Origin of the sequence: Massilia sp. DD77, assembly GCF_036961685.1 — a bacterium.
In the GTDB taxonomy this organism is placed as follows: Bacteria; Pseudomonadota; Gammaproteobacteria; order Burkholderiales; family Burkholderiaceae_D; genus Telluria.
In genome coordinates this window covers 1-56,783 of record NZ_JBAMDH010000016.1, presented here as the reverse complement: position 1 = coordinate 56,783, position 56,783 = coordinate 1, and the positions used below count along the sequence as shown (strand labels likewise).

51 protein-coding genes (1 of these 51 running past the window's edge) are annotated in these 56,783 nt (G+C 67.0%); 20 read left to right on the top strand and 31 right to left on the bottom strand.

Translation table 11 applies throughout. From position 1 onward, the window contains the following. Together V7778_RS11365 and V7778_RS11360 are read right to left on the bottom strand one after the other, a co-directional pair. Positions 1-154 carry the start of an HD domain-containing phosphohydrolase gene (locus tag V7778_RS11365; RefSeq protein WP_335555237.1) on the bottom strand. It extends 1,358 nt beyond the left edge of the window, so only the first 154 of its 1,512 coding nucleotides appear in the window; it begins with the start codon at positions 152-154; the stop codon falls past the left edge of the window. 164 nt (positions 155-318) lie between these two features. Beyond that, positions 319-1,065, bottom strand: coding sequence for a DNA-formamidopyrimidine glycosylase family protein (locus V7778_RS11360; protein WP_335555235.1), 747 nt, complete (start codon positions 1,063-1,065; stop codon positions 319-321). A gap of 184 nt (positions 1,066-1,249) precedes the next feature. Between V7778_RS11360 and V7778_RS11355 the strand changes: the two genes are divergently transcribed. Then, a complete protein-coding gene (locus tag V7778_RS11355; RefSeq protein ID WP_335555233.1) occupies positions 1,250-1,741 on the top strand; it encodes a DUF3016 domain-containing protein in 492 nt (163 codons plus the stop codon). A gap of 68 nt (positions 1,742-1,809) precedes the next feature. Here the strand turns inward: V7778_RS11355 and V7778_RS11350 are convergent, their stop codons facing one another. From V7778_RS11350 to V7778_RS11300, 11 genes are all read right to left on the bottom strand, one after another. After that, positions 1,810-2,901 carry a hypothetical protein gene (locus V7778_RS11350; protein ID WP_335555231.1) on the bottom strand — a complete coding sequence of 364 codons (1,092 nt, stop codon included), beginning with the start codon at positions 2,899-2,901 and terminating at the stop codon, positions 1,810-1,812. A gap of 43 nt (positions 2,902-2,944) precedes the next feature. Next, entirely contained in the window at positions 2,945-3,445 is a 501-nt protein-coding gene (locus V7778_RS11345) for a hypothetical protein (RefSeq protein WP_335555230.1), read from the bottom strand. Between the two features lie 17 nt (positions 3,446-3,462). Next, positions 3,463-4,056, bottom strand: a complete 594-nt coding sequence (locus V7778_RS11340; protein WP_335555228.1) for an RNA polymerase sigma factor — start codon at positions 4,054-4,056, stop codon at positions 3,463-3,465. A gap of 146 nt (positions 4,057-4,202) precedes the next feature. Next, on the bottom strand, positions 4,203-4,937 hold the full coding sequence (locus V7778_RS11335) for a PEP-CTERM sorting domain-containing protein (RefSeq protein WP_335555225.1): 735 nt from the start codon (positions 4,935-4,937) through the stop codon (positions 4,203-4,205). 91 nt (positions 4,938-5,028) lie between these two features. Further along, complete coding sequence (locus tag V7778_RS11330) at positions 5,029-5,472, bottom strand: thioesterase family protein (RefSeq protein WP_335555224.1); 444 nt, start codon at positions 5,470-5,472, stop codon at positions 5,029-5,031. A 15-nt stretch (positions 5,473-5,487) separates the two neighbouring features. After that, positions 5,488-6,954, bottom strand: a complete 1,467-nt coding sequence (locus V7778_RS11325) for a PQQ-dependent sugar dehydrogenase (RefSeq protein ID WP_335555222.1) — start codon at positions 6,952-6,954, stop codon at positions 5,488-5,490. Positions 6,955-7,117: 163 nt separating this feature from the next. Beyond that, positions 7,118-8,425: a M20/M25/M40 family metallo-hydrolase gene (locus V7778_RS11320; RefSeq protein WP_335555220.1), complete on the bottom strand. Its 1,308-nt coding sequence runs from the start codon at positions 8,423-8,425 to the stop codon at positions 7,118-7,120. 92 nt (positions 8,426-8,517) lie between these two features. Beyond that, the gene (locus V7778_RS11315) at positions 8,518-9,000 is read right to left on the bottom strand and encodes a GlcG/HbpS family heme-binding protein (protein ID WP_335555218.1); all 483 of its coding nucleotides are present in this window, start codon (positions 8,998-9,000) and stop codon (positions 8,518-8,520) included. Between the two features lie 67 nt (positions 9,001-9,067). Beyond that, positions 9,068-9,382: a hypothetical protein gene (locus V7778_RS11310; RefSeq protein WP_335555216.1), complete on the bottom strand. Its 315-nt coding sequence runs from the start codon at positions 9,380-9,382 to the stop codon at positions 9,068-9,070. After that, positions 9,379-10,035 carry a hypothetical protein gene (locus V7778_RS11305; RefSeq protein ID WP_335555215.1) on the bottom strand — a complete coding sequence of 219 codons (657 nt, stop codon included), beginning with the start codon at positions 10,033-10,035 and terminating at the stop codon, positions 9,379-9,381. Before V7778_RS11305 ends, V7778_RS11310 begins: the two co-directional genes overlap by 4 nt. A gap of 176 nt (positions 10,036-10,211) precedes the next feature. Then, positions 10,212-10,751 (bottom strand): DUF882 domain-containing protein, encoded by a 540-nt coding sequence (locus tag V7778_RS11300; RefSeq protein ID WP_335555213.1) that lies wholly within the window; start codon positions 10,749-10,751, stop codon positions 10,212-10,214. A 136-nt stretch (positions 10,752-10,887) separates the two neighbouring features. Here V7778_RS11300 and V7778_RS11295 point away from each other — a divergent pair, with 136 nt between their 5' ends. Together V7778_RS11295 and V7778_RS11290 are read left to right on the top strand one after the other, a co-directional pair. Next, positions 10,888-12,060, top strand: a complete 1,173-nt coding sequence (locus V7778_RS11295; RefSeq protein ID WP_335555212.1) for a PQQ-dependent sugar dehydrogenase — start codon at positions 10,888-10,890, stop codon at positions 12,058-12,060. 178 nt (positions 12,061-12,238) lie between these two features. Next, on the top strand, positions 12,239-15,007 hold the full coding sequence (locus V7778_RS11290) for a M16 family metallopeptidase (protein WP_335555210.1): 2,769 nt from the start codon (positions 12,239-12,241) through the stop codon (positions 15,005-15,007). Between the two features lie 6 nt (positions 15,008-15,013). Here the strand turns inward: V7778_RS11290 and V7778_RS11285 are convergent, their stop codons facing one another. Further along, positions 15,014-16,087: a serine hydrolase domain-containing protein gene (locus V7778_RS11285; RefSeq protein WP_335555208.1), complete on the bottom strand. Its 1,074-nt coding sequence runs from the start codon at positions 16,085-16,087 to the stop codon at positions 15,014-15,016. Positions 16,088-16,206: 119 nt separating this feature from the next. Between V7778_RS11285 and V7778_RS11280 the strand changes: the two genes are divergently transcribed. After that, complete coding sequence (locus V7778_RS11280; protein WP_335555206.1) at positions 16,207-16,797, top strand: isochorismatase family protein; 591 nt, start codon at positions 16,207-16,209, stop codon at positions 16,795-16,797. 5 nt (positions 16,798-16,802) lie between these two features. Here V7778_RS11280 and V7778_RS11275 read toward each other — a convergent pair whose 3' ends face one another. Beyond that, positions 16,803-17,789 (bottom strand): LLM class flavin-dependent oxidoreductase, encoded by a 987-nt coding sequence (locus tag V7778_RS11275; RefSeq protein WP_335555204.1) that lies wholly within the window; start codon positions 17,787-17,789, stop codon positions 16,803-16,805. A 166-nt stretch (positions 17,790-17,955) separates the two neighbouring features. Here V7778_RS11275 and V7778_RS11270 point away from each other — a divergent pair, with 166 nt between their 5' ends. Together V7778_RS11270 and V7778_RS11265 are read left to right on the top strand one after the other, a co-directional pair. Then, entirely contained in the window at positions 17,956-19,176 is a 1,221-nt protein-coding gene (locus tag V7778_RS11270) for a serine hydrolase domain-containing protein (RefSeq protein WP_335555201.1), read from the top strand. Positions 19,177-19,308: 132 nt separating this feature from the next. Further along, positions 19,309-19,941, top strand: a complete 633-nt coding sequence (locus V7778_RS11265) for a hypothetical protein (protein ID WP_335555200.1) — start codon at positions 19,309-19,311, stop codon at positions 19,939-19,941. 86 nt (positions 19,942-20,027) lie between these two features. Here V7778_RS11265 and V7778_RS11260 read toward each other — a convergent pair whose 3' ends face one another. After that, on the bottom strand, positions 20,028-21,641 hold the full coding sequence (locus tag V7778_RS11260) for an FAD-dependent oxidoreductase (protein ID WP_335555197.1): 1,614 nt from the start codon (positions 21,639-21,641) through the stop codon (positions 20,028-20,030). A 182-nt stretch (positions 21,642-21,823) separates the two neighbouring features. Here V7778_RS11260 and V7778_RS11255 point away from each other — a divergent pair, with 182 nt between their 5' ends. After that, a complete protein-coding gene (locus tag V7778_RS11255; protein WP_335555196.1) occupies positions 21,824-23,203 on the top strand; it encodes an HD-GYP domain-containing protein in 1,380 nt (459 codons plus the stop codon). Positions 23,204-23,215: 12 nt separating this feature from the next. Here V7778_RS11255 and V7778_RS11250 read toward each other — a convergent pair whose 3' ends face one another. The 3 genes from V7778_RS11250 to V7778_RS11240 form a co-directional block, all read right to left on the bottom strand. Next, the gene (locus tag V7778_RS11250) at positions 23,216-24,691 is read right to left on the bottom strand and encodes a PA domain-containing protein (RefSeq protein WP_335555194.1); all 1,476 of its coding nucleotides are present in this window, start codon (positions 24,689-24,691) and stop codon (positions 23,216-23,218) included. Positions 24,692-24,693: 2 nt separating this feature from the next. Then, the gene (locus V7778_RS11245; RefSeq protein ID WP_335555192.1) at positions 24,694-25,101 is read right to left on the bottom strand and encodes a post-PEP-CTERM-1 domain-containing protein; all 408 of its coding nucleotides are present in this window, start codon (positions 25,099-25,101) and stop codon (positions 24,694-24,696) included. 63 nt (positions 25,102-25,164) lie between these two features. Further along, positions 25,165-25,803 (bottom strand): choice-of-anchor J family PEP-CTERM protein, encoded by a 639-nt coding sequence (locus V7778_RS11240; RefSeq protein WP_335555190.1) that lies wholly within the window; start codon positions 25,801-25,803, stop codon positions 25,165-25,167. Positions 25,804-26,211: 408 nt separating this feature from the next. Between V7778_RS11240 and V7778_RS11235 the strand changes: the two genes are divergently transcribed. The 4 genes from V7778_RS11235 (at position 26,212) to V7778_RS11220 (ending at position 34,075) form a co-directional block, all read left to right on the top strand. Continuing rightward, a complete protein-coding gene (locus V7778_RS11235; RefSeq protein ID WP_335555188.1) occupies positions 26,212-28,860 on the top strand; it encodes a TonB-dependent receptor in 2,649 nt (882 codons plus the stop codon). A 69-nt stretch (positions 28,861-28,929) separates the two neighbouring features. Continuing rightward, on the top strand, positions 28,930-31,416 hold the full coding sequence (locus V7778_RS11230; protein ID WP_335555186.1) for a family 20 glycosylhydrolase: 2,487 nt from the start codon (positions 28,930-28,932) through the stop codon (positions 31,414-31,416). Further along, entirely contained in the window at positions 31,413-32,750 is a 1,338-nt protein-coding gene (locus V7778_RS11225) for an MFS transporter (protein ID WP_335555184.1), read from the top strand. Before V7778_RS11230 ends, V7778_RS11225 begins: the two co-directional genes overlap by 4 nt. A 155-nt stretch (positions 32,751-32,905) precedes the next feature. Further along, positions 32,906-34,075 (top strand): GGDEF domain-containing protein, encoded by a 1,170-nt coding sequence (locus tag V7778_RS11220; protein ID WP_335555182.1) that lies wholly within the window; start codon positions 32,906-32,908, stop codon positions 34,073-34,075. A 75-nt stretch (positions 34,076-34,150) separates the two neighbouring features. Here V7778_RS11220 and V7778_RS11215 read toward each other — a convergent pair whose 3' ends face one another. Further along, complete coding sequence (locus tag V7778_RS11215) at positions 34,151-35,065, bottom strand: helix-turn-helix domain-containing protein (RefSeq protein ID WP_335555181.1); 915 nt, start codon at positions 35,063-35,065, stop codon at positions 34,151-34,153. 164 nt (positions 35,066-35,229) lie between these two features. Continuing rightward, positions 35,230-35,694: a winged helix-turn-helix transcriptional regulator gene (locus tag V7778_RS11210; protein ID WP_335555179.1), complete on the bottom strand. Its 465-nt coding sequence runs from the start codon at positions 35,692-35,694 to the stop codon at positions 35,230-35,232. 181 nt (positions 35,695-35,875) lie between these two features. Between V7778_RS11210 and V7778_RS11205 the strand changes: the two genes are divergently transcribed. From V7778_RS11205 to V7778_RS11195, 3 genes are read left to right on the top strand one after another with little or no spacing between them, the layout of a single operon-like run. After that, positions 35,876-36,496 (top strand): TetR/AcrR family transcriptional regulator, encoded by a 621-nt coding sequence (locus V7778_RS11205; protein ID WP_335555178.1) that lies wholly within the window; start codon positions 35,876-35,878, stop codon positions 36,494-36,496. 45 nt (positions 36,497-36,541) lie between these two features. Beyond that, positions 36,542-36,664 (top strand): hypothetical protein, encoded by a 123-nt coding sequence (locus V7778_RS11200; RefSeq protein WP_335555176.1) that lies wholly within the window; start codon positions 36,542-36,544, stop codon positions 36,662-36,664. Between the two features lie 53 nt (positions 36,665-36,717). After that, positions 36,718-37,437 (top strand): helix-turn-helix transcriptional regulator, encoded by a 720-nt coding sequence (locus V7778_RS11195; protein WP_335555174.1) that lies wholly within the window; start codon positions 36,718-36,720, stop codon positions 37,435-37,437. A 9-nt stretch (positions 37,438-37,446) separates the two neighbouring features. Here V7778_RS11195 and V7778_RS11190 read toward each other — a convergent pair whose 3' ends face one another. The 10 genes from V7778_RS11190 to V7778_RS11145 are packed head-to-tail and all read right to left on the bottom strand — an operon-like array spanning position 37,447 to position 47,315. Continuing rightward, the gene (locus V7778_RS11190; RefSeq protein WP_335555348.1) at positions 37,447-38,286 is read right to left on the bottom strand and encodes a metal-dependent hydrolase; all 840 of its coding nucleotides are present in this window, start codon (positions 38,284-38,286) and stop codon (positions 37,447-37,449) included. Beyond that, entirely contained in the window at positions 38,286-39,350 is a 1,065-nt protein-coding gene (locus V7778_RS11185; RefSeq protein ID WP_335555172.1) for a fatty acid desaturase, read from the bottom strand. The genes V7778_RS11190 and V7778_RS11185 overlap by 1 nt, the downstream gene beginning before the upstream one ends. A 17-nt stretch (positions 39,351-39,367) precedes the next feature. Next, entirely contained in the window at positions 39,368-40,306 is a 939-nt protein-coding gene (locus tag V7778_RS11180; protein ID WP_335555170.1) for a Phenylacetic acid catabolic protein, read from the bottom strand. Further along, positions 40,303-41,604, bottom strand: a complete 1,302-nt coding sequence (locus tag V7778_RS11175; protein ID WP_335555168.1) for an APC family permease — start codon at positions 41,602-41,604, stop codon at positions 40,303-40,305. The genes V7778_RS11180 and V7778_RS11175 overlap by 4 nt, the downstream gene beginning before the upstream one ends. A 1-nt stretch (position 41,605) precedes the next feature. Further along, entirely contained in the window at positions 41,606-41,953 is a 348-nt protein-coding gene (locus V7778_RS11170) for a hypothetical protein (RefSeq protein ID WP_335555167.1), read from the bottom strand. A 23-nt stretch (positions 41,954-41,976) separates the two neighbouring features. Further along, the gene (locus tag V7778_RS11165) at positions 41,977-42,717 is read right to left on the bottom strand and encodes a hypothetical protein (RefSeq protein WP_335555165.1); all 741 of its coding nucleotides are present in this window, start codon (positions 42,715-42,717) and stop codon (positions 41,977-41,979) included. 17 nt (positions 42,718-42,734) lie between these two features. Next, positions 42,735-45,410: an aminotransferase class III-fold pyridoxal phosphate-dependent enzyme gene (locus V7778_RS11160; protein WP_335555163.1), complete on the bottom strand. Its 2,676-nt coding sequence runs from the start codon at positions 45,408-45,410 to the stop codon at positions 42,735-42,737. Continuing rightward, a complete protein-coding gene (locus V7778_RS11155) occupies positions 45,407-45,868 on the bottom strand; it encodes a hypothetical protein (protein ID WP_335555162.1) in 462 nt (153 codons plus the stop codon). The genes V7778_RS11160 and V7778_RS11155 overlap by 4 nt, the downstream gene beginning before the upstream one ends. An 11-nt stretch (positions 45,869-45,879) precedes the next feature. Continuing rightward, positions 45,880-47,031, bottom strand: a complete 1,152-nt coding sequence (gene moeB / locus V7778_RS11150) for a molybdopterin-synthase adenylyltransferase MoeB (RefSeq protein WP_335555160.1) — start codon at positions 47,029-47,031, stop codon at positions 45,880-45,882. Between the two features lie 2 nt (positions 47,032-47,033). After that, positions 47,034-47,315: a MoaD/ThiS family protein gene (locus V7778_RS11145; RefSeq protein WP_335555158.1), complete on the bottom strand. Its 282-nt coding sequence runs from the start codon at positions 47,313-47,315 to the stop codon at positions 47,034-47,036. A 245-nt stretch (positions 47,316-47,560) separates the two neighbouring features. Here V7778_RS11145 and V7778_RS11140 point away from each other — a divergent pair, with 245 nt between their 5' ends. The 6 genes from V7778_RS11140 (at position 47,561) to V7778_RS11115 (ending at position 56,669) form a co-directional block, all read left to right on the top strand. Further along, positions 47,561-48,694, top strand: a complete 1,134-nt coding sequence (locus V7778_RS11140; RefSeq protein WP_335555156.1) for a 2Fe-2S iron-sulfur cluster binding domain-containing protein — start codon at positions 47,561-47,563, stop codon at positions 48,692-48,694. A 35-nt stretch (positions 48,695-48,729) separates the two neighbouring features. Continuing rightward, positions 48,730-49,920 carry an alkane 1-monooxygenase gene (locus V7778_RS11135; protein WP_335555154.1) on the top strand — a complete coding sequence of 397 codons (1,191 nt, stop codon included), beginning with the start codon at positions 48,730-48,732 and terminating at the stop codon, positions 49,918-49,920. Further along, positions 49,902-53,066, top strand: a complete 3,165-nt coding sequence (locus tag V7778_RS11130) for an outer membrane lipoprotein-sorting protein (protein WP_335555152.1) — start codon at positions 49,902-49,904, stop codon at positions 53,064-53,066. Before V7778_RS11135 ends, V7778_RS11130 begins: the two co-directional genes overlap by 19 nt. A 70-nt stretch (positions 53,067-53,136) precedes the next feature. After that, positions 53,137-54,300 carry a hypothetical protein gene (locus V7778_RS11125; protein ID WP_335555150.1) on the top strand — a complete coding sequence of 388 codons (1,164 nt, stop codon included), beginning with the start codon at positions 53,137-53,139 and terminating at the stop codon, positions 54,298-54,300. Positions 54,301-54,309: 9 nt separating this feature from the next. Beyond that, positions 54,310-55,179 (top strand): hypothetical protein, encoded by an 870-nt coding sequence (locus V7778_RS11120; RefSeq protein ID WP_335555148.1) that lies wholly within the window; start codon positions 54,310-54,312, stop codon positions 55,177-55,179. Positions 55,180-55,307: 128 nt separating this feature from the next. Beyond that, entirely contained in the window at positions 55,308-56,669 is a 1,362-nt protein-coding gene (locus tag V7778_RS11115; RefSeq protein WP_335555146.1) for a GGDEF domain-containing protein, read from the top strand. Positions 56,670-56,783 lie beyond the last annotated feature (114 nt).

The window sequence follows — 56,783 nt, the reverse complement described above, 5'->3', positions numbered from 1 at the left end:
CGCCGCTGTAGGCGTGCACGAAGGACAGGGCACGGCCATCCAGGCGGAAGCGCGACAGGGTCAGCTTGGTGATGTCATGGATATCGGGCTCGTCGTCGACCAGCAACACTTTCCAGGGTGCCAGCTTGGGCGCGGCGGAAGAGAGGAAGGACATAAACGTGTTCCGATATCGGGTTGTCGAGTTAAAAGCGTTTGCTAAAAAGGAAAATAACGATAGTCAACTTGATTGTAGTATGGCTCATGATCCTTAACAACAGGCAATATTGAAACTGTTGGGGAAAGATGTCACATACCGATGCGGGACGAATAAACGGGCGTTTATTCCGCGTCGCCGTAGCGTTTTTGGCAACGCTCGCACCAGAAGCTGCGCCGATCCGATTGGCCCAGCTTGGCTTTATGGAAGGGGATGTGGCAGCGCGGGCAGGTGCGCTGGGCGTGGGCTTGCCAATGCTGCTTGAGCACGAACTGGCGCTTCCATTCCAGGAAGTCGAAGCTGTATTGGCGGGCCTCGTCGACGAGCTGGCGCAGCTTGGCCGGGGGCAGGGCGCCCATCGTGGAAAGCGGATGGAGGCGGATGCGGAACAGGACCTCGTTCTTGATGATGTTGCCCACGCCCGAGAAGATGTCCTGGTCGAGCAGGGCGTCGCAGGCCAGCAGGTCGGGGCGGGCGCGCAGCTTCTTGCGCGCCTTCTTGGGATCCCACTGGGCCGACATCACGTCCGCGCTGAAATCGTAGGCGGCGAAGGTGTCGCGGTCGATCTCCTTGACCGAGCAGGCGTAGAAATTCATCACGCCGCCATCCGCCATCTCCAGCGACAGCCGGGGCGGCTTGTCGCGTCCTTCGTCGATGCGGTAGGTGCCGAACAGGAGGAAGTGGATGCGCAGGACCATGACCGGGGTGTCGATCAGCAGGTGCTTGCCCCAGGTGTGGATGGCCAGGATGGGCTGGCCCGCCAGGCGCGCGGTGTCGATGGCCCAGGTGTTGCCGTCGGCGCGCAGGATGTCCTGCCCGACGAAGCGCGCGGTTTGCTCTTTCAGCAAGTAGAGTGATGGACCTTCGGGCACGCTCGACCTCCTTGGCTCCATTGTCGCCAAGCGCATCGAAAGGCCGTGTGCGGGGCCTAACATTTCGATACAAAACTTCGACGCCGGCAAGCAGCTGCGGACGTGCAAAGGGGGTATATTTGATCGTGACAGCAGTGTGGTATAGGCGCTGGCAACAGCGAGGACAACCGAGAGAGGTAAGACCATGAAAGCCCTGATTCGCAACCTGGCCCTGGGCGGGCTGCTCGCGCTGGGCGCGGGCGCCGCATCGGCGGGTGTCACCGTGAAGTACATCGAGCCGGACAAATTCTCCGACCTGCCGTTCGCGCCATGGGAACGCGAGGACGTGCTGCGCGAGCTGACGGACTATTTCACCAAGCTGGGCAAATCCCTGCCGCAGGGGCAGGACCTGGCCCTCGAGGTGACCGACATCGACCTGGCGGGCCGCGAGTATCCGAATTCGCGCGCGGCGCGCGACCTGCGCGTGCTCAAAGGCATGGCGGACTGGCCGATCATCACCCTGCGCTACACCTTGAGCGAGAACGGCCAGGTGCTCAAGACCGGCGACGCCAGGCTCGCCGACATGAGCTACCTGCAGCGCATCAACCGGCATTGGGACAGCGAGCCGCTGCGCTACGAGAAGCGCATGATCGACGAGTGGTTCGCCAAGACCATCGTGCAGAAACGGCCTGGCTGAAGGCTGCGCATGAACGAGAACGGCGCCCCGCGGGGCGCCGTTTTGTTTTCGTAGGGTGGCCTTGTAGGTCACTCGCCTTTCTTGACCGCCGTGCGCCGGGGCGCCATCGCGTCGCGCACCGTGTAGTCGGACGGCACCGTGAACAGCGCCGCGCCCGGCTCCTCGCGCTTCAGGTCTTCCAGGCGGTAGACCATCTCGCCGCTGCGCGGGTCGCTGCGCTTGTGGTAGACCAGCATCTGCAGGTCGGGCGAAGTCCAGGTCTCGCTCGAGACCGTGATCGGGTTGCGGTTGCCGATCTCGCCGGCCGGGATCTCGTAGCTGCGCTGGTGGCCCTGGGCCTTCACGCCCGAGAACTCGCGGGTGCCCAGGTCGCGGCTGCTGGCCATGGCCGACCAGCGGGCGTCGCCGATGGCGCCCGCGATCATCGGTCCGAGCTGCACCGACATCGCGCGCGTGGCGGCCGCGGCTTCCACCGCCGGCTGGGCGATGCGGATGCGCACATCCTTGTGCTCGCCGCTGCGCTCGACTTCCTTGACGATGAAGCGTCCGCCTTCCGGCAGCTTGCCTTCCTTGCGCAGCTGCTCGATGCGCTCGCGTGCCCGGTCGGCCGCCATCCTGGCGTGTTCGCCGGAGGCGCGCGCCCGGTCGGCGGCCACGCGCGCCTGTGCCGCTGCGGCGCGTGCCTGCTCCGCCGCCGCGCGGGCGATGTCGGCCGGCGCGCCGACCTTGGTGGCGGTCTTGTTCTTGGGGCGCAGCACGTAGCGCGCGCCCTCGACCGGATCGACGATGGTCACGACCCGTACCTCGCCCTTGTCATCGCGGACTTCGGTGCGGGTGCGGCCGGCGCTGTCGCGGTAGTTCATCGCGCTGCTCTTGTGGACGATCTGGTTGCCGTCGGCCAGCTGCTGGATGCGCTCGGAGACCGACAGCGCGCTGTAGGGTGCGTTCTTGACCACGCGCCCGCCGTGCAGCGGCAGCATGGCGCCGGACATCATCGGCAGGCTGTCGAGCATGTGCATTTCTTCGATGCCGCCCAGGCGGGTGACGATGCGGCGTTCCACGCGTTCAGCGCGCTCCTCGTCTTGCTCCAGCTCCTCCGCCAGGGCGGGGGCGAAGGCACAGGCCAGCAGTGCTGCGATCAGGATCTTCTTGGTCATCATGGCTTCCTCGGTGGGTAGATTGGATTGTCCGAGCGTGAGCGCTCTATTCGGTATCGCTGAGACGCACGGCCAGCGGCTGGCCGTCGGCGGCCAGCAGCATCTCGGCGCGCACCGTGGCGGACGCGTTGGCCGGGTCGACCGGGACGCCGATCGAGGCCAGCGCGGTGCGCGGCAGCTCGGCTTCGATGACCCGCGTATCGGGTTCCTGCTCGATCCGCTCGAGCGAATCGAGGGCGATGAAGGCGGCGCCCTTGTCGACGCCCAGCACGGGCGTACCGACCGTGACGGCGCGATGCGGCGACAGCGCCAGCAGGGCCGCCACCGCGGTGAGCGAGCACAAGGCGCCGGCCGTGCCCCACTGGGGCAGCGACAACCGCTGGTACCAGCGGCGCTTCTTCGGGAACTGGCGGGCGAAGGCCTGCATCAGTTCCTTTTCGACGCAGCGCGGGGCGTGCATGCCGGCCAGTTCGGCGCGCAGGGCGCCGAGATGCTGTTCCAGCAGCGGATCCGGCGTGGCGTGCGTGGTGTCCTTGTCGTCGATCATGTTCGTATTCCTTCCTTTCAGGCCGCCGCGTGGGCGGCCGGGTGCAGCGCCCGCAGGCGCTTGGCGAGCGCTGCCCGGCCGCGCGCCAGGCGCGAGCGCACCGTGCCGAGATCCACCTGGCAGATCGCGGCGATCTCCTGGTAGGACAGCTCGTGCAGTTCGTACAGGATGACCGGATCGCGGTAGTGCGGCGGCAGCAGGGCCAGGGCGCGGCGCACCTGTTCGGCCGCCTCGTTCTCGAGCAGGCGGCCCAGGGGCTCCTGCGCGTCGCAGGCTTCGTCGAGTTCCAGCTCGCCATCCTCGTCCGGCTCGGCCAAGGGCACCTGGCGCCGCCGCGGCTCCTCCAGTTTCAAAATCAGCTTACGCGCCACCCCGAACAGGAAGTGCTGCAGCTGCCCGCGCAGCGGGTCGAAGGCCAGGCGGCCCGTCATCAGCGCCATGAAGGCTTCCTGGACCACGTCCGCAGCGGTGTCGCCGGAGCCGCAGCGCAGCAGGGCGAAGCGGTACAGCGGGCCCTGGTGCCGCCGGTACAGCGCCGCGAAGGCGGCGGCCGTTCCCGCTTGCATCTGGCGCAGCAGCTCGGTGTCGGATAAGTCGGAGGTCGTGGTCATGGCGGTCATCTTTACCCTTATTCCGCCGGAGAGGCGGAAAAGTTCCAACTTTTTTCAACAAGAAGGAAAAAGTGGGGGTAAGACGAGGGAAGAGGCTGGGAGGGCAGGCCGCGGAGGCGGCCTGCGCAGGGGGGGCTTGGCGGAGATCAGGCCCGGGTGGCGGGCCGCAGGCGGCGCGCGGCGAGCAGGCCGCCCGCACCGGCGGCGAGCAGCAGCAGGATGCCCGGCTCCGGCACCTGGGCATCGACTTGTTCAAACGAGGAAATCGTACTGTCGAAGTACATGAACCCATCGTCGGCCGCGTGGCTGAAGGAGGCGAACAGGGTCTTGATCTCGAACAGGACCGGATCGAGCCGCGCCGGCATGGCGCCGTCCTCGAGCGCGGTGCCGTCCACGTCGCCCAGCGACACATGGCCGGTGGCACGGCCGCCGCCATCCTGGCGCACCATGATGCGTTCGAAGACGTCGAATGCGGGATTATCGGGTAGTCCGTCCGCATTCCTCACGTAGCTCGTGCCGGACCAGGGCGCGTCGGGGCCGGCGTCGAAGCTGAAGGTGGTGCCGCCGACGGTGAAGGACATGAAGTCGAATTCCGCGCCCTCGTAGATCGCGGTGCGCAAGCGGGCTTCCGGGGCGGGCTGGTAAGCGGCCAGCGGCGCCGCCGTGTTGTAGCGCAGGATGCCGGTCACCACATCGCCGACCCGGATCAGGGGGCCGGCGTAGGCGCTTTCCGTCGGCGCCAGGTAGTTCCCGGTCTGCGCATCCTTTTCGACGATGGCATCGATGGTCGCGGTGTAGCGGTAGGTGAGGACCGCGGCCTGGGCGCCGGTGGCCAGCAGGCAGGCCAGGCCCGCGCTGCACAAGGTCGAGAGGAATTTCATGGTCGGTAAGCTTGCCGCTGCAAAGATGTGAAGACACTATTGCAACATTGCAAGATCACCCTGTCAATCCAGGGTAGATACCAACGGCGCTTCAGTCGACCCAGTTGACCCGTTCGAACTTGCCGCGGAATTCCTCGGGCATGACCATGACCTGGCTGCTCTTGTAGTTGAAGAAAACGAAGCCGGACTTGGCCATGGCGATCAGGGTACGGTCGCGCGGCCGGCTGACGCGGAAGATGATGTCGCCGCCGTATTTATTGAAGTCCATGACGCCGACTTCGAACAGCAGCTCGTCGCGGGCATGCGCTTCGGCGCGGTAGGTGGTGGCCAGGTCGGTGACGATGATGCCGGTGCCGTCGCGCTCGGTTTCGGGGACGCCGAATTCGAACAGAAAGCGGGCCCGCGCCTCGGAGATCATCGAGATCATCGAGTCGTTGCCCAGGTGGTTGGCGGCGTTGATGTCGGTGACCCTCACGGTCAGCGGCGTCGAATAGTAGAACTGGTCTTCGGGGAAGTTGAGTTGTAAGCGTGCCATTTCTCAATTCTAACTCTACGGAGCGCCATTCCGTCCAATTTTGTAGATGGTCCCGCTCGACGCCACCAGATAGAGCTCGCCTTCCGCATCCTGGCCGAAGGACACGACCTGGCCGATGTCCGGGATGCTCCACTCACGCTGTTCGACGATGCCGCCGGAGCCGGCGAAGAAGCTCTTCAGGAAGCCCTTGCAGTAGTCGGAATAGAAATAGCGCCCGGCCAGCTCGGGCAGGGCGCGGCCGCGGTACACGAAGCCACCGGTGATCGAGCAGCCGTTGGCGTCGTTGCCGCCGTGGTCGTATTCGAAAGCAGGCAAGGTGAGGCCGGCTTGGGCGCAACTGGCGGCGTTGTAGCACAGCGTGCCTTCCATGACGTTCCAGCCGTAGTTGAGCCCACCCTGGCGGGCGTCGCTGAAGTTGACTTCCTCGCGCCGGTCCTGGCCCACGTCGGCCACATACAGCTGGTTGCCGTCGAAGGCGAAGCGCCAGGGATTGCGCAGGCCATAGGCCCAGATTTCGGGGCGCCGTCCGCTCGTGCCGGCGAACGGGTTACCCGCCGGGATGGCGTAGCTTTCGGCGGGAACGGCGCTTGAAACGTCGATGCGCAGCAGCTTGCCCAGCAGCGAGTTCAGGTTCTGGGCATTGCCTCCCGGATCGCCAGCGCCGCCGCCGTCACCCGGCCCCAGGTAGAGGTAGCCGTCCGGCCCGAAGGCCACCTGGCCGCCGAAATGGTTGGTGAAGTTCGGGTGCGGAATGCTGATGATGGGCAGGCCGGAGGTAGGGTCGGCCAGGTTCGGGTTGGACGAGGCCGTGAAGCGCTCGACCACGATATTGCGCTGGGGATCGGTGTAGTACAGGTAGACATAGCCGTTGCGTGCGAACTGGGGATCGAAGGCGAGCGACAGCAGGCCGCCTTCGCCGGCCGTCAGGACGCGCGCGCTGATGTCGAGGAAGGGCGTGGCGAGGACCGCGCCGTTCTGGATGATGCGCACCCGTCCCGCGCGCTCGAGCACGAACAGGCGCGCGTCGCCCGGCGGCGCGGCCAGCCAGGTCGGGTTGGCGAGGTTGGCGGCGACGGTGCTCAAGGCCAGCGTGAGCGTGGCGCTGCCGTAGGCGACGGTTGCGCTGGCGGTGGCGCCGGCGCTCACCACGGCGCTTTGCGAGGCGGGCGCGGGCGTATAGGTGGTGCTGCCGCTGGTGACCGCCGTGGCCGCCACGTTGTAGCTGCCCGGCGCCAGGCCGGTCAGGGTTTGCGTTTGGGTTAGGTCTTGCAAGAAATTATTGGGTCCGGTGACACGCATCGAGGCGTTCACCCCGGCCGGCAGGCCGGTCGCCGTCACCGTCAGCGAACCGGTGGTGGCCGCCGGCGGCGTCACGGGACCGGTCGTGCCGGGGCTGCCGCCTCCGCCGCCGCAGGCGGCCAGCAGGGCAGCCAGCATCGCCATCAAGAGCAGTCCCCACATCCGCGTGCGTTCGAGCAGCATGTCCGCCTCCGTGACCGAAGAATTCGCTGGCACCATTGTGCAGCGAATACCGCCGCTTCGCCATCGGCGCAGCGAACCGTGCGTGTCAGTGTAGCGGCCTGCCAGCCTGTCGCCGTTTGATGCGCGTCGAGCCGGAGCCGGGCACCAAAACCCGGCTGGACGATCAGCGGGTCAGGCGATAGATCAGCAGCGCGGTGCGGATCGCGGCGCGCTCGATCGAGGCCAGTTCGACCCGCTCGGCCGGCGAGTGGGCGCCGCTGCCGCTCGCGCCCAGGCCGTCCAGGCTGTCGATGTAGGGTGCGACGAACTGGATGTCGCCGGCGCCGCGCGCGGTCGCGGGCAGGGCCGCGATCGTCCCCAGCCCGGCATCGCTGCTGGCCTGGGAGTAGACTTCCAGCAGCTTCAGGTTGCCCGGCGTGACCGCCATCGGCGGATAGGAATCGCGGAAAGTAATGGTGGCGCCGGCGCCGGGCAGGCCCTGGGCCACGATCTCGCGCATCCTGGCCTGGGCGCGGTCGCGCTGCGCATAGTCGAGGTAGCGCAGGTCGCTCTTTACCGTCACGGTGTTGGCGATGACGTTGGTCTTGCCGGACGCCGTGCCGCCGCCCTTGGCCTCGTCGTAGGCGACATCGGTGCCGCCCAGGATCAGGCCCGGATTGAAAGTCAGGCCCGGCTCGACGACTTCGCGCCGGAAGCTGTCCAGGATACGCGCGGCCTCGTACACGGCGCCGTAGCCGCCGGGGCCGAACACACCCTGCGAATGGCCCTGGCGCGCCTTGACTTCAAGATCGAAGGAGGCGGTGGCGCGGCGCCCGACAGTAGCCGTGGCCCGGCCCTGGTCGGTGACCGTGCCCTCGAAACCGAGGGCGATGTCGCTGCGCTTGGCCAGCTCGACCATGTCGCGGCGCGAGACCGAGCGCGGCTCGCCGGCGTCTTCCTCGTCGCCGGTGAACATGACGGTGATGCGCGTGTCGTCGAGCGCGCCAACACGCTGGAGGGCGCGCAGGGCTGCGACCACCACCACGTTGCCGCCTTTCATGTCGCCGACGCCCTGGCCGCGCGCGTAGTCCCCGGCTCCCTCGCGGTCCCACAGCGGGCCGGGCGCATCGGCTTCGAACACGGTGTCGAGATGGCCGAGCAGCAGCAGGCGCTTGCCGCGCTTGCCGTCGCGTACCGCCACCAGGTGGCCGGCGCGCCGCATGTCGGGTGGCATGTCGAGCCAGGCGGTGCGAAAGCCCAGCTTTTCGAATTCCTGCGCGAACACCGCGCCCACCGCACGTACGCCTGCGAGGTTCATGGTGCCGCTATTGATGCGGGCGCTGCGCTCGAGCAGCACTGTGGCGTCCCCGGACCAGGCCCGCACCTCGGCCACGATGCGCTGTTCGGTCGGCGTCAGCGCCGCGGCCCGCGCCGGAGCCGTGGAGAATGCGGCGGTGGCCAGCGCCAGCGTGAAGACGAGCTTGCGGTGCATATCGCTTCCTGGTCAGGAATGAGAATATACAACTCTACTATGTTCTTTCAGTAAATATGCGTCCGCCAGCCGGGGGCATGGCGGTATGGCGTTCAGGGTGCCAGCAGCGCCGCGCCGGCCCTGGCGATCTGGCCGTCCTGTGGAGCTTGCACGCCGGACACGCCGATCGCACCGATCAGCTTGCCATCTACGAGCAGGCGCACGCCGCCTTCCAGCGGCATCGCATCGGGTAGGGCCAGGACCAGCTGGTTGCCCTTGGTAAGGATGTCTTCGTGGAATTTGGTATCGCGCCGGAAGTTCGCCGCATGCGTGGCCTTGGCTAGCGCGATCGGCAGGCTGTTGTTGGGCGTGTCGTCCATGCGCAGCGCGTGCATCAGCGCGCCGGCGTCGTCGACGACGACGATCGAGACGTTCCAGCCATTGCGCCGCGCTTCGGCCTCGGCGGCGTTCGAGATCTGCTTGGCGGCGGCGAGATTGAGCGCGATCCGGGTGCTCAGCTGCGACTTGAGGAGCGGTTCGGCGCCGGCATGCGGCAAGACGGCGGACAGCAGGAGGGCGAATAACAGGCGGCGCATGGGAATCCTTCGGCTAGGTGGACGGGCCACAGGATAACCGAAGCATTTCCGAATTGTTAGCAGGAAATCAGGGCAGGCTGGGTGCGCGGCTGCGGGTCTTGCTCACGACGCCGGACGGGTCGAGCAGGATGACGAATTCGGCATAGCGTCCGCCGCCCGCGGGCGACTGGTAGACCCAGGCTTCGTAGCCGCTGTCGAAGCGCACGCTGCGGGTCGGGCCGAAGGCGGCGAGCAGCTCGGCCTTGGTGGTGCGGCCGGGAACGACGCCTTGTTCCAGGGCGGCCAAGGGCGCCTGGGTACCGGGCGGGACCGGCTGGCTGGCGCATCCGGTCAAGGACAGGGCGCAAGCAAAGAGGATGCAGGCGGCCAGGCTCGCCTTCATGGCAACTCCTGTGGCGGCGCCGTCATGTAATCGAACTCCACCAGGGTATCGTCGGGCCAGGAACGGTCCCACAAGGGGACGTAATAGGTGCGGTCCAGCATCACCTGGCAATCGCAGTATTCAAGCTCGGCCGGCGTCTGCTCGCCACCGGCGTACAGCATGCGGAAGGGCAGGGTTTCGACCCGCTCGCCGGCGCGCAGGGTGACGCCGAAGACAGGCCGCTCGGTAAAGAACAGGTAGTTGCCGTCCGGGCTGTTGCACACGCCTTCCGGCGTGTCGAGGACGCCGGCGATCCAGCCGAACAGGGGAGAGCTGTTGGAGACCAGGCCGGCTTCCTTGCCGACCAGGCATTCGAGACGCAGGTCGCCCAGGCGCCGCTTGCCTGCGGGCACACCCGGTGACTGGATCAGGGCGCGCCAGGTCATGCTGGTGGTCTTGCGGTTGGCCAGCACGGCGGCGTCTTCGCGCAGGGCGGCGTCGATGCGCGGCAGGACGAAGCTGTTGTCCTCGGCCACCGCTACGGGCACACTGAGGCTGTCGCCCGCGATACGCAGGGTGATGCCGCGCATGTCGACCGTGCGTGAGCGCGGCAGCAGCTGGAAGCGCAGGGTGGCATGCGGCGCCAGCGCACGCTCGCGTTCGAAACGCTCCATGCCACGTATCATTTTCCGGTAGGATTTGTCGACCGGATCACGGGTGGACCTGACGGTGACGGTGCTGGGATGTTGCTGGGCTTGTTCCGCGAGCGCGGAAGCAGGGAAAGACAGGGGACTGGCCAGGACGGCCAGCCCCAGAAGAGCGACGCGGAGCGGGTTCCGCGTCATCTGGCTTACCAGTAGCGGACCCGGCCCGTGTCCATGTGCACGAACCGCGAGTCGGGGTAGTAGCCGACGCCGCCGCCCTTGAGCGACATGGCGGCCTTGTGCAGCATCTGCAAGTCCTTGCCGGGCAGGCGGATATCGATGGCCTTGCCGTCCATGTGCATGCTGCGCTTGGCCACGCCATTGCTGTTGGCGTGCAGCTTGGCGTTCGATTCCGGCGAGCGGTAGCCCGAGATGATGTGCAGTTCCTTGCCGTTGCCGAGCTTGTCGTTCACCTGGTCGAGCAGCAGCAGCAGTTGCGGGTCCATCTCGGCAACCTGGTTGTTGCGGTGATCGCGCAGGACCTTGTTGATGTCCTTCAGCGCATCCGGAATAAACTGGCCTTCGGCCCAGAACACGCTGCTCAGCTTTTCGCCGGTGTGCGTGTTGTACAGGCGCAGGATGCGTTCGCCGGGGATGGCCGATGCTGATTTGGCAAGTGCTGGAATGCTGAGGGTGGGTGCTGCAAGGAGGAGGGAACTTTTGAGGAAAGCGCGGCGTTGCATCATCGTCGGAGATCCTTACGCTGTGTTCACTGAAGCGTCAATCATACGCCGGTTGTGCGGAACGTGCAGACAAAATGAAGCAAAATGCGGCTAATGTGCGACTAAGTTAACGATTTGACCAATCCTGGGAGATAAATCCATGCCGAGTATTAAACGCCTGACAATCATCGCACTCGCCGCCAGCGCTTTCGCCGGGTCCGCCGCCGCGCAAGAGCTCGCGCCGGTCGACCAGCCGCCCGCCGCCAAGGGCTGGAAGACCGAGACCGTGGCCGAGGACCTGCCCCAGCCCTGGGGCATGGCCTGGCTGCCGGACGGCCGCATCCTGGTGACGGGAAAGGAAGGCACGCTGCACCTGGTCAGCGGCAAGGCGCGCCAGGCGATCCCGATCGAAGGCCTGCCGCAGCTGTTCACGGGCGGCCAGGGCGGCCTGCTCGACATCGTCCTGCACCCAGCCGATATGAGCAACCCGCAGGCCAACCCGCGCGTCTACCTGACCATGGCCAGCGGCAGCGGCAGCGAGAACCGGACCCTGCTGGTGCAAGGCATCTTCGACGGCAAGCGCGTGCATGGCCTGCGCACCCTGTTCAGCGTCACACCGGGCAAGAGCGGCGGCCAGCACTTCGGCTCGCGGCTGGCCTGGATGAAGGACGGCACGCTCCTGATGAGCATCGGCGACGGCGGCAATCCGCCCCAGCGCGTGGGCAGCATGCTGGCGCGCGAGCAGGCCCAGAACCTGGGCAGCCACCATGGATCGATCCTGCGCCTGACGGCCGAGGGCAAGGCGGCGCCGGGCAATCCGCTGGCGGGCAAGCAGGGCGCGCTGCCGGAAATCTGGAGCTATGGCCACCGCAACGTCCAGGGCCTGGCGGTCGACCCGGTATCGGGCCGGGTCTGGGCCAGCGAGCACGGGCCGCGCGGCGGCGACGAGATCAACCTGGTCGAGGGCGGCAAGAACTACGGCTGGCCGCTGCAGAGCTACGGCCTGGACTACAAGACGCGCGAGCCGGTCGGCATGAAGGTGGTGCCGGGCATGGTGCAGCCGCTGGTGGTGTGGACGCCCTCGCCGGCGCCCTCGGGCCTGGTGGTCTACACCGGCAAGGCCTTCCCGCAATGGCAGGGCAGCCTGTTCAGCGGCAGTCTGGCCGGCCAGGACATCCGCCGCGTGGCCCTCGACGCCCAGGGCAAGATACTGAAGCAGGAAAAGCTCGATATCGGCAAGCGTGTGCGCGACGTGCGCCAGGGGCCGGACGGCCACCTGTATGCGCTGACGGACGAGGCGAAGGGCAAGCTGCTTCGCATCGTGCCGCAATAAACGGCGCTGATTCCGTAGGGTGGGCGGGTCTCCCGTCCACCCTGCGATGCATAACGCATGGAGTCTCTCTGCAGGCGCTTTTTTCTTTCTCGCAAGTCCAAAACCTGCCTAGAATGCCGAAGCCGCCGCCACCTCCGTGCCGGCGATCTTCCCTTGTCCTTCCCTTGGAGGAGCATCAATGGCAGTCACCCTTCGTCGCAGTATCCCGCTGGCGGCAGCGCTGGCGCTGGCCCTCGGCGCCCAGGCCGCGCCGGCCAAGCCGGCGGCCGCCCCGGACATCCCGATCCCGCATATCCCCTACACCAAGTTCACGCTCAAGAACGGGCTGACGGTGCTGGTCCACGAAGACCACAAGACCCCGGTGGTCGCGGTCAATACCTGGTACCACGTGGGCTCGAAGAACGAAAAGCCCGGCAAGACCGGCTTCGCCCATCTGTTCGAGCACCTGATGTTCAGCGGCAGCGACAACTTCAACAAGACCTACCTGAACGCGATGGAGCGCATCGGGGCGACCGACCTGAACGGCACCACCAATACCGACCGCACCAATTACTTCCAGAACGTGCCGACCTCGATGCTCGACTATGCGCTGTTCGCCGAGAGCGACCGCATGGGCCACCTGCTGGGTACGGTCGACCAGAAGAAGCTCGACCTGCAGCGCGGCGTGGTGCAGAACGAGAAGCGCCAGCGCGAGAACCAGCCCTACGGCATCGCCTACGAGCTGCTGGTGACGAATACCTATCCGGTGGGCCATCCGTATTCCTGGACCGTGATCGGCAAGATGGAAGACCTGGACGCGGCCTCGATGACCGACGTGCGCGACTGGTTCAAGGCCAACTACGGCCCCAACAACACGGTACTGGTGCTGTCGGGCGACATCACGCCCGAGGAAGCGCGGCGCAAGGTGGAGCAGTACTACGGCGCCATCCCGCCGGGACCGCCGCTGGCCAAGCACGATGCCTGGATCGCCAAGCGCACCGGCACCCACCGCACCCAGGCCCAGGACCGGGTGCCGCAGACGCGCATCTACCGCACCTGGAACGTGCCGGGCGCGCACACGATCGAAGAAGTCCAGCTCGACCTGGCGGCCCATATCCTGGGCGGCGGCAAGACCTCGCGCCTGTACAAGCGCCTGGTGTACAAGGACCAGTTGGCCACCAGCGCCTCCGCCAGCGATTCCTCGTCCGAGATCGGCGGCCAGTTCGACCTGACGCTCACCGCCAAGCCGGGTGCGGACGTGAAGAAGATGGAACAGGCGGCCGACGAGGAGCTGCGCGCCATGCTGAAGAACGGTCCGACTGAATCCGAACTGCGCCTGGCCAAGACCGCGATCCTGGCCAACTACACGCGCATGATCGAGCGCGTCGGCGGCTTCGGCGGCAAGAGCGACCTGCTGGCATCGTGCCAGACCTACACCGGCAATCCGGACTGCTACAAGGTCTACCTGCAGCGCATCAAGGACGCCACCCCGGCGTCCGTCAAGAAGGCCATGAACGACTGGCTCACCGACGGCGACTTCGTCCTGCAGATCGACCCTTACCCGACCGGCCTGGCGGCCACCGCCTCCACCCTGGACCGCAGCAAGGAACCGCTGCCGGGCAAGCCGATGTCGCTCAAGCTGCCGCCGATGCAAAAGACGACCCTGTCGAACGGCCTGAAGGTGGTGCTGGCCGAGCGCCATGAAGCGCCGGTGGTCAATCTGCAGCTGCTGGTCGACAGCGGCTTCGCCTCGGACGCCAAGGACATGCCGGGCGTGGCCAGCCTGGCGCTGCGCATGCTCGAAGAAGGCACGCCCACCCGCCAGTCGCTGCAGATCGGCGAGGAGCTCGAAGGACTGGGCGCCAGCTTCGGTACCGGCACCAACCTGGACGGCGCGTTCGTCACCATGAACACGCTCAAGGCCACCATGCCGCGGGCGCTCGACCTGTACGCCGACCTGATCCTGCATCCGGCCTTCCCGCAGAAGGAGTTCGCACGCCTGCAGCAGGACCGCCTGGCCGCGATCGCGCGCGAAAAGGCCAGCCCGCAGGCGACCGCGATGCGCGTGCTGCCCGGGCTCCTGTACGGCAAGGACCATGTCTACGCCCATCCCTTCACCGGCAGCGGCACCGAGGACGCGGTCAAGCGCATGACCCGCGCCGACCTGGCGAAGTACCACGCCACCTGGTTCAAGCCGAACAACGCGACCCTGCTGGTGGTGGGCGACACCACCCTGGCCGAGATCAAGCCCTTGCTCGAGAAGCAGTTCGGCGGCTGGAAGGCCGGCGAGGTGCCGAAGAAGGTGATCGCGCCGGTCGAGGCGCCGGCGAAGTCCCTGGTGTACCTGGTCGACCGTCCGGGGGCGCTGCAGAGCGTGATCGTCGGCGCCCAGCTGGCGCCGCCGCGCAACAGCCCCGAGTCGGTCCCGCTGGAGATGGTCAACGACGTCTTCGGCGGCACCTTCAGCTCGCGCATCAACATGAACCTGCGCGAGGACAAGCATTGGTCCTACGGGGTGCGCAGCTCGCTGTACGCCGCGATCGGCCAGCGTCCCTTCATGAGCGTCTCGCCGGTGCAGACCGACAAGACCCCGGACGCGCTCAAGGAACTGGTGCGCGAGTACCGCGACATCGCCGGCGGCAAGCCGATCGCCCCGGCGGAGCTGAAGGATGCGCTGGACAATAACACCCTGGGCCTGCCGGGCCGCTTCGAGACCGCGGGCCAGCTGGCCGGCGCCTATTCGACCATCCTGCAATACGGCCTGCCGGCGGACTACTACAACACCTTCACCGAGAAGGCGCTGTCGCTGACGCCGGCCCAGGCGAATGCCCTGGCGGCGCGCAGCTTCACGCCGGAACGCCTGGTGTGGGTGGTGGTCGGCGACATGAGCAAGGTCGAATCCGGCATCCGCGCCCTGAACCTGGGCGAGGTGCGCAAGATCGACGTGGACGGCAATCCAGTCCGGTAATCGCGTTCAGCGGTCCATGGCCTGGAACAAGGCCGTAACGATGGCCGCCAGCTCGTCCTGCGGCATGTCCGCGTTATTCAGCAGCACCACGGCCCGGCCGTCCGCCGGGTCATACGCGACCAGACTCTTGTAGCCGCCGAAGGCGCCCGCTTCCCAGGCCAGGGAACGGGCGCCTTTGTTCGTCGTGAGCGGCTGAACGCGTCCGCCCAGGGCGTAGTGCTCGGCCGCGTCGTGCACGGTCGACAGCTCGCGCAGGGCGCGTTCCGACAGCAGCTTGTTCTTGTACACCGCGTCCATCAGGTCGACCAGGTCGCGCGCAGTGCTGTAGACGGTGCCGTTGGCGGCCAGCATGGGCGCGGCGGGAGGCGACTTGCGCTTGCCGTCGGCGCCATAGCCTACCGCCATGCCGACCGCGTCCTCGTAGCCGGTGGCCGCGAAGCTGGTGTCGCGCACCCCGGCGGGCGCGAACACCAGTTCCTCCACCACTTCCGTGAACGGCTTCTTCATCACCCGTTCGACCACCGCTGCGGCGAGGATGAAATTGGTGCCCGAATACTCGAAGCGCTCGCCCGGCGCGAAGGCCAGGGCGCCCGTGCCGAAGCGCAGCGCGGCTTCGGGCGGGCCGATCTCCAGGCCCTCGACCTTGCTGTCCTTGCGCATCGCCTCGGCCAGGCCGTTCGGGATGCCGCTGCGGTGCGCCAGCAGCTGGCGCAGGGTGACGGCGCCGTTCGGGGCCGGCAGTTCCGGCAGGTGGCGCGCGATCGGCGCATCCAGGTCGAGCTTGCCCATGTCGGCCAGGCGCAGCACCGTCACGGCGGTGATCCACTTGGTGGAGGAGCCGATCATGAAGCGCGTGTCCTTGGTGTTCGGCTGCGACTCCTCGCGCAGGGCCTGGCCGCGCGCGCTGACCACCAGCGGCGAGGCCGCGTCCTTGCGCACGGCGGCCACGCCGCTGTAGTGGGCGGGCAGCTGTCTGTCGATCAGGGGCTGGGTGGTGGCGGTGGCGAGCAGGGTGCAGCCGGACAACAGGGCGACGGTGGCGGCGAGCAGCAGAGAGGCAAGCAGGCGGGGACGCATCATGGCTCCAGGTCGGTTGGACGAAGCTGCATTGTAGGGCGCGCGGCGCAAAGACGGCGCGTGCGCCGGGAGGGGCCGGAATCAGGAATACTGCCGGGAATACTGCCGCCAGGAGAAAAGCCATGGACGACACATCCCTCGATCCGGCGCGCACCGCGCTGGTCCTGATCGACCTGCAGAACAGCAACGTCAGCCGCCAGCTGGCGCCCTACAGCGCCGAGCAGACGGTCGGCAACTGCGTGCTGCTGGCCCAGGAGATGCGCGGGCGCGGCGCGATGGTGATCTACGTCCACGTGCTGGTCAACGAACTGCCGGCGCCGCTGGCCGATTCCCCGATGCGCCCTCCGGGCGCGCCGGCGGCCCCGCCCGACGCTTCGCGCCTGGCGCCGACGGCCGGCGTCGACGCCCAGGACACCGTGATCACCAAGCGCCAGTGGGGCGCCTTCTACGGGACCGAGCTCGACCAGTTGCTGCGGCGGCGCGGCATCAGGACCCTGGTGTTGGGCGGCATCGCCACCAATTTCGGCGTGGAATCGACGGCGCGCGCCGCCTTCGACCGGGGCTACGCGCTGGTGTTCGCGGAAGACGCGATGAGCAGCTTCGATGCCGAGGCCCACGGTTTCGCCTGCCGCAATATCTTCCCGCGCATGGGCAGGGTGCGCTCGACCCGCACCCTGATCGACATGCTGCAGGCCGGAACGGGGGCGGCTTAGGTGCTTTAGCCCGCCTGCTGGATCTGTGCGGTGATCTCGAACGAGCGCAGGCGCGCCGCGTGGTCGTAGATCTGCGAGGTGATCATCAGCTCGTCGGGCCGGGTGCGCGCGATGAAGGCCTGCAGCTGCTCCTTGACGGCCGCCGGCGACCCGATGGCCGAGCAGGACAGCACGCTGTCGAGCATCATGCGTTCCGGCAGATCCAGGCTCTCGAGATAGCCGGGCTTCGGCGGCTTGAGCCGGCCCGGACGGCCGCTGCGCAGGTTCACGAAGGCCTGCTGCATCGAGGTCGCCAGCAAGCGGGCCTCGTCGTCGCTGTCGGCTGCGAAAACGTTGAATCCCAGCATCACATACGGCTTGGCCAGCTGGGCCGAGGGACGGAAACTGGCCCGGTACAGTTCGATCGCCTGCATCATCATCTGTGGTGCAAAATGCGAGGCGAAGGCGTAGGGCAGGCCGAGCTGGGCGGCCAGCTGGGCGCCGAACAGGCTCGAGCCCAGGATCCACAGCGGCACGTCCAGGCCTTCGCCCGGCACGGCGCGCACCGGGCGGCGGGTCGAGCCGGCAAAATAGTCCATCAGTTCCACCACGTCCTGCGGGAACTCGTCGGCATCCGAGGCCAGGTTGCGGCGCAGGGCGCGCGCCGTGACATGGTCCGAGCCGGGCGCGCGGCCCAGGCCCAGGTCGATACGGCCCGGGAACAGCGCTTCGAGAGTGCCGAACTGCTCGGCGATCACCAGGGGCGAATGATTGGGCAGCATGATGCCGCCCGCGCCGACCCGGATGCGCTCGGTGCCGGCCGCCACGTAGCCGATCAGCACCGAGGTGGCGGCGCTGGCGATGCCCGGCATCCCGTGGTGCTCCGCCAGCCAGAAACGCTGGTAGCCCCAGCGCTCGCCGTGCTGGGCGAGATCGAGCGAACGGTGGAAGGAAGTGGCCGCATCGCTGCCTTCGGCGATGGGCGAGAGGTCGAGGATCGAGAAAGGAATCATGAGGCGATGATACGCCGATGCCTGTTTTCGCGTGCGGACCGGTCCGGTTTTGCCGGCACGGGTTGTCATGGTGTAAAGATTGACCCTCGCCAGGCCCCTCCTTATGATGGCCGGGTAATGATGCCGGGCAATCCCGGCTTTTCCTGGACCTGCCCGCGAGCCCGCCATGCGCCGAATCCTGCATCATTCCTTCCTTGCCGCCGCCTTGGCGATCGCAGTGTCCGGCTGCGGCCATCTCCAGGGCCGGGACCCGACTGCCATGGCTGAACGGCGTTTCGACCCCGCGCGCCTGGCCGCCATCGACCGCGCCGTGAACGAGGCGGTGGCGGCGCGCAAGCTGCCCGGCGCCGTGTTCCGCCTGGAGCGCGAGGGCGCCGCCTACGAGCGCGGCTACGGCAAGACCAGCTACCAAGCGGACGCCGTGCCGGTCACGCCGGACACCGTCTTCGACGCCGCCTCGCTGACCAAGGTCATCGCCACCGCGCCCTCGGTGCTGATGCTGGCCGAGGAGGGGCGCATCGACCTCGATGCGCCCCTCATCCGCTATTTCCCCGAATGCGCCGGCGGCGGCAAGGACGCCATCACGGTGCGCCACCTGCTGACCCATACCTCGGGCCTGGCCTCGGGGCTGCCGGCCAAGCCCGACTGGCGCGGCGACGATCACGCCCATGCGCTCGCCTGCGGCCAGCAGGTCACCCATGCGCCCGGCAGCTTCTTCCGCTATTCGGACATCAATTACGTGCTGCTGGGCCAGCTGGTGCGGCGCGTGTCCGGCATGCCGCTGCACCAGTTTGCGCAGCGCCGCATCTACGGACCGCTGCGCATGCGCGACACCGGCTACCTGCCGCTGCAACGGGTCGCCGCGGCGGCGATCGCGCCGACCCAGAAGGGCGGCCAGGAAGGCGAAGGCCTGCACGGCGACCTGGCGCCGGGCCAGCTGCTGCAAGGCGTGGTGCACGATCCGACCGTGCGCCGCATGGGAGGCGTGGCCGGTTCGGCCGGCGTGTTCTCGACCGCGCGCGACATCGCCCGCTTCGCCCGTATGCTCCTGAACGGCGGCGAGCTCGATGGCGTACGGGTGCTGGGCGCGGACAGCGTGCGCCTGCTGACGACGGTCCAGACCCCGCCCGGCATCGCGGCCCTGCGCGGCCTGGGGATGGACATCGATTCGCCCTACGCCAAGCGGCCGCGCGGCAGCGTGTTCCCGGTCGGCAGCTACGGCCATACCGGCTTCACCGGCTGCATCCTGTGGATCGATCCGCAGTCGCGCATCTTCTACGTTTTCTTGTCGAACCGCGTGTATCCGGACGACAAGAGCAACGTGCTGCCGCTGTACACCGAACTCGGCACCCTGGCGGCCCAGGCGGCCTCGTCAGCCCAACCGTGATGTCGAATTGGCATTGCCATTCGGCTACCGTGCGCTCCTTTTGAGTCGGCCTTACTACACTCGGCCTCACAAGCAAGTTATCTCATTGATATTGCTGAGATTTTTTGAGCCCCGAAAGTATAGGAGATCGACATGAATATGAACAAGCTTCTGAAAGGCCTGCTGGGTGCATCCGTCGCCGCCGCCCTGTTCGGCGCCACCGCCGTCCAGGCGCAAACCACCGCCACCACCGCCACCACCGGCCAGACCACGGCGACCGGCTCCCAGAGCGGCAGCAGCATGAACGACCAGAGCAGCGGCAGCTCGTCCGCGAGCGCCACCGGCAGCTCGCAGTCGCAGGACAAGAAGGACAAGATGCACAAGAAAGACAAGATGCACAAGAAGAGCGATGCGCAAAGCGGCACATCCGGCACCTCCGGCGCCACCAGCGGCTCCGACACCAGCAATAGCAGCATGATGGAAAGCGGCACCACCAGCGGCGCCAGCGACATGGGCAACACCAGCGGCACCACCGGCGCCACCGGAACCAGCGGCAGCAGCACCAGCGGTTCCAGCGGCATGAGCGGCACCAGCGGCAGCAGCTCGGGCGTCGAGGCGGGCCGTACCGCCACCGGCAATTCGAGCGAACCGCCGACCCGTTCCTCGGGCTCCATGAGCACCAGCGGCACCAGCGGCACCAGCGGCACCACCGGCACGACCAGCAGCTCCACCGGCACCACCGGTACCACGTCGACGCCACCGGCCGACCCCAACAAGCGCTGGTAATCCCCGCCCGCGCCAAGCGGGAGCATGGCGGCCACGGCCGCCATCGCGGCACCGGATCCTCGGATCCGGTGTTGTCGTTTACAAGCTCAGCGCAGCGGCCGGCGCACGCCGCCGCGCGGCGCATCCGGGCGCGGACTGGTGTCCATGGCCAGCTCGACCTTCTCGAGCGGGGTCGGGGCGGGGCCGTGCAGCACATTGCCTTCGGTGTCGAAGCGCGAGGCGTGGCATGGGCAGTCCCAGGAGCGCTCGGCCGAATTCCAGTGCACCGCGCAGCCCAGGTGGGTGCACTTGGCCGAGACCGCGTGCAGGGCGCCGCCCGGATCGCGGTAGACGGCGATGCGGCGCAGGCCGTCGCGCACCACCGCGCCTTCGCCGGCCGGGATTTCCTGGACCGAGTCGACGTCGCCGCCGGTCAGCCATTCGCCGTAGCGGGCCATGACGTTGGCCTGCTCGGAGACGAAGTCGCCCAGACCGTGCAGCGGCTTGCGCGCCGGGTCGTACAGTGCGCTCCAGGGATTCGGGCGGCCCATGATCAGGTCGGTCACCAGCATGGCGCCGATGGTGCAGTGGGTCATGCCGTTGCCGGAGTCGCCGGTGATCACATAGACGTTGTCGTCGTCCATCGGGTTGCGGCCCAGGTAGGCCAGGCCGTCGGCCGGTTCCATCACCTCGCCCGACCAGCGGTACAGGGTCTCCTGCGCCATCGGGAAGCGTGCGCGCGCCCAGCGCTCGATCTCGTCGTAGCGGTGCTCGGGATGGTCGTCCTGGCCGACCTTGTGGTCGGCGCCGCCGACGACCAGCACGTCGTGCTCGCGTGCGCTGTCCGGGGTTTCCAGCCGCACGTAGTAATAGGGATCGCCCGTGTCCCACAGCAGGATGCGCGGCACCGTCCCGCGCGGCACCCGCAGGCCCACCACATAGGTGCGGTAGCCGGCCTGCTTGGTGTGCATCACGACGCGGTCGTTGAAGGGAGTATGGGTGGCCACCACCACGGCGCGGGCGTGGATTTCTCCTTCGATGTTGCCACTGCGAGTGGACACGGTCTGGCGCTGGTGGTCGCCGCGGATGCGGTGGGCGTGGGTGCCGCCGTGGATGCGGCCGCCCTTGGCGACGAAGGCGCGCGCCAGGCCATCGAGGTATTTCAGCGGATGGAACTGGGCCTGGTTGGCGAAGCGAACGCACGGACCGGTATCGAAGGACAGGTCCGGCACCCGCGCCAGCAGCTCGGCCTGGACGCCGGCGCGCGCCGCACAGGCCTGTTCCTTGCCGAGGTCGTGGGGGCCATGGCCGCCGCCGTTGGCGGGGAGGGCATACAGGTAGCCGTCCAGGCGCTCGAATTCGCAGCCGATGCCTTCTTGCCGCACGATGGCTTCGACCTGGTCGATGGCGCGCGCATGGCTGTCGGCCACCAGGCGCGCCTGGGCGGCGCCGAACTTGTCCTCGATGAAGGCATACCATTCGTCGGGCGGGAACAGGTGGGCGGTGGTGCGGCCGGTCTCGCCCGCGCCGATGCCGAGTGCGTCGATCAGCACCACCTCGCGTCCTTCGCGCGCCAGCAGGTAGGCCGTGCTCAGGCCGGCGATGCCGGCGCCGATCACGCACACCTGCGTGTCGACGTCACCCTGCAGGGGAGGAAAGACGGGCACCGAAGCGCTGTCCATCCACACCGAAGTCGAACTGCCGTTGGTCGATCCAAGCATGCTGGCCTCCGTATCGTCATCGCGTGGCGCCAGTCTACTGCGACGGCGCAGCAGCGGTAGCACGATGGCGCCGCACCGCGTGTGGCGCATCCGCCGCATCCGGCCCGGGAATCGCCTCCCCGATGCACCGCTCCCGATTTTTGTGCGTAGAATCAATTCTAATTGCATACTGGAATGATTTCATGGACTTGCTTGCCGTTCCCCCAGATGCGCTGTCGCCCAGCGCCATGAAGCTGTCGGAACTGATCGGGGCGCTCAGCTATGCGCTCGACATCACCGAGGGCCAGCCGCCGGGCCATTGCGTCCGCTGCTGCTGGATCGGCATGCATGTCGGCCGCGCCATCGGCATATCCCGTGACCAGCTATGGGAGCTGTACTACACGCTGCTGCTCAAGGACCTGGGGTGCAGCAGCAATGCCGCCCGTATCTGCGAGCTCTACCTGACCGACGACCTGGGATTCAAGCGCGACTTCAAGACCGTGGGCGATAGCCTGCCACAGGTGCTTTCCTTCGTCCTCAGCCATACTGGCCTGAAGGCGGGACTGGCCGAGCGCTTCCGTAGCGTGATGACGATCCTGAAGGATGGTCCCGCCATCGCCCAGGACCTGATCGCTACCCGCTGCCAGCGCGGCGCCGAGATCGCGCGCCTGCTGCGCTTCCCGGACGGCGTGGCCGCCGGCATCTATTCGCTGGACGAGCATTTCAACGGCCAGGGCAAGCCGGCGCGCCTGGCGGGGGATGCGATTCCGGTCCATGCCCGCATCGCATTGCTGGCCCAGGTGATCGACGTATTCCATACCGCCGGCGGCCGTGCCAGCGCACTGGCGGAAGTGAAGAAGCGTGCCGGCACCTGGTTCGACCCGCGCCTGGCGCAAGCCTTTGCTGAAGTGGCGAGCGACGAGGCGTTCTGGACCACGCTGGCCGCGCCGGACATCGACGCCGCCGTGTTCGCGCTGGAGCCGGACGGACGCGAAGTGGCGCTCGACGACGACTACCTGGACGACATCGCCGCGGCCTTCGGCCAGGTGGTCGACGCCAAGAGTCCCTATACCAGCGGCCACAGTGCGCGCGTCGCCCTGTACACCGACATGATCGGCGAGGCGCTCGGCCTGACGGCGCAGCGGCGCCGCTGGCTCAAGCGGGGCGCGCTGCTGCACGACGTCGGCAAGCTGGGAGTGAGCAATAGCGTGCTGGACAAGGCGGGTGCGCTCGATCGCGACGAGTGGGATGCGGTGCGGCGCCACGCCGAATTCACCGGGACCATCCTGGGCCGCATCGGCGCCTTCGCCGAACTGGCGCAGATCGCCGCCAGCCACCACGAGCGCCTGGATGGCGGCGGTTATCCGCGCGGCCTCGGTGCGGAAGCGATTCGCCTGGAGACGCGCATCATCACGACCGCCGACATTTTCGATGCGATCACGGCCGAGCGCCCCTATCGCGGGGCGATCCCGATTCCCAAGGCCTTGGAGATGATGGAGAAAACGCTTGGAACGGCGCTCGACCCGGCCTGCTTCGATGCCCTGAAGCAGGCCGTGGCGCGGATGCCGTTCCCCACCGCTTGATGCGGCCCCGGCTTACCAGCCGAGGTCCCTCAGCAGCGGCACCGTCAGGTCATACGGCGGCTTGAGGTTGATGGTGAGGTCGCCGTTGATGCTTGGTTCCATCAGCAGGTTGGGCGCGGCGGTGACGTCCCAGTGCGATACCGACGAACCGCCCATCAGCGGGTTCGGCGTGTACAGCAGCGGACGGCGCGCCGCGTCGGCGCCGGACAGGCGTACCGGATCCTGGCCCAGGGTGATGGTCACCGCGCCCGGTTTGCCGCGGCTGCCGTAGGGGACCGAAGCCGCCACCGCGGCCGCGAAGGCCTGGCCGTCGGCCAGCGACACGCCGATGGTCGGGATCTTGATCGCCGGATCCGAACCTCCCAGGGTGAAGGCGCCCGCCACGTTGTTGTGCACGATCACGCCGACTGCACCCGCGTCCTGGGCGTTCTTGGCCTTGATCGCGAAGGTGCAGCCGCCGCGGCTGATCAGGGCAACCTTGTTTTTCACCGCCGCGGCGTTGGCGGCGTCGAAGGCGCTGCAGCCCGGTCCCGCCTCGCCGGCCTGGGCCGCGATGGTGGCCAGGGCGCCCATCGTGGAGCCCGATTTCGGCGCCGGGCCGAAGCTGGCGGGGATGTAGTCGGCGGTGCGGTCGTAGCCGGGCGCCGGCGAGGTGGCCTTGGCCAGGCCCACCGGCTTGAGCAGCTTGGGCGCGGCGCCGGCCGCGTTCGGCCCGATCCAGGCCAGCTGGAAGGGATTGACGGCGGAGGCGGCGCGCTCGGCGCTGCTCATCGCCAGCCAGGTCTTGCCGGCGGTGTTGTCGTACATGTGGCGTTCCCAGATGCTGGGCAGGCCGCTGTCGGTGAAGGCGGTGCCCTGGGCGTTCAGGCGCCGGCCGGTTCCGGTGCTGACCGTCATGACCGAGAAGCCCAAGCCGTGGCCCAGTTCGTGCAGCAGGGTCGCCACGAAGTTGACCTGGGTACCGGCATTGCCGTCCAGGCCCAGGTAGAAGCCGCTGCCGGCCAGGCAGTCGGGCTTGCCGAGGTTGATGTTGAACTGGGTCTTGATGTCGGCGTTGCCGAAGCCGCTGCCGTCGTCCGGCGTGCCGGCGCTGAGGTTGACGCCTGCCAGCTTGTTGGCCAGCGCCTGCGGATACCAGGTGCCCGGTACCCCGTTCGGGAAGTCATGCCAGATGTTCCAGGCGCCGGCGCTGCCCAGCACCGCGCTGCTGGCGGTGCAGCTCAGGGGCTCCCAGCCTGCGCTGACGACGATGTTGATGTTGCTGGCCAGGTTCTGTTCCCAGATGTCGGCCACGTAGCGGTAGACGTTCATGCGTTGCTGGCCGAGGGTGGTGCCGGGGTTGCCGCCGACCGGCGCCACCGGGGTCGGGTCGTTGAAGCCGACGCCGGCCGGGTCGCGGCTGGTGATGGTGATCTTGGCCGCCTCGGCGGCGAAGCAGCTGAGGGCACAGGCGAGGGCAACCAGGGTGTGGGCAGGTTTGACGATCATGATCACTCCGTATCCAGGTCGGCCGCGTGGCTGTGGGGAACCGCCTTGGCCTCCTGGCCGTGCGATTCGAGGCATTGCATCTCGAGCTTGCCGTCCGCCTTGCGCACGGCCATCGAGGAGCTCATGAACTCATCGGTCAGGCGCGCTCCCTGGGCGCCGCTGGCATGGTACTTCTGCAGCACCGGCTGGGGCGCGGCGCGCAGGGTGCGGCGCGCATTGGATGCTTGCAGCGCGGCACGCTCGGCGGGCGTGGCGTCGCGCAGCTTGCCGGTCTCGGCATCGCGCACCACGGTGATGTTGTCGGCCGCCGGGGCGGTCTGGTCTTGCTGGGCCAGCGCCTGGCTTGAAAAGCCGAGCAAGGCCAGGCCGGCGCCCAGCAGGCCCCGGCGGAATTGCACGTTCAGTGACATCACGTTCTCCTGGTTTGGACTACAGATGAAGTCGATCGTGTTGGTTTTTTCTGGTGCGGCTGGCTAGGTGCGGCGGCGGCGCGCGAGCGCGGCGCCGGCCAGGCCGATGCCGAGGATCATGACGGTCGTCGGCTCGGGGATGGCGCTGATGCGCAGGGTGTCGACGCCCACGTAGTTGGACAGGTCGGCGTCGCCCGTGTGCACGATGGCGAAGCGGCCGGTGGCGCCGGCGCCCTGGCCGCTGAGCTGGACGGTGATCTTGGTCCAGGCGTCGGTCGGTACGACGATCGGCCTGCCCAGGGTGAAGGCGGACAGGTCGGCGCTGCCGGTGCTGAAGCCGAAGGCCAGCTGGTCGAAGAAGCCTTCGAACTCGTCGCCGCGCACGAAGAAGGAGACCACGACGTTCATCGCGGTCGAGAACTCCGGCGTGATCAGCCAGTTTTCGATGGTGCCGCCGGGAGCGGCCACGTTGAAGTTCGAGGCGATATAGGCGTTGGGTGCGCCGAGGTGGGCGGGGAAGGTTTCGGGGTCGCCCTGGAACCAGGTGGCGACCGGCCCCGGAGGCTGGCTCTCGTTGTCCAGCACCCAGCCCTGGCCGGGCAGGGCCGCGACATTATTGAAGTCTTCGCTCAGCAGCACTTCCGCCTGCGCGGTGCCCATGAGCCCGGCGAATGCCAGGGCAACCAACACTGATTTTTTCATCTAGTACGCCTCCGATAGGTTGAACAGCGGAGCGACGCGGGACCTCGTACGGACGAACCGTTTCACCCCGGACATACTGCCGCAACGGGATCGCCGCGGCGGACAGACATACCTAAAAGCATCAAACATGCCAAGAAGATAGAGGCTTGATTTTGTTAAAAAAATTTTAACGAACGGGTTGCAATTTGGAAAACGTGTAAGAAAATGTGACAGCACGGCACGGCCGTCCCGCGCGCCGCCGGGATCGCCTCCCGGCGATATGAACGCGGCAACGGGATAGCAAGATTTGACAAAACTGGCCATGCGACTGCCGCCACAATGCGATCCACCAACAGAGAAAGGCCTGAACGTTTCGCCTGTCGCGACCGGAAGGCTGAACAACAATCAAATCGACGTTTTGGAGAGCACATGAACCAAGGGATGGCACGGCAGTACAAGCGCACCGCGATCGCGGGCGCGGTGGCGGTTTGCGCGATGGTGTCGGGACAGAGCTGGGCCCAGGAAAACAGCGGCCAGGCGGTCGCGGATCCGCAGACGGTGGTGGTGACCGGCGTGCGCGCCGCCCTCGAACAGTCGCTGCGCCAGAAACGCAACGCCGACGCGGTGGTCGAGGTGGTGACGGCCGAGGACATCGGCAAGATGCCCGACAAGAACGTGGCCGACGCCATCCAGCGCCTGCCGGGCGTGAATACCCAGTCCTCGGCCGGCGGCGAAGGCGGCTTCGGCGAGAACGACCGCGTCAGCCTGCGCGGCACCAGCCCCAGCCTGCAGCAAACCCTGTTCAACGGCCATGCGATCAGCACCGGCGACTGGTTCGTGCTGAACCAGATCGGCGGCAACGTCGGCCGCTCCAGCAGCTTCTCGTTGCTGCCGTCCGAGCTGGTGGGATCGATCGTGGTCCAGAAGAGCCCCACCGCCGACCTGGTCGAAGGCGGCGTGTCGGGCGCCATCAACGTCATCACGCGCCGTCCGCTCGACTTCCGCCAGCCGCTGACGGTGGAGGGATCGATCCAGGCCAACTACAACGACTTGTCCGACCAGGCCGAGCCGCACCTGTCCGGCCTGGTGAGCTGGAAGAACGCGGCCAGCACCTTTGGCGTGCTGGTGCAGGGCTTCTCCGAAAAGGCCACGGTGCGCCGCGACGGCCAGGAGATCCTCGGCTACACCCCGATCAGCCCCACCAGCGCGGCGGCCGTCGCCAATCCCGCCCTGCGGGGCGTGGTGGTGCCGACCTTCATCGGCGCCAGCCTGTTCGAGCAGACCAAGAAACGCCAGGGCGGCGCCTTCGACATCGAGGCGCGCCCGATGGCCGGCCTGAGCGTGGACCTGAACGGCTTCTACTCCAAGCTCGAAGCGCCGCACCAGAACACCAACTGGCTGGCGGCGCCGGCCAATTCGATCAACAGCATGAACCTGATCCCGGCCAATCCGGTCGTGCGCAACGGCACCCTGGTGGCGGCGTCCTTCGAGCGCAACGCGGGCGAGGTCGACAACATCTACCGTCCGGATGCCGGCGGCGAATCCTGGTACCTGGACCTGAACGGCAAGTGGCGCGTCAGCGACCGCCTGACCCTGTCCGGCAAGCTCGGGAAAACCCATGGCGTGGGCTGGGACCGCGACGATGTCTATTACCAGAATAACGTCGACGGCGGCATGGTCTATGCGCTGAACGGTCTGTCCCCCGCCTCGGTCAGCTATCCGGGCGGCAATACCGCCTCGCCCGGCTCCACCGCCTGGGCCGGCGGCGGCGATGCGCAATCGGTCGACCAGGAAAAATACGCCCAGCTCGACGGCCAGTGGCGCCTCGACCACCCGACCCTGCAGAGCTTGCGCTTCGGCGCGCGCTGGACCGACCACCACCGCACCGCCGAGCACCCGCTCGAGACCCGTCCGGGACCGGTGGGCTTCAGCAACCCGGGGCCGGTCTGGACCGGCCAGATGTACCCGTCGGACTTCGCCAATGACCTGGGCGGCAATCTCTCGTCCAATTACTTCAAGTACGACGGCGCCGCCCTGGGCGCCTGGGGCGCGGTGCCCGGCAACCGCCTGCTCGACTATGTGCTGCGCCACAACTGGATGGACGAATTCCAGGTCGGCGAGAAGACCGCCGCGCTGTACGGCATGCTGGACTTCGGCGGCGACAACTGGAGCGGCAACGTCGGCCTGCGCGCCATCGAGACACGCCAGACCACGGTCGTCAACCTGGCGGGCGGCCCGAACCCGATCCTGGGCTCGGCCTTCGGTCCCTACACCCCGACCACCTTCAAGCGCACCTACCGCGACTACCTGCCGAGCGTGAACTTCAAGTACGAGGCGACGCCGGACCTGACCCTGCGCACCGCGCTGGCCAAGACCATCGCGCGGCCGGACTACAGCGCGCTGGGCGGCTCGGTCTCGCTCAACGACGACGCCCTGAGCGGCAGCGGCGGCAACGTCAACCTGGAGCCGGTGCGCTCGACCAACTTCGACGTCGGCGCCGAGTGGTACTACGCGCCCAAGGCGCTGCTGTCGGCGGGCTTCTTCTACATGGACCTGCGCTCGATCGTGGCCCAGGGCACCTCGACCGGCACCTACTACAACAACAAGCGCTCGAGCCTGACCGAGTACCAGATCACCTCGCCCTTCAATACCGAAGGCACCAACAAGGGCGTGGAGCTGAGCTGGCAGCAGCCGTTCATGAACAACTTCGGCACCCTGGTGAACTTCACCCACGCCGACGGCGAACTGGAAGACGGCGGCGAACTGCTCAACTCCTCGAAGAACACCTGGAACGTGACCGGCTACTACGAGAACGAGCGCTTCTCGGCGCGCCTGGCCTACAACTACCGTTCGCGCTACAAGGCGGGCGTGGACCGCGGCGCCAGCCAGCACGTGGCGGGGATGAAGAACGTGACGGCTTCGGTCAACGTGAAACTGACCGAGCGCCTGACCCTGACCTTCGACGCGCTCAACCTCACCAACGAGACCATCCGGATGTACGCCGAAAACGAGGACCGCCCGCGCGCGTTCTACTCGAACGGCCGCACCTTCTACCTCGGCCTGCGCGGCAAGCTGTAAGCCGCTTGCGCCACCGCCGCCGCGGGCCGGGCCCCGCGGCGCATCCCCTCATTGCCACCACTGATACCGATGTCGACACCTCCCTCGTCCATGGACGTGGCGCCGGCCGCCGCGCCGGTCGCCATCTCCTGGGAATGCCTGACCAACACCGTACGCGACGACCGCTTCCGTTCGCGTTTGGAGCTGGCCAACGTCTCCGCGCGGACCATCGCGCCCGGCTGGACCCTGTACTTCAACACCTGCCGCAAGGCGCTGGCGGGCAGCGTCAGCCCCGGCTTCGCCATCGAGCACGTCAACGGCGACCTGTTCCGGCTCAGCATGAGCGGCGGCGAACCCTGGCTGCCACAGCAGCGCTACCGCATCGAGTACGATTCACTGCACTGGGCGATCAGCGTCACCGACGCGCCGCTCGGCTTCTACCTGGTGCCGCAGGATGGCGAGCCGGTCGACCTGGGCGACCCGGAGATCGCGCCCTTCGTGCGCGAGGAGCAGCGCCGGCGCGCCGGCTTCGACCGCCTGCCGACCGAGGACGCCGCGCGGCGCCACCTGCGCAACGCCGGACTGCGCGAGCTGCCGGAGGCGGAGATCGGCCGCATCACGCCGCAGCCGCGCTTCACCCGTTTCGGTGCGGGGCGCTGCCGCCTGGCGCCGGGCGCGCCCGTGGTGCATGCGACGCAGCTGGCCAACGAGGCGGCGCTGCTGTCGGCCATGCTGGCAGCCCTGCCGGACGGCCCTCCGGGCGAGACCGGCGTCGAGCTGCAGCTTGGGCAGGTGGCGCTGGAAGGCGCCTGCCAGGAAGCCTACGAACTCGAGATCACGGCGCGCCGCGTGCGGGTGCGCGGACAAAGCGCGCACGGCGTCTTCAACGGCCTGCAAAGCCTGGCCCAGCTGCTGGAGGCGGACGGCAGCCTGCCGCTCGGCCTGGTATTGGACGAGCCGCGCTTCGCCTACCGCGGCATGATGCTGGACGTGGCGCGCCACTTCGCCCCCGTGCCGACCGTGCTGCGCCTGCTCGACTGCATGGCGGCCTATAAACTCAACCGCTTCCATTTCCACCTGACCGACGACGAAGGCTGGCGCCTGGAGATCGCCGCGCTGCCGGAGCTGACCGGGATCGGTTCCAGGCGCGGCGTGGGGCCGGATTGCCTGCCGCCGTCCTTCGGTTCCGGCGCCGCGGCCGATACCTCCGCCGGCACGGGTTACTACAGCGCCGAGGACTTCGTCACCATCCTGCGCCATGCCAAGGCGCGCCACATCGACGTCATTCCCGAATTCAACATGCCGGGCCATGCGCGCGCGGCGGTGGTGGCGATGCGGGCGCGCCACGACCGGCTGCTGGCCGCGGGCGACCCTGAAGGCGCGCGGGCCTACCTGCTCAGCGATCCCGACGACCGCTCGGACTACGAATCGGTGCAGCTGTGGCACGACAACGTGATCTGCATCGCGCTGCCTTCGGTCGACCGCTTCATCGACACCGTGGTGGGCGAGGTCTGCGCCCTGTACCGCGCGGCCGAGGCGCCGCTGCGCGTGATCCACACCGGCGGCGACGAGGTGCCGGCCGGGGCCTGGCTCGGTTCGCCCGCATGCCGCGCCAGGATGGCGATGGAGGGCTGGACCGGCGCCGCGCAGCTGCACGGCGACTTCGTGGCGCGCTGCCGCGCGATCCTGGCGCGCCACGGCGTCGAGTTCGCGGGCTGGGAGGAAACCGCGCTGCTGCACGTCGAGGGGGAGGGGATGCGCCCGAACCCGCGCTTCGCCGGCAGCGATTTCCATGCCTATGTCTGGAACAACGCCTGGGGTTCGGGCCAGGAGGACTGCGCCTACCGCCTGGCCAATGCCGGCTATTGCGTGGTGCTGTCCAACGCCGCCAACCTGTATTTCGACCTGGCCTACGCCAAGCATCCCGAGGAGCCGGGCTACTACTGGGCCGGTTTCGTCGAAACCCGCCATGCGTTCGCGTTCTGCCCGCTCGACGCGTTCGCCAGCGCGGAAGCCGACCACGTCGGCGATCCGATGGGCCGGCCGCTCGACCCGGGCCTGCGCGCCGCCATGCAGCCGCTCGACAAGCTGGGGCAGGGGCGCATCGCCGGCCTGCAGGGCCAACTGTGGGGCGAGAACGCACGCAGCGCCGCGCGCATCGACTACCTGGCCCTGCCGCGCCTGATCGCGCTGGCGGAACGGGCCTGGTCGCCCGACCCCGGCTGGCAGCGCATCCCTGACGCGCGCGTGCGCGGCGCCGCGATCGAGGCCGACTGGAACGAGTTCGCCAACCGCCTGGCGCGGCGCGAGCTGCCGCGCCTGGACCGCGCGCCCACGCCCTATGGCTACCGCCTGCCGCCGCCCGGCGTGGCGCTGCAGGACGGCGCGGCCCACGCCAACGTCGCCCTGCCGGGCCTGGCCCTGCATTACACTGTGGACGGTTCGGAGCCGGTGGCGGCCAGCCGGCGCTACGCGGCGCCGGTGGCGCTCGCGCCCGGCGCGCTGTTCCGCATCGCCAGCTTCGATACCCGCGGCCGCCGCAGCCGCATCGTCAGCCTGACCCTGGATACGCCATGACCGCCATGCACGACCTGCCCGTGAACAGCCCTCCCGCCGCGGCGCGCCGCCATCCGCTGGCCTGGGTGCCGACCCTCTACCTGGCCCAGGGCCTGCCCTTCTATGCGGTGGCCCTGGTGGCGGGCCAGATGTTCAAGAGCATGGGCGTGCCCAACGACCAGATCGCGCGCTGGACCGGCGCCATCGGCCTGGCCTGGGCCTTCAAGGCGCTCTGGAGTCCCTTCCTGGAGCTGGCACCCAGCAAGCGCCTGGCGGTGGTCGGCTTCCAGCTGCTGGGTGGCGCGGCCCTGGGCCTGGTGGCCCTCGCGCTGCAGCTGCCCGGCTGGTTCGCGCTATGCATCGCGCTGCTGGCGCTGGTGGCCCTGGCCTCCAGCAGCCATGACATCGTGGCCGACGGCATCTACATCGCCAACCTGAACGAGCGCGAGCAGGCCGCCTACGCGGGCTACCAGGGCGCCTTCTTCAATGCGGCCAAGTTCCTGTCGCTGGGCGGGCTGCTGCTGCTGGCCGGCTACCTGGAGCAGCACGTCGGGACCGAGTTCGCCTGGACCACCGTGTTCGCGCTGCTGGGCGGCCTGCTTGCGCTGCTCGGCCTGTACCACCTGCGCGCGCTCCCGAGCGGACCGCAGGACAAGCCGGCCGGCGGCAAGGCCAGGGATGTCGCGGCCACGCTGGTCGACGTGATCCGCAGCTTCTTCGCCAAGCCCGGCATCTGGGTGGCGATCCTGTTCATCATCCTGTTCCGCGCGGGAGAAGGGCAGATCCAGAGCATCGGACCGCTGTTCCTGCGCGACGCCCGCGCGCTCGGGGGACTGGGCCTGAGCACCGCCGAAGTGGGCTTCGCCTACGGCACCGTGGGCACCGCGGCCTTCCTGGCCGGCAGCGTCGCCGGCGGCTACTTCACCGCCTGGCTCGGCCTGCGGCGCGCCATGCTCTGGCTGATCCTGGCCGTGAACCTGCCGAACGCCGTGTTCTGGTACCTGAGCGAGGCCCAGCCGGACTCGCTGGCCCTGATCACCGGCGCGCTCGGCGTCGAGATGTTCGGCTACGGCTTCGGTTTCGTGGGCGTGATCCTGTTCATCATGCAGGTGGTGGCCAGCGGCCGCTACCAGACCGCCCACTATGCGCTGGGGACCGGCTTCATGCAGCTGGGCTTCGTGCTGTCCAAGGTCGTCAGCGGCGACATCCAGCAGGCGCTGGGCTACCGCGGTTTCTTCCTGTGGGTACTGGCGGCGGCGTTGCCGGTGCTGGTCTTGAGCCGGGTCATGAAGCTGGAACCCGGTTCCGCCGACGCCGCCGGCCATACCCCCAGGGCCGATACGAGCGACCTGTAGCTTCGTCGGGCCGTCTCTACGTAATGCATGCACTCTCCGGACGATGACGCGAATAACCGTGCAATAAAAGTTCCTGCAAGGGAATGACTCCTCGTTTATGCTGTCAATACTTCATTGTTGGGTAAGCACCCGACTGTTACCGCGAACGAGGATGCATGGAAGTTTTGCTTTATCGCTGGAGCACCATGGCTCAGCTGGTCTCGGACACGATGATCATGATTTTTCTGGTCGTCCTGTACCGCTCGGTACGTCGGCCGGAACTGCGGCCGCACGTCTGGGCCTGGACCGCCAATTTCGTCGCCCTGTCGATCACGGTCGGCTACTGGGTCTTCCGCCCGGAGCAATATTGGTTGCGAAAGCTGGTCGCCACGCTCTACGTCTCCATGAAGATGAGCTTCGCCTGCCTGCTGATCGTGGGCGTCGCCGCCTTGTCCGGCCGGATCGTGCGAGGCCGGCGGATCGGGGCGGTGCTGCTGGCCTGCCTTGCCTACGGCATCTTCGTGGCCCTCACTTACCAGTCGATCAACCAGCTTGGCGTCTATAACGCAGCCGGCTCCGCCTTGCTCCTGTGGTCGGCGGTCGCGCTCATCCTGCGCGAACAGCCGCCCGCGTGGTCCTGGCTTGCCGCCGGCTTCGCCGTGCGCGCAGGCTTTGCCAGCGTGGAGGCGCTGGCCTACCTGTCGCAGCTGACCAGCGTCGCCTGGCTGCCTCCCGACCTGGTGGAGCCTTATCTGGCTGCGCATTCGTCCTTCGATGGTGCGGCCGAATGGATGATCGCGCTGGGCTGCGTGCTGACCATGTATCGGATCATTGCGGCAGAGCTGGCGCACAGCCACCAGGAAATGAGCGCCGCCAAGGAGCGCATGCGCGAGCTGGCGGAAAGCGACATGCTGACCGGACTGGCCAACCGCCGCACACTGATGCCGGCATTGCGGGCGGTGCGCCCGCAGGGAGCATCGATCCTGTTTTTCGACCTGAACGATTTCAAGCAGATCAACGACCGCTTCGGACACCAGATGGGGGACGATTGCCTGAAACGCTTTGCCCAGGTCCTGCGCGCCAACTTCCGTCCGGGCGACACCTTGATCCGCTATGCAGGCGACGAGTTCATCGTGATCGCGCCGGGCATGCGCCCGGAAAGCCTGGAGCCGCGTATCGCGGCCGCACGCGTAGAGCTGGGCAAGGCGGGGGCGGACACGCCTGCCATCCGGTTCTCGGTCGGGCTGTCCTTCCTCGAGATCGACGGCGACGTGGACGCCGCGGTCGCAATAGCAGACTCGGCCATGTACAAGCAAAAGCAGGAAAAACACCTGAAATCTGCCTGATCCATGTGCCCCATGGAGCCAGGGAGCGTCTGGCTCCACCGGGCAATCGCGATGCCGTGCGCTATGCCCGCAGCGCTAGCGCTTCTTGACCGGCAAGGCCAACCAGCCCTGCCACTGTCCGTCCCCCGAGCGCTCCACCTTCTGGATGTGGGGGCGGGTGCTGTCCAGGCGCCAGACGGCCTGCTTCTCCAGCCAGTCCTCGTACATCGAGCGGAACCGCGGCCACTCGTGGCGGAACTCCAGCACTCCGTAGTGCCCGGCCGGGAGCACGCGTGTACCCAACTGGCGGTCTTCCTGTTCGCTGGCGAAACCGAAGTCGTAGCAGTATTCACGCTCGCCGGTAAAGCCGGGATCCTCGTCGAACACCCCGTACCACGGGCTGCCGGGCGGCAGGCCCGCGCGTTCGCGTTCGCAGATGAAGCTGTTGCAGGCGACCGACAGCGCGGCGCCCGACTGGCCGAAGAAGCGCTGGTAGCGCAGCTGCACGGCCGGCAGCGCGCGCACCGCAATGCGCGCCGCGATGCTGCCCGGCTCGGGCGGGCAATAGGGCGCCAGGATCACTTCCAGGTTGCCGGGCTCCGCCACGAAGAAACTGACGTCGCTTTCGCGTCCCACCTGGGCGTCCATGTAGGCGCGCCAGCCGCCGTCGCGCCAGCTCTTGGCCGACATGCCGAACTGCTGCTTGAAGGCCTTGGAGAAGGCGGCGTTGCAGGGAAAGCCGCAATCCTGGGCGATGCGCCCGACCGCCACGTCAGGCTCGTGGCGCAGCAGGTGAGCGGCGCGGCGCAGGCGCCGCTTGCGCTGGTATTCGACGGCCGAAAAGCCGGTCAGCTCGCGGAAGATGCGGTCGAAATGAAAGCTCGAGTAGCTGGCCGAGGCGGCCAGGCTATGCAGGTTGAGCGGATCGCCGACCGAGTCGAGCATCAGGTCCATCACCTCGTACAGGCGCGAGACCCGGGTCGGCGTGCGTGCGGGCGCCCGGGCCGTCATGCGGCCCGCCCTTCCCGCGAAGGGATGGGGCGCGGCGCGGCGCAGAGGGCAGGGACGGGACGGCTGGACATCGCATCGTGTATTGACTGAACTGCATCAATTATGCGGTCAAACGCAATGTCGTGGCGAAACAGGTGAGGCGCCCACGCAACAGTCGGAAAGTTTTATGCGAGGTCCGGCAGCTCGGCATCGAGGTCGCGCTGTTCCAGGCGCGCGGTCTTGATCGTGATCGCGCCGCCGCATTCCGAACACACCTGGCCGGCGCGGGTCAGCTTGCCGCAGGTCGTGTGGCGCAGCTGCAGCGGCGAGCACAGTTCGGTGGGCATCCATTCCTCCGCATAGCGCATCAGCTCGAGCGCGATCGGCAGCAGCGCCAGGCCCGGCTTGGTCAGGCGGTAGACGTAGCGCGGCGGGCGTTCCTGGTACATCACCTTGGCCACCAGGCCATTGGCGACCATGCGCCCAAGGCGGTTGGACAGGATGTTGGTGGCGGCGCCAGTCTTTTTCTGCAGCTCGTCGAATTTCTGCGGGCTTTGAAACAGCTCGCGCAGCAGCAGCATGATCCATTCGTCGCCGATCAGGTGGGCGGCCCGGCCAATCGGGCAGGCAGTAGTTGAACGGGTATCCATAATCCTTATTTTACATACTTGCAAAATGAAAGTCTATCGCTTAGTATTCTATCACTTGCAAAACGAAACCCAGTAGGCATGACACAGTTAGGCCCCCACCAAAGGGGGAAAAGTTGTTAAAAAACCGCAACTAGCATGTATAAGAGTTGTCCCATCAGAAATTTTTCGGAACAATACTGCGATGAAAACAATATCGACCAAAGCGGATGAAACCCTGGCAGAGATCGTTGTGACGGCGCTCGACATCGCCATGGCCGAAGGCATCGCCCAGGTTTCGTTCGGCAAGGTGGCCAAGCGCCTGGGGATGAGCAAGAGCGGCGTGTTCTGCCGTGCAGGTTCCCTGCACAGCCTGCAACGTGCGGTGCTCGACGAATACGACCGCCGCTTCCTGAGCGACGTGGTGGCGCCGACGCGCGCCGCGCCGCGCGGCCTGCCGGCGCTGGAAGAACATGTGCGCAAGCTGGCCCTGCGCGCGAGCGGGGCGGCGATGGGCGCAAGCTGCCTGTACATCGCGGGCGCCTTCGACGGCGCAGCGCTGGACGCGGCCTTGCACCAGCGCTTGCAGCACGGTCTGGCGCGCTGGCGCGGCCTGCTGGGCCAACTGGTGCAGGACGCGGTCGAGCTGGGCCAGCTCCCGCCCGACACCAATTGCGACCAGCTGATCTTCGAGATCCACAGCCTGGTGGTCGGCATGGCCCACGACGCGCGTTTTCTCCGCGACGAGAGCATCGGCCAGCGCATGGTGCTGGCCTGCCGCCGGCTGCTTGCTTCCTACACCCAGACGCCGGTCACGCTGCAGTAGGCGCGGCCCGAGGTCCCCGATTCCAACCACAGAGAAAGTCCCATCATGCTGAGCTATTTCCTGCTTTTGTCCGCGGCCGCCGGTATCGCCACGATGGTTTACGCGGCCCGTTTTGTCCACACGATCCCGAAACGCAACGAAGACTTCTCGGTCTTCATGCTGGCCTAGATCGACCCCTGCAATCTTGTTGTTCCGAATAATCATAACTTCGCAGGACCAAAATGAACGATGTAACTGTGCTGAGCGCGATCGAACACCTGACGCAAGTCGGGACCCGACAACAACTGGCCGAATGGGCCGACGCCCACCTGATCGACAACAGCGGGGCAAGCAGCGTGCTGATCGGCTTCGGCCGCATGCAGCCGGAATTCTCGATGACGCCCTTCTTCGTGTCCTCGTCTTTTCCGGGCGCCCTGATCAAGACCTTCGATATCCAGGACCGCTATCTCACCATGCCGCTGCTGCACGAATCGCGCGCCGCGCGTTCGCCGGTGATGCAGGACCTGTGCCCGAACGGCGGCGGTGAAGCGCTGTGGCAGGCGATGTTCCGCCAGAAGGGCTTCTCGCGGGTGGCGGTGGCCGCCAACACCGAGGTGCGCGACGGCTCCACCACCTACCTGTGCATGACCGACCCCAAGGCCGGCGCCGCCCAGGAAGGCGAGTCGCTGCGCCGCAACCTGTCGATCATGACGCCGATCCTGCACAGCGTGCTGTCGCGCCTGGCCTTCGAGGAAAGCCAGAAGGAGAAGGACGATCCGGCCGCGGTGCTGACCCCGCGCGAGCGCGAGATCCTGGCCTGGATCCGGATGGGCAAGACCAACTCCGAGATTTCCTGCATCCTCGGCGTCGCGGTCTCGACCATCAAGAACCATGTGCAGCGCATCCTCATCAAGCTCCAGGTCAACAACCGGACCCAGGCCATCGCGAAGTGTCTGCACTGACATCGTGTCCTACTCCGTGCGCGCTTGCCAGGCGCGGATCAGGGGCAGCGAATCCACGTCCCAGGGCCGGTAGCGCGGATTGAAATAGTGCAGGAAATCGAGGGCGGTACGCGTGAGCACGCCGCGCCGCCCGAACAGATACGCGGCGAAACCCAAGTGGGCGCGCGGCTTGAACAGCAGGCCGTCCTTCCAGTACAGGTAAGTCATGCGCAGGGCGATCCCCGGCAGCATGACCGCCCCCAGCAGCAGGACCATGCCCGCCACCTGCGCCACATAGCGTCCGCCAAGGAAGCGGAACACGTCGTAGCACACGGCCTTGTGCGCCAGCTCCTCCACCGCATGCCATTCCCACAGTTCGAACATGGCTGGATCGCAGTCCTTGAACCAGGCGTCCGGCTCTTCCAGCCCGTATTGCGAGAAGGCGGCGGTCCAGTGCTCGACCGCCACGAACAGCGCCAGGAACAGGCTGCGCGGCAGGCGCCGCGCAAAGAAGGTGAACAGGCCGCGTTCCCAGGCCTCGATCTTCGCCAGGGCCGGATAGTCGCGGTGCAGGCGCTCCACATTGAAATGCGAGTGGGCGGTGCCGTGGGCCGCTTCCTGGTCGCAGAACTGGCGGACCTCCCGCGCCAGCTTGGGGTCGTGGATCTGGGCCACCAGCGGCATCAGGCTGCGGATGGCGCAGAACTCGATGTTGGGCAGGAGGCTCGACATCGTGTTCCAGAAATGGCTGCGCGGGGCCGAGCCGCCGTTCCAGCTGGCGGGCTCGCAGCTTGAAAAATCGAAGCGCGGGGTCGGGAAAGCCAGTTCCACGGGTGTGCTGCTGTGGCGCATCTCGCGTTGGTCGTGCATCACGCCGCCTCCTTCTGTGGGCTGCCGGCGCGGTAGGCGTCCAGGCGCGGATGGATCACGCGGCGCCACAGGAAGGGCACCAGGGTCAGCAGGAACAGCAGCGGGTAGGACAGGGGCAGGCGCGGGCTGTGCGGCGTGCAGCGCAGTTCCCCGTAGGGCTTGTTCGGATTGATGTGGTGGTCCGAATGCTTCTGCACCGAGATCAGCACCAGGTTGCTGAAGGGGAGGTCGCAATCCCAGGCATGGCGTTCGGACACCGCTTCCATCCGCCCCTGGGCGTCGACGCGGCGCTCCAGGCCATAGTGGCCGATGTAGTTCATCATTTCCAGCACCAGGATGCCGATCGCCGACTGCAGCAGGAAGAACACCAGGGATCCGGCGCCGAACAGCAGGGCGATGGCCGTGGCCCAGCCCAGGCTGAGCCCATAGCCGAGCAGGTTCTCGAGCACGATCTTGCGCCGGAACAGCGACGCGCGCGCCACCTGGCCGCCCTTGGGCCCCCACCAGCCGAACAAATTCACCGCCACCGCGCCCGGCAGGAAGGCGTACAGCGACTGCCCGTACTTGGCCGAGGTCGGGTCGCGGTGGGTGGCCACCAGCAGGTGGTGGCTGTGCACGTGGGCCAGCTTGGCGCCCGAATAGATACTGGTCGAGAACAGCATGGTGCCGACCACGCGCTCGAAGCGGCTGCCATGGTGGATCAGCTCGTGCGCCGGGTTCTGGGCGTACAGCGCCGACAGGATGCCGGCGATGAACAGCACCGTGCCGGCCTCCCACCAGGCCAGTTCATGGCTGGCGATGAACCAGGCGAAGAAGAAGATGTTGCAGACCTGGAGCGGAAGGCTGAGCAGGACGATCAGGAGCTCGCTCACCGGGCGTTCCGGGGAGGGATCCGGCCGCTGCCTGCGCTTGCGCGCCGCCAGCGTGTCGGCCAGCGGCACCACGGCGAAGATGAAGGCGATCGCGGCCCAGGCGAAGGCCAGGTCCCCGTGCTCGCGCGACCACAGGAACCAGGTCGCGTACAGCACCAGCGCCGGCAGGAAGAATACGATATATGGCGACATGGTGAAGTGATCCGTCCTTACAGGCCGATGCGCTGCATCCTGGTCGCGTGCTCCTGCTGGATCTGTTCCATCAGGATGTAGGCCTGGTCCTTCTCGGACACGTCGCGCATCTTGCGGCCCTGGAAGATCTCGATGTCGCCCACTTCGTCCATGTACTGGTCGGTCACCAGCTGGTAGAGGTGAATGTAGTGCGCGATCGAGGATTCGAACACGGCCGTCATGAGCTGGTGGAATTCGTGGGCCAGCTTGATCATGCGGTTGCGCGATTCGTCGCCCAGGCGGGTGTAGCGGCTGATGATGGCTTCGCCGAAGCGCACGTGGTGCACCTCGTCGGCGAAGGCGCCGCGGATCAGCTGGGTCAGGCTCGGATCGAACACCGACCAGTAGGCCGACTCGTAGCGGTAGATCGGGTAGGCCATGCCTTCCAGGACGATGTTGTGGGCCATCATGGCGGCCGCGAAGTCGCCTTTGTCGACCTGCTCGCAGATCAGGTCGTAGAAGGCGCGCAGCTCCTTGGTGGTCATGTCTTCCATCAGCTGGTCGCGCTGTTCCGGCGACACGCCGAACTGGGCCAGGCGCTGGCAGAACACCTCGTAGTGGCGCGACTCGTCGACCACCTGGGTGGCCAGGAAGATCTGCGAGGCCTCGTCCGGTGCGTGCTGCATCAGCTTGGCGATGCCGGTGTAGGAAATGCGCTCGGCGGTCAGGAAGGTGGCGATGTCGAGCTTGTAGATCTGGTTGACCAGCTTGTCCTCGTGCACGGCGCGGTGGGTCACGCCCACGCCCGGGCTGATGCCGTAGTTGGTGTCCTTCAGGGTGCGCCATGCCGCGCGGCCCAGCCAGTGCTGCACGTCGAAACGGGAGGCATCCCAGTCGTCCGCGCAGAATTTCTGCTGGGGGTCGATGGCGGTGGCGGTGGTGTCGATAGCCAGTGCCGGTGCGGTCATGTCGTTCATTGTGGTTTTCCTTGGGGATTTGCTGAAGTACTGCGCAGGGAGGTTCGGAACAGGTAGACGCTGATGGCGCCGATGGCCAGGCATTCGCCCAGCAGGATGATGCGTGCGGTCGCGGCCTGCGGATCGGCCATCACGCCGACCGCGGTCACGGCCAGGAAGGCCAGGGTGGGCCAGACCACCAGCGGATGCAGGGGCTGGCGGATGCCGCGGCCGGCCGGCAGCTTGCGCATGCGGGTCCAGGCCAGCAGCACGCAGACGTAGACGGCGGCCAGGTGGAAGCTGAACAGCATGCTGAGCGATTCGGCCAGGGCCGGCATCGACATCAGGGGCGCCATCGCCAGCACGCCCACCGATACCGCCAGCATGGCGTTGCGCGGCGCCAGGCGGTCGCCGTGGAGCTGGGCGAACCAGGCCGGCAGCTCGCGCTCGCGCGCCAGGCTGTACAGGATGCGGGCCGCGCCCGACAGGCCGACGTTGAAGGAGCTCAGCACCGCCAGCAGGCCGACGATGGTGGCCAGGTAGAGCGCCGTCGGCGAACCGAGGGTGCGCGCCAGCTCCAGGTGGGGCAGGGCCAGGCTGCCCAGGCTGCCCGCCGCGAAACGCGCCTGCAGCGCGGTGCCGAACAGGCCGTAGAGCAGGGCGATCAGGGCCACCGCGCTGACCAGGGCGACCGGCAGGGTGCGGCGGAAGGATTCGTGGCGCGCCACGTACAGGATCGCCCACTCGACGCCGACGAACAGGAACAGGGCACGCGGCACCGCGTCCAGCAGCTGGACCGGGGTCGTGGCCGGCGCGGCGACGGGGCCGGGCAGGGCCAGGGCGGCCAGAGCCACCATGGTCGCCGCCACCGCCACCGTCATCAGCACCTGCAGCTGCAGCGAGAGCTCGAAGCCGCGCAGGTTGACGAACAGGACCGAGGCCAGCAGCAGCGCCAGCACGCCTTCCGCGACCAGGGGCGGCAGCACCTGCACCAGCATCTTGTGGCACAGGTAGACTTCGAGGCCGCCGATCAACAGCACCATGGCCACGTAGAACAGGGTGGCGGCCAGCGAGAAGCGGTTGCCGAAGGCGGCCTTGGTAAAGGCGCGGATGCCGATCGCGCCGGGGAAGCGCGAGGACAGCTCGGCGAAGGCCAGCACCACCACCGCCATGCACAGGCCGGCGATGCCGAGGGCGCCGAACAGGAAGCCGCCGCCGGCATACGGGAACAGCGAGACCAGTACCGTGTTGCAGCTGATGGTGATCGCCATGCCGGCGCCGACGGCGACCAGCATGACGGCTTCGCGCGAGCTTTTCACTTCAGATGCCCCACAGGATCAGGGCGATGGCGTCCAGCTTGACCTGGTCGCTCATCGGGCCGTAGATCTCGATCAGGCCGTCGTTATTGGCGCGGATGCCGTTGACGCGGCCTTCGAAGACGGCGCGGATGGTGGCCGCGTCGCCCACGATGCGCATCGCGCAGTCGTCGTTGGCGGCCGGTTCGGCGCGTTCGATGGCCTGGATGGTCCCTTCCTTGACGCGCAGGCGCCAGGAGGTCGCGGTGTCGCTTTCCTCCAGGGCGACATCGGTGTTCCAGCCTTTGACGATGCGCTGGATCTGGGCGTTGCCGTTGACCTGGTTCTTGAAGTTGTCGAGTACGTCGAGCATGGGAGTTCCTGTTCTTATTGGGCTTATTGGGCTGCCTGGCGGCGTTCGAGCTGCCAGATCGCCGATTCGTCTTCGTTCCAGTCGCTGGCGCCGCTGTAGTGGCGGCGCGCATGCAGCAGGCGCTCGTCGTTGGCTTCCAGGCCGGCGGTGGGCGGGTTCTTGCTGCGCGGGGCGTCGTGCACCCGTCCGCCGGTGCGGCATACCACGTCGAACAGCACGGCCGGCGGGGTGATCGTGAACCAGCGCATCTCGTTCCAGTGGTGGTGCCCCATGTGCTGGCGGCGGATATAGCGCATCACCGGACCCGGTTCGTAGGGCGAGTGCACGATCAGGTGCCACCACTCGAACATCAGGTAGCCCAGCATCAGGCCGGTGCACAGCGCCGCGGTATGCCATGCGTCACGGGTCACCGCATAGAACAGCACCACGTTCAGCAGCAGCGCCGGCAGGGTGTACCAGGTCGGCGTGAACAGCAGGTCCAGGCGGCGCGGCTTGTCGTGGTGGCCCAGGTGCAGGCGGTACAGCAGGCGGTACAGGAAGCGGTTGCGCGGGATCTTCCCGTGGAATACCCAGACGTGGCTGAAGTATTCCTCGGGCAGGTAGACCGCCCAGCCGATGGCCCCGTAGAGCAGCGCTTCCCAGGCCCCCAGGTGCAGGAAGGAAGCGATGCCGCAGCCGACCGCCAGCACGCCGTAGAACAGCACGCTGTGGTCGGAGAGGTAGGCGCGCCGCAGCGCGCCCAGGTAGATGGCTTGTGCACTCATTGTCAGTCGAGACCCGCTTACGGATTCAGGTTGGCGATGTTCTTCTCGGCGAAGCCCGCCGCCTGCAGGTCCAGTTCTCCCTCGGTGGTGGCGATGCAGTCAGAGAAGCCGTGCGACAGCGCCAGCTTGTAGATGCGCAGCGACTGGTCGTAGGGGATCCGGTTGCCCAGGCTGTACGACTGCTTGGCCCCGCTCATGGACAGCGCCACCGTCTCCGACAGGCAGGCCAGGTTCAGGGTCGCGTCGAAGCCGAGGATGTTGGCGCGGCCGAACTTGTAGGGCTCGACGAAGCGCACCACGCCGCCTTCGAACACCAGCACGTCCGGACGCTCCTCGCGCACGTTGGCCTTCAGGTCCGGCGGGCGGGCCGCGTCGCATACCACGGCCGCGTCGCGCAGCCAGGCCGGTTCGATGAAGCTGCGGCCGACGCTGGTGGCCGACAGCACGCCATTGGCGTTGCGGATCACCTGCTCGATGTCGACCGAGACCTCGATCGGGGCCGGGGACGGCAGGTTCTCCTCGACGATGCGGCGCACCGCGCGGTAGTCCGGGGCGCCGTCGCGCAGCACGATCTGGTTGACCCGCGCGATGACGGTCAGCGGTTCCTCGAGGTGGGTGCGCAGGTACTGGGCCAGGCCGATGGTCGAGCCGCGCTGCATCTGCATCAGCGCCTGGGCATAGATCTCGCCGGCGATCTCGCCGAGCTGGTCGATCGCCTGGGCGTTGGCCGAGTTGCCCACCAGGATCAGGGAAGCGTAGTAGGTCGACAGGTGGATCGCCGCCAGGCGGCCCACCGAGCCGGAGGCGCCGATCACCGCCACGCGGGCGTCGAAGCGGCTCTGGCCGGTCGCCACCAGGGCCTTGTGCAGGCTCTCGGCGCTGGCGATCGCGGTGAAGCTGTTGCCGGTGGTGATGGGGATGCCGGCGTCGGCGATGTCCATGCCGCCGCGCGAGATGATCGAGGTGAAGGCGCCCAGGCCGACGATGTCGGCGCCGACCGACTTGGCCGCCTCGACATACTGTTCCAGCAGGCGCATGCGGTGGGCCTTGGGCAGGCGCATCATGCGTTCCGGCGGCAGCGGGCAGGCGATCAGCCAGCCTTCGACGTAGCCGCCCAGCTTGGATTCGATGCGCGGCGCATGGAAGACCGGCGCCGGCTCGTAGCGGCGCGAGAACCAGCTCGCCATCCAGTCCTCGAATTCCTTCTTGTGCGGCTCGTCCAGGTCGATGATCGAGCGCGGCATGATGTTCAGCAGGTCTTCGCTCGAGGTCGGGTGGATCAGGAAGGCGAAGCTGCCCAGGCGCTCCGGCATCTTGCCCTCGATCGCGCCGTTCGGCACCAGGGCGATGTCGGCCGAGGCCTTGCCCGAGTAGCTCAGTTCTTCCGGCTGGCGGCCGACCAGGTAGGACAGCAGGCTGGAGAACTGCTTGCAGCGGATCAGGTGGGCGCACTCGTCCAGCGAGGCCAGCAGACGCTCGATGTGCTCGCGCTCGATGATCAGGGGCGGCTCGATGCGCAGCAGGTCCGGGCGGTTGAACAGCGGCGCCACCACGATCTTCGACACGTTCACCAGGTAGCCGCAGATCAGGGGCACGATGTAGCCCTGGACGCTGGCGTGCGCCAGGAAGTAGCTTTCATGGCCGGTGAATGGCTTGATGCGCAGGCTGTGCATCAGGCCCTTGCCCTGGTGCTGGCTGAACACGTCCGGGTATTTCTCGACCAGGGCGTCCAGGCCGGCATCCAGCACGGCGGCCATGTCGTCGACGTGGCGCAGCAGGGCGCCGTCGTTCTGGCGCAGCTGTTCCAGGGTGGACAGCGCCACGCGGCAGCCGACCTGGTTGTTGGCGAAGGTCGAGCTGTGGTAGTAGCCGAAGGCTTCGCTCCATGCGCTCTTGGTGCACAGGGTCGCGCCGATCGGCACCAGGCCGCCGCTCAGGGCCTTGGACAGGCACACGATGTCGGGACGCACACCGGGCACGCGCTTGATCGAGAAGTATTCGCCCAGGCGGCCCAGGCCGGTCTGGATCTCGTCCACGATCAGCATCGCGCCGTGCTGCTTGCACAAGGCGGCCACGCGCTGGATGTAGGCGTCGGACAGCGGCTGCATCCCGCCTTCGCCCAGCACGGTCTCGAGGATGAAGCCGGCGATCTCGTGTTCGGCGAAGGCCGCCTCGAGCTGCTCGAAGTCTTCCGGCTCGACTTTCACGCTCTGGGCGGTGCTGACCAGGAAGGGCTCGCTGTATACCGGGTTGCCGGTCACGGCCAGGGCGCCGGCGGTCTTGCCGTGGAAGCCCAGGTGCAGGCTGACGATTTTTTCGCGCAGGGTGACGGAGCGCGCCATCTTGAGCGCCGCCTCGACCGCCTCGGCGCCGCTGTTGGTGAAGACGGCATGGGCGAAGTTGTATTCCGGCTCGAGCTGGGTCAGTTCGCGCGCCAGCTCCTTGGCGGCGCGGGTGTAGAAGGGCTGCACCATGGACGGCTCGCCGCGGCCGGCGCACAGGGCGTCCCAGGACTGGGTCGGATTGTGGCCAAAGGGCACGGCGCCGTACTGGGCCAGGAAGTCGAGGTACTGGGTGCCGTCCTCGTCGAACAGGTACACGCCGTCGCCGCGGACCATGGTCTTGTCGAACTGGATGTGCCTGAGCAGGAAGTCCCGGTCCGGGTTCAGGTGACTGGTTGCGCTTGGTTTCATGGGTTGAACTGTTTTCCGAGATAGGTGAGGACGATGGCGACGGTGCCGGCGCTTGCGCTGAAGAACATCGATACGCGGTAGGCGAAGAAGATCGCCGCCTTTTCCGAGTCGAGCGCGAAGAACGCGCGCGGCCACAGCACCAGGCTGCCGTACAGGTGGCAGGCCAGCATCAGGAGCAGGCAGGCGCCCTTGGCGATGGCCAGCGGCGAAGTGGGCGCGACAGGACCCGTCAGGGACAGGGCGATGCCGGAACCCAGGGTCAGGGCGATCAGCAGGTAGAGCAGGGGCGCGGCGCGCGTGCCCTGGGCCTGCATCAGTTCGCCGTAGCGCACCGGGCCCTGCGCCTTGTACATCGGGAACAGCAGGGTCAGGTTGAAGTACATGGCGCCGATCCACGACAGCATCGCGATGACGTGGACCAGGACCAGCAAATCGTACAAAGTAAGCGCAGTGATCATCGCAACCCCGTTCAGATCGCGCAGACGTAGCTCATCGGCTCGATGCGGATGTCGTCCTTGTGGTGCGTACACAGGCAGCCTTCCGCCTTGTCGACGCCGAGCAGCGAGAACTCGTTGTTCAGGGCGTCGATGCGCAGCATCTTGCCGGCCAGGTTTTCGCCGATACCGAGCAGCAGCTTGATCGTTTCCACCGCCTGGAGCAGGCCGACCACGCCCGGCAGCACGCCCAGCACGCCGGCTTCGGCGCAGGACGGCGCCATTTCGGGCGGCGGCAGTTCCGGATACAGGCAGCGGTAGCAAGGCTCGTCCTCGCCCGCGGCGAAGGTCGTGACATAGCCCTCGAAGCGGTAGATCGCGCCGTGCACATTGGGGATGCCCAGCTTGACGCAGGCGTCGTTGACGATATAGCGGGTCTTGAAATTGTCCGAGCCGTCGACCACCAGGTCGTAGCCGTCCAGCAGCTCGAGCGCATTGGTCTCGTCCAGCAGCACCGGGTGCTTGATCACCTTGACCTGGGAGTTCAGGCGCCGGATCGAGGCCTCGGCCGAATCGACCTTGAGCTTGCCCAGCTGGTCTTCGCCGTGAATGATCTGGCGCTGCAGGTTGCTGCTCTCGACCACGTCCGGATCGACGATGCCGATGGTGCCGATGCCGGCCGCCGCCAGGTAGAGGGCGGTGGGCGAGCCCAGGCCGCCGGCGCCGAGCAGCAGCACACGGCTGTTCATCAGGCGCAGCTGGCCCTGTTCGCCCACCTCGGGGATCAGGAGGTGGCGCGAATAGCGTTCGCGCGCCTGGGGGCTGAGCTGCTGCGGCACGCGCACCGCCAGGCCGGCTTCCTTCCAGCCCTTGAAGCCGCCGCGCACGCTGTAGACCTTGGTGTAGCCCAGGTTCTGCAGGCTCTCGGCCGCGAACAGCGAGCGCAGGCCGCCGGCGCACAGCACGGCGAGCGGCTGGTCGAGGTCCTGGGCCAGGTGGTGCACGTTGAGTTCCAGCTGGCCGCGCGCCAGGTGCACGGCCTGTTCGGGCATGCCGCCCTTGATTTCCTCGCCGTCGCGTACGTCGAGCAGCAGGGCGCCTTCGCTGGTGACCATGCGCAGCGCCTGTTCCGGCGAAATCTCGGTCATGGCCTGGCGCAGGTAGGCGGCGCGTTGTTCGTAGCTCATGCTCAGCCTCCCGCGAAGGCGGTGACGATGTCCAGCTTGCCGCCCTGGGCCAGCGAGGTCTGCAGGCCGCCGGTCTTGGCGATGTGCTTGCCGTCGACATAGACATTGATGTACTTCTTCGGCGCGCTGCGGTCGGCTTCCAGCAGGCGTTGCGACATCGACGGTTCGATCTCGTCCAGCTTGAGCAGGGCGTCCAGCACGGTGTCGGCATGGCATTGGATCGAGGTGGCCCCCTTGGCGAACTTGCGCAGCGGGATCGGCAGGTGTACGTAGACAGTGCTCACAGAGACTCCATTCGTTTTGAAGTGGCGAGACCCAAGGGGCGAGAGCCCGAGAGGCTGCGAATTATTGTGGTTTTCCAGGAATGGATTATTTCCCCGTCGCCAAGTCTTGGATATAAGCCGGTTAGCCAGTGCCATGCACCCGGTTAGAGAGGACTAGTCCCCTCAGACTATTTTCCCGTTGCCCTGACGCAGCTAGTCTTCGGGTTGGTCCGGATTCCTGCCATCCCTCGGCAAGGCCTCCGGAAATGCACAGAACGGGAGAATCGATGTTAGGTTTGTTTCGGAAGAAGCCCAGGGAAGTCGCCAGGTTCGCGGTAAAGTTTCAACCAAGCAACACCGTGCTCGAACTCAAGCAAGGCGACAACCTGCTCGAGGCGGCCTTGCAGCAGGGCGTGGCGGCCCCATACAACTGCCGCGTCGGCGCTTGCAAGACCTGCCAGATCCGGGTCCTGGAAGGGCAGCCGAAGTCCCTGATCGAGCGCGAATACGTGTTCTCGCAGGAGGAGATCGCAGGCGGCGCCTACCTGGCCTGCCAGACTTCGGTGCAGTCCGACATGGTGGTGGCCTGGCATGCGGGCGCCATCGAGGAAACCGCGACCCTGAACGCGCGCCTGGTCGAGGTGCGCCGCATGACGGCGCGCATCCACCGGGTGCAGCTGCGCCTGGACGCCCCGCTGTCCTGGCGCGCCGGCCAGTTCGCGCGCCTGGTCCCGGCCGGGATGCCGGTCGACCCGCGCTGCTACTCGATGGTCGCCTCCGGCGAAAACGAGCAGCTGATCTCCTTCGACATCACCCATTACCCCGACGGCGCGGTCTCGTCCTGGATGACCGATACGGCCAATCTCGGCAGGGACGTGCTGGTCGAGGCGCCATTCGGCGAATTCGGCATCGGCGAAGCGTCCGTGGACAAGCCGGCGCCGCTGCTGTGCATCGCCGGCGGCAGCGGCCTGGGCGCCATCGGCGGCATCATCGCCGGCCATGCGCGCAGCATGGACGGCGGCGGCCCGCATGGCGGCCAGCCCGCCCCGGTGCTGCTGGTGATCGGCGCGCGCGACCGAGGCGAGATGTACGGCCTGGATGAGCTGCGCCGGGTGGCCGACAGCGCCCGGGTCCCGCTCCAGATCGACGTCGTGCTCGACCGCGAACCGGGCGACAGCGGCTGGCAGGGCCGGCGCGGCTACGTGGCCGAACACCTGCCGCAGATCCTGCGCCAGGCGGCCCAGGGCGACCCGCGCTTCTCCCAGCCGGACGACGCCTGGCGCGTGCTGCTGTGCGGCCCGACCCCGCTGGTGGACACCGCGATCGACGCCCTCAAGGGGGTCGGCATGCAGGCCGGCCAGATGGCCTTCGACAAGTACGAACAGCAGCGCGCCGCCTGACGGCGGCCTGCCTCCCAAGGATATGGACATGGACCATGTATAAATATTTCAAGCATTCCTACCTCACCTGCTGGATCGTTCCGGCGGCGGCGCTGACGGTGTTCCTGGCGCCGCAGTGGGCGTTCTTCATCCCGGTGGTGATCACCCTGCTCAACGCCGTGGGCGACATCCTGACACCGCCCGACCGCAGCGTGCCGGAGTACTCGCAGCACTGGATCCTCGACGCGATGGTCTACCTGTATGTGCCCTTCGTCTCGCTCTACATGTTCAGCCTGGTGTGGATCGTGTCGCCGGGCGACCTGCTCGGCCTGTCCGCCTGGGTAGCCGGCCTTTATCCGGTGGATCTGCTGGCGATCAAGGAAGCGGCCGGCCTGCGCGGCCTGCTGGCGAGCACCTTCGCGGTCGGCTACGTGCTGTCCTCGAATCACCTGTACGCCCACGAGCTGGTGCACCGCACCACCGACAAGATGGCGATGTTCACCGGGCGCTGGCTGCTGGCGATGGTGGGCGATGCCCAGTTCTCGATCTCGCACGTGTACGCCCACCACCGCAACGTCGGCACCGTGTTCGACGCCGCCACCGCGCGCCGCGGCGAATCGGTCTACAGCTTCTTCCTGCGCTCGACCATCGGCCAGTACGGCGAATCCTGGGAAATCGAGGGCCAGCGCCTGCGCAACCGCGGCAAGGCCTTGTTCTCGGTGCATAACCGGGTGCTCACCGGCCTGGCCATGACGGCCTTGCTGTACGGCCTGTGGTACCTGGCGGCGGGCCTCACCGGGGCGGCGGTCTACACCTTCGTGATCGTGCTGGCCAAGTTCCTGTTCGAGACCGTCAACTACATCGAACACTACGGCGTGGTGCGCGTACCCGGCACCCGGGTCGAACCGCGCCACAGCTGGGACTGCGACACGCGCATGTCCTCCAACGCACTCCTGAACCTGTCGCGCCATGCCGACCACCACGCCAACGCCCACAAGAAGTACTGGGAACTGGAAGCGGTCGACACGCCACTGCAGCTCACCTACGGCTACATCAGCACGATCGTCGTCGCGCTGGTGCCGTTCTGGTGGCATCGCTTCGCGGCGCCGCAGCTGGCCAGATGGGACCGTTTTTCCGCCACCCCGGAGGAAAAACTGCTGGCCGAAGAAGCCAGCCGGGCCAGCGCCCACCCAGTGTTCATGAGCGCAACCACGAAAGGAAACAGCCAATGTTCGCAAAATATATAGAGAAAGTCGTCCGCTGGCGCTTCCTGGTCATCCTGCTGACCGTGCTGGCCACGGTCTTCATGGTGTCCCAGATGCGCCACCTGAAGGTCATCGTCGATCCCAACCAGATGCTGCCGCAAAAGCATCCCTACGTGATCGGCACCAACTTCGCCGAGAAGGTGTTCGGTTCCAACTACGTGCTGGTGGTGGGCGTCTCGGCCAAGCATGGCGACATCTACCAGCCGGCCGTGCTGGAGCGCGTGCGCGCGATCTCGGAGGGGTTGGCGCGCCTGCCCAACGTCAAGCCCGAGACCCTGATGAGCGTCGCGGCCAAGCGCGCCAAGGGCATCGCCGGCGCCGAGGACGGCCTCGAGGTCAAGCCGATGCTGCACGGCGCGGAGATCAATGCCGAATCGATCGCCAAGCTCAAGTCCGCGATCGAGCGTAATCCGATGTACAGCGGCGTGGTGGTCTCGGAAAAACGCGACATGGCGGCCATCTCGATTGCCGTCGAAAAAGGCGCGAAGGGCTTCACCCCGACCCTGGAAGCGGCCTACAAGCTGACTGCCGCCAATACCGATGAACACGTACAGGTCTCGGTCAGCGGCACCCCGATGTTCGTCTATTACGTCGAAAAATACACCGCGCGCATGGCGCTGCTGTTCCCGATCGCCTTCCTGATCGTCGGCCTGCTGCACCTGGAAGCCTTCCGTACCTGGCAGGGCTTCTTCCTGCCGCTGGTGACGGCCCTGTTGTCGGTGCTGTGGGCGCTGGGCCTGATGGGCCTGTCCAAGGTGCCGATGGACGCCTTCAACGCCGTGACCCCGATCCTGATCCTGGCCGTGGTGGCGGGGCACGCGGTGCAGCTGCTCAAGCGCTACTACGAGGAGTTCGAGCTGGCCATCAAGCGCGGCCTGGCGCCCGCCCTGGCCAACCGCGAGGCCGTGATCCGCTCGATGGCCAAGGTCGGCCCCGTGATGCTGGCCGCCGGCTTCGTCGCCGTGGTGGGCTTCCTGTCGCTGATGTCCTTCGAGATCACCACCATCCGCAACTTCGGCATCTTCACCGGCCTGGGCATCCTGTGCGGCCTGGTGATCGAAATGACCTTCATCCCGGCCGTGCGTTCGTGGCTGAAGGCCCCCAAGCTGCGCACCAAGACACAGCGCTTCGACGTCCTGACACCGGTGATCAACCTGGTCAAGCGCGGCGCCGGTCCGCGCGCAGTCGGCAAGACCTGGCTGGCCTTCGCCCTGATCGTGGCCGTGTCCGCGTTCGGCGTGACCCGCCTGAAGGTGGAGAACTCGAACAAGAGCTTCTTCTCCGCGAACCTGCCGTTCCAGCAGGACGACAAGCTGATCAACGAGCGCATGGCCGGCACCAACACGCTGTACGTGATCTTCGAAGGCAGCGAGCAGGACGTGATCAAGGATCCGAAGGTGTTGCACCTGATCGAGGACACCCAGCGCTTCCTGGAAACCCAGCCTGGCATCGGCAAGACCATCTCGGTGGTCGACCTGGTCAAGCGCATGAACCAGGCCATGAACGCCGACGCGCCGGACCAGCTGGCCATCCCGAACAGCCGCGACCTGGTGTCCCAGTTCCTGCTGCTGTACTCGATGTCGGGCGAACCGGCCGACTTCGACCGCTATGTCGACTACAACTACCAGAACGCCAACATCACCGCCTTCGTCAAGTATGACAACAGCGGCGAGATCCAGAAGGTGATCGCGAACACCAAGGCCTACCTGGCGGAGCATGGCGACCCGCGCATCCAGATCCACTTCGGCGGCAGCGTGCCGCAGTCGACCGCGCTGTCCGAGTCGCTGGTGGACGGCAAGCTGCAGAACGTGCTGCAGATCGGCCTGGTGATCTTCGCGGTCTCGGCCCTGGTGTTCCGCTCGCTGCTGGGCGCACTGCTGGTCGTCACCCCGCTGGCCGTGACCGCCGTCGTCAACTTCGGCGTGATGGGCCTGACCGGCATCCCGCTGAACACCCCGAACGCGATCACCGCCCCGATGGCGATCGGTATCGGCGCCGACTATGCGATCTACCTGCTGTACCGCATCCGTGAAGAGCTGGGCCATCACGCCACCCTGGAAGCGGCGATCGACAGCGCCCTGGAATCGGCCGGCCGCGCCATCCTGTACGTCGGCACGGCGATTGCCGGCGGCTACTCGGTGCTGATGCTGTCCAAGGGCTTCAACATCCACATCTGGTCGGGCATCCTGATCGTGCTGTCGATGGTGGCCTCGGTCGTCACGACCCTGCTGCTGCTGCCGTCCATGATCCACGTGCTCAAGCCGAGCTTCCTGCGCAAGCGCGCAGCCAGCCACGCCCCGATGGCGGTCCCGGCGGGCAAGGCCGGCACCGCGCTGATGCTGGCGGCCAGCGTGGGCCTGGGTGCCGCGATGCTGCCGCAGGATGCGCAAGCCTCCAGCATGCAGGCGAACGAGCTGATGGAAAAGAACTTCGTGGCCAACCGTTTCGACAATTCGACCTCGAATGCGACCTTCCAGCTGATCAACAAGAATGGCGACCGCCGTGTGCGCGAGACCTTCGGCGCGACCAAGATGCAGGACAACGCCCTGGATACAAAGCGCGTGACCCGCTTCCTGTCGCCCTCGGACATCAAGAACACGGTGACCCTGCTGGTGGAGAAGAGCGGCGGCGACGACGACATGTGGATCTACCTGCCGGCGATGAAGAAGACCCGCCGCCTGACCTCGTCCAACAAGAACGAGAGCTTCGTGGGCACCGACCTGTCCTACGGCGACGTGATCGGCCACAAGGTGGGCGACTGGAGCCACAAGGTCGTCAAGACCGAGACCGTGGACGGCAAGGCCTGCACCGTGGTCGAGTCGCTGCCGAAGGACGCCAAGGTGGCCGCGCAGTCGGGCTATTCGCGCCGCCTGAGCTGGATCGACAACCAGTCCTACCTATCGTTGAAGACCGAGTTCTACGACGAGTCCAAGCAGCTGCTGAAGGTCTCGACCCTGGCCAACATCGTCAACGTCGACGCTGCCCGCCAGCGCTGGCAGCCGATGCACATGGAAGTGCAGAACGTGCAGACGGGCCACAAGACCGTGATCGACTGGAAGGAGTTCAAGGCCAACCAGGGTGTCAAGACCGAGTATTTCACGCCACGCTATCTTGAAAAAGAACTGTAATCCCCTTCGGGCCGCACTCGCGGCCCTTTTTGTCCTCCCTGCCGTGGCGCCGCTGGCTGCCGCGCAGGATGTGCAATTCAATGCCGCCCTGTCGGTCGGCGCCTGGAGCGGCAACCGCGTGCTGGACGACCGCCACGGCGTGCTGGCGCGCGCCTTCGCGGCCAGCGCCAGCGCCGGCCTGTCCGACAGTGTCCGCCTGAAGATGGACGGCACGGTCTACCAGTTTCCCCAGGAGCGCGGCGACGACACCCGCACCGCGCTGCGCGAAGCCTACCTGCAGTGGGATGGCGAGGAAACCCAGGTGCGCCTGGGCCCGCAGATCGTGGCCTGGGGCCGGGCCGACCGCGTCAACCCCACCGACAACGTGACGGCGCGCGACTACACCTCGCCGCTGGCGGTCGACGAGACCCAGCGCATCGGCGCGCCCGCCCTGAGCGTGATCCGCGAGCTGGGCGAGGCCGGGCGCCTGAGCCTCGTCGCCAAGCGCTTCCGCCCCAGCAAGGGGCCGAGCGACAACAATGAGCTTGGCCTGCCGGCGCGTGCGCACCACGATGAAACCGAATACGCGCTCAAGTTCGACCGCACCGGCGAGGCCTTCGACTGGTCGGTCTCGTACTTCGACGGCCTGGAAAAACTGCGTTCGCTGCAGCTGGTGCGCGGGGCGGGGGGGCGCATCCTGGGCGCCAGCCGCGGCTACGCGCCCCTGCAGGCCTTCGGCGTGGACGGCGCCGCCACCGTGGGCGAGTGGGGCCTGCGCGGCGAGCTGGCGCGCCTGCGCTACCGCGACACCCGCTACGGTACGACCGATGGACGCCTGTCGCACTGGTACGGCATCGTCGGCGTGGAGACCAACCTGCCGCACGCGGCCACGGCCAGCATCCAGTACTTCTTCCGCCATTTCGGCGAAGCGCCCGTGATCGGCGGCCTGGCGCCGGCGGAAGAAGCCCTGCGCCGCCGCCTGCGCATCGCCAACAACCAGTTCCACAAGTATCAGGACGGCTTCACCCTGCGTTACGGCCAGCGCCTGTGGAACGACCGCGTCGACTACGAGCTGGTCGGCATGGTGAACCTGCGCGAACACGACTACGCCATCCGTCCGCGGGTCAATGTGCGCTATTCCGACCACATCAAGTTCTCGGCCGGGGCCGATGTGTTCAGGGGCAGGGAAGAGAGTTTCTTCGGCAGCATCAAGAAAAACACCGTGGCGTTCGCGGAAGTCGTTTTCATCTACTAAGGACACATCATGCAAGTTCCAGCCAATATCCTGTCGCTCAAGAAGCGCGTCGTGGCCGAGATCGGCGACGACCTGGCCCGCCACGCCCCGGAAAGCTCCTGCCTGCTGCTGGACAGCACCGGGCCGAGTTTCACCCGCCAGTACATCGTGCTCAACGCCATCGGCATGGACCGCCTGGCGCGCTTCGGCGAGATTCACGCTTTCTCGGGCTCGGTGTATGCGCTGTTCGGCTTCATGGCCTTCGCCACCGGGCGCAACAAGGTGAGCATCGAATCGCTGTGCCACGAGGAAGCCGAGACCGTGTTCCGCAACCAGCACCATGTCGGCCGCTTCTCGGGCCTGCGCTCGATCGGCAAGCTGATGACCGGGCGGCCGGCCTTCGGCAGCGTCGATCCCCTGATCGCCTCGCTCGAATACATGTTCGGCGACTTCGTCGACCAGCCTTTTTCCAGCTTCGGCAGCAACATCCACGTCTACCTGGCCCAGTCCAAGAACGCGCCGCTGCTGGTGCTGTCGAATAATGCGCGCTGCTCGCCCGAGCTCGAAGCCCTGCGCGCGCTGCCGGTCAAGCACATCATCGCGATGGCGGCCAACGTGCCCATCGTCTACGGCGGCAGCCGCGCCGGCACGCCTTACTTCGACCCGGTCTACACCAGCCACTATGTGCCGACCCTGAAGCAGATCACCGCCACCGAGCGCCATACCCTGATCTCGACCCCGTGGCGCTCGGGCGAGAAGGACAACCGCCGCTACCTGAACTGCTACCCGAGCGGCAATGCGCGCTGGCTGATGCTAAAGGACTTCGCGCGCCTGGTCAGCGGCCAGCGCAACGTGTCCTGGAGCCGCGACATCTATACGGCGTTCAAAGTCGCTGCGTAAACCGAGAATAGTTCCATGCGGCAAGTTTTAGATGCTTGCCTCCATGCCGCATGGGTTTCTCTTGCTTTCATCTGGTTTGATCGGCATGCTTCTGTCTGACCGTGCGGCGAGCGCCGCCGGGCATCACGATGAAAGCTGACGGAAACATGACGAGCGAGGCGCCGCTTTACCGGAATCACGTACTGCTGTTGTCGCAGAACTTTACGATCAAGGATAACCAGCACGAGCTGCAGCTGCACGCCCATAAGTACGATTTCGACTTCCGGTTCTTCTGCGAAGTCAGAGATTTCGTCGCAGCCGTGGAGGCCGACACCGGCAACGGCCTGTACGTGATCGACCTCGACGCCCTGCACAACATGCAGTCGGACATGGAAGACAGGCGCAAGACCCTGATGCTGGGTGAACTGCTGCAGCGCCTGCCGGCCAGCCACAGCTACGTCTACCTGCAAAGCGCGCGCCAGGGCAGCCGCTTCCTGCTGCAGCAGCGCCTGGTCGACAGCAATTGCCTGGCCTATGCCGAAAAGCCGATCCCGAACGACGTCCTGGTCGACAAGCTGTTCAATCTCTTCATCCAGAAAAAACGCGGCGACCTGGTGCGCCTGATGGTGCTGGGCGAGGTGGCCGGCCTGGACGAGAACGCGCTGCTGCGCCGGCGCCTGGAGCTGGTCCGCCACCTGGACCCCCAGACCCTGCACCTGCGCGTGAAGGACGTCCAGCCCGAGATGGTCCTGATCACCGAGGCCGAGTTCGAGCGCAACGAAGCGATCGTCCGCATCCTCAAGAAAAACATCGAGGCCGATCCGGTGCGCGAGATCGTGCTGCTGCAGCAGCGCCTGGACGCCGGGCCGCATCCCGATCTGGTACGCCGCGCACTGGCGGGCGGCTTCGACGCCATCATGCAGGCCACCGAACCGGCGCTGCTGGCCGGCCAACTGATCAACCGCGCCGACAAGATCCGCGTCAACAAGGACCTGATCGGCAAGGATCGCGCCACCGGGCTGCTGAACAAGGTCGGGCTGCAGAAGAAGGCCCAGGAACTGGTGCGGCAGGCGGCGCGCGAGGACCGCTCGCTGACCCTGGGCGTGGTCGACATCGACAAGTTCAAGACCATCAACGACACCTGGGGCCACCATTTCGGCGACATCGTGATCAAGCGCCTGTCGCTGGCGCTGGCCCAGCACGTCGAAGAAGGCGACCTGCTGAGCCGCTTCGGCGGCGAGGAATTCGTCGTGGTGTTCTGGGACACCACCCTGGAAGAGGGGCGCCGCCGCCTCGACGCCATGCGGCGCTCCTTCTGCGACGTCGCCTTCGAGGTCGCGCCCGGCGAGGTGCGCCATTTCTCGTTCAGCGGCGGCCTGGCCGCCTATCCCGAGTACAAGAGCGAGAACGAGCTGTTCCTGCGCGCCGATGCGATGCTCTACGTGGCCAAGCAAAACGGGCGCAACCAGGTCTGCACCCATCCCGTCGCCGAGGCCGGGGCGCCCGGCTAGGGTCTGTCTGACTGAGTTCAGAGGAGCCATAACATAATTGTCGCCACGATCACTGCGGTGAGGTAGTTATGGCCGCGCTTGTCATAGCGGGTCGCGACGGCGCGGAAGTCCTTT

Bases quoted from the DNA above. Each gene is read 5' to 3' on its own strand.
- V7778_RS11300 (WP_335555213.1), bottom strand. From the start codon at position 10,751: ATGATGCAACGCCGCGCTTTCCTCAAAAGTTCCCTCCTCCTTGCAGCA.
- V7778_RS11280 (WP_335555206.1), top strand. From the start codon at position 16,207: ATGGACGACACATCCCTCGATCCGGCGCGCACCGCGCTGGTCCTGATC.
- moeB (WP_335555160.1), bottom strand. From the start codon at position 47,031: ATGAGCTACGAACAACGCGCCGCCTACCTGCGCCAGGCCATGACCGAG.
- V7778_RS11285 (WP_335555208.1), bottom strand. From the start codon at position 16,087: ATGATGCGTCCCCGCCTGCTTGCCTCTCTGCTGCTCGCCGCCACCGTC.
- V7778_RS11315 (WP_335555218.1), bottom strand. From the start codon at position 9,000: ATGCGCCGCCTGTTATTCGCCCTCCTGCTGTCCGCCGTCTTGCCGCAT.
- V7778_RS11120 (WP_335555148.1), top strand. From the start codon at position 54,310: ATGCAAGTTCCAGCCAATATCCTGTCGCTCAAGAAGCGCGTCGTGGCC.
- V7778_RS11225 (WP_335555184.1), top strand. From the start codon at position 31,413: ATGACCGCCATGCACGACCTGCCCGTGAACAGCCCTCCCGCCGCGGCG.
- V7778_RS11265 (WP_335555200.1), top strand. From the start codon at position 19,309: ATGAATATGAACAAGCTTCTGAAAGGCCTGCTGGGTGCATCCGTCGCC.
- V7778_RS11190 (WP_335555348.1), bottom strand. From the start codon at position 38,286: ATGCACGACCAACGCGAGATGCGCCACAGCAGCACACCCGTGGAACTG.
- V7778_RS11275 (WP_335555204.1), bottom strand. From the start codon at position 17,789: ATGATTCCTTTCTCGATCCTCGACCTCTCGCCCATCGCCGAAGGCAGC.
- V7778_RS11335 (WP_335555225.1), bottom strand. From the start codon at position 4,937: ATGAAATTCCTCTCGACCTTGTGCAGCGCGGGCCTGGCCTGCCTGCTG.
- V7778_RS11185 (WP_335555172.1), bottom strand. From the start codon at position 39,350: ATGTCGCCATATATCGTATTCTTCCTGCCGGCGCTGGTGCTGTACGCG.
- V7778_RS11250 (WP_335555194.1), bottom strand. From the start codon at position 24,691: ATGATCGTCAAACCTGCCCACACCCTGGTTGCCCTCGCCTGTGCCCTC.
- V7778_RS11160 (WP_335555163.1), bottom strand. From the start codon at position 45,410: ATGAAACCAAGCGCAACCAGTCACCTGAACCCGGACCGGGACTTCCTG.
- V7778_RS11220 (WP_335555182.1), top strand. From the start codon at position 32,906: ATGGAAGTTTTGCTTTATCGCTGGAGCACCATGGCTCAGCTGGTCTCG.
- V7778_RS11320 (WP_335555220.1), bottom strand. From the start codon at position 8,425: ATGCACCGCAAGCTCGTCTTCACGCTGGCGCTGGCCACCGCCGCATTC.
- V7778_RS11195 (WP_335555174.1), top strand. From the start codon at position 36,718: ATGAACGATGTAACTGTGCTGAGCGCGATCGAACACCTGACGCAAGTC.
- V7778_RS11230 (WP_335555186.1), top strand. From the start codon at position 28,930: ATGTCGACACCTCCCTCGTCCATGGACGTGGCGCCGGCCGCCGCGCCG.
- V7778_RS11290 (WP_335555210.1), top strand. From the start codon at position 12,239: ATGGCAGTCACCCTTCGTCGCAGTATCCCGCTGGCGGCAGCGCTGGCG.
- V7778_RS11255 (WP_335555196.1), top strand. From the start codon at position 21,824: ATGGACTTGCTTGCCGTTCCCCCAGATGCGCTGTCGCCCAGCGCCATG.
- V7778_RS11165 (WP_335555165.1), bottom strand. From the start codon at position 42,717: ATGAGTGCACAAGCCATCTACCTGGGCGCGCTGCGGCGCGCCTACCTC.
- V7778_RS11310 (WP_335555216.1), bottom strand. From the start codon at position 9,382: ATGAAGGCGAGCCTGGCCGCCTGCATCCTCTTTGCTTGCGCCCTGTCC.
- V7778_RS11295 (WP_335555212.1), top strand. From the start codon at position 10,888: ATGCCGAGTATTAAACGCCTGACAATCATCGCACTCGCCGCCAGCGCT.
- V7778_RS11155 (WP_335555162.1), bottom strand. From the start codon at position 45,868: ATGATCACTGCGCTTACTTTGTACGATTTGCTGGTCCTGGTCCACGTC.
- V7778_RS11135 (WP_335555154.1), top strand. From the start codon at position 48,730: ATGTATAAATATTTCAAGCATTCCTACCTCACCTGCTGGATCGTTCCG.
- V7778_RS11345 (WP_335555230.1), bottom strand. From the start codon at position 3,445: ATGATCGACGACAAGGACACCACGCACGCCACGCCGGATCCGCTGCTG.
- V7778_RS11210 (WP_335555179.1), bottom strand. From the start codon at position 35,694: ATGGATACCCGTTCAACTACTGCCTGCCCGATTGGCCGGGCCGCCCAC.
- V7778_RS11205 (WP_335555178.1), top strand. From the start codon at position 35,876: ATGAAAACAATATCGACCAAAGCGGATGAAACCCTGGCAGAGATCGTT.
- V7778_RS11305 (WP_335555215.1), bottom strand. From the start codon at position 10,035: ATGGAGCGTTTCGAACGCGAGCGTGCGCTGGCGCCGCATGCCACCCTG.
- V7778_RS11140 (WP_335555156.1), top strand. From the start codon at position 47,561: ATGCACAGAACGGGAGAATCGATGTTAGGTTTGTTTCGGAAGAAGCCC.
- V7778_RS11180 (WP_335555170.1), bottom strand. From the start codon at position 40,306: ATGAACGACATGACCGCACCGGCACTGGCTATCGACACCACCGCCACC.
- V7778_RS11115 (WP_335555146.1), top strand. From the start codon at position 55,308: ATGAAAGCTGACGGAAACATGACGAGCGAGGCGCCGCTTTACCGGAAT.
- V7778_RS11215 (WP_335555181.1), bottom strand. From the start codon at position 35,065: ATGACGGCCCGGGCGCCCGCACGCACGCCGACCCGGGTCTCGCGCCTG.
- V7778_RS11260 (WP_335555197.1), bottom strand. From the start codon at position 21,641: ATGCTTGGATCGACCAACGGCAGTTCGACTTCGGTGTGGATGGACAGC.
- V7778_RS11350 (WP_335555231.1), bottom strand. From the start codon at position 2,901: ATGATGACCAAGAAGATCCTGATCGCAGCACTGCTGGCCTGTGCCTTC.
- V7778_RS11130 (WP_335555152.1), top strand. From the start codon at position 49,902: ATGTTCGCAAAATATATAGAGAAAGTCGTCCGCTGGCGCTTCCTGGTC.
- V7778_RS11330 (WP_335555224.1), bottom strand. From the start codon at position 5,472: ATGGCACGCTTACAACTCAACTTCCCCGAAGACCAGTTCTACTATTCG.
- V7778_RS11240 (WP_335555190.1), bottom strand. From the start codon at position 25,803: ATGAAAAAATCAGTGTTGGTTGCCCTGGCATTCGCCGGGCTCATGGGC.
- V7778_RS11235 (WP_335555188.1), top strand. From the start codon at position 26,212: ATGAACCAAGGGATGGCACGGCAGTACAAGCGCACCGCGATCGCGGGC.
- V7778_RS11200 (WP_335555176.1), top strand. From the start codon at position 36,542: ATGCTGAGCTATTTCCTGCTTTTGTCCGCGGCCGCCGGTATCGCCACG.
- V7778_RS11270 (WP_335555201.1), top strand. From the start codon at position 17,956: ATGCGCCGAATCCTGCATCATTCCTTCCTTGCCGCCGCCTTGGCGATC.
- V7778_RS11355 (WP_335555233.1), top strand. From the start codon at position 1,250: ATGAAAGCCCTGATTCGCAACCTGGCCCTGGGCGGGCTGCTCGCGCTG.
- V7778_RS11170 (WP_335555167.1), bottom strand. From the start codon at position 41,953: ATGCTCGACGTACTCGACAACTTCAAGAACCAGGTCAACGGCAACGCC.
- V7778_RS11340 (WP_335555228.1), bottom strand. From the start codon at position 4,056: ATGACCACGACCTCCGACTTATCCGACACCGAGCTGCTGCGCCAGATG.
- V7778_RS11325 (WP_335555222.1), bottom strand. From the start codon at position 6,954: ATGCTGCTCGAACGCACGCGGATGTGGGGACTGCTCTTGATGGCGATG.
- V7778_RS11245 (WP_335555192.1), bottom strand. From the start codon at position 25,101: ATGTCACTGAACGTGCAATTCCGCCGGGGCCTGCTGGGCGCCGGCCTG.